Source organism: Dyella sp. C11 (assembly GCF_003121485.1).
In the GTDB taxonomy this organism is placed as follows: Bacteria; Pseudomonadota; Gammaproteobacteria; order Xanthomonadales; family Rhodanobacteraceae; genus Dyella.
Map to the genome: position 1 here is coordinate 57672 of NZ_QAVX01000012.1, position 55254 is coordinate 112925.

Annotated in this window: 62 protein-coding genes and 2 tRNA genes (2 of these 64 running past the window's edge); 26 read left to right on the top strand and 38 right to left on the bottom strand. The window is 62.6% G+C overall.

What is annotated here, in order from left to right; all coding sequences use genetic code 11:
- The 3 genes from DK366_RS12560 to DK366_RS12570 form a co-directional block, all read right to left on the bottom strand.
- On the bottom strand, nt 1-126 hold the start of the coding sequence (locus DK366_RS12560; protein ID WP_109125900.1) for a quinone-dependent dihydroorotate dehydrogenase. The gene continues 912 nt to the left of window position 1, outside the view; only the first 126 of its 1038 coding nucleotides appear in the window; the start codon lies at nt 124-126; its stop codon lies beyond the left edge, outside the window.
- A 2-nt stretch (nt 127-128) separates the two neighbouring features.
- Nucleotides 129-896 (bottom strand): class I SAM-dependent methyltransferase, encoded by a 768-nt coding sequence (locus DK366_RS12565; RefSeq protein ID WP_109125901.1) that lies wholly within the window; start codon nt 894-896, stop codon nt 129-131.
- Nucleotides 897-995: 99 nt separating this feature from the next.
- Nucleotides 996-2531 carry an aldehyde dehydrogenase family protein gene (locus DK366_RS12570; RefSeq protein WP_109125902.1) on the bottom strand — a complete coding sequence of 512 codons (1536 nt, stop codon included), beginning with the start codon at nt 2529-2531 and terminating at the stop codon, nt 996-998.
- A 112-nt stretch (nt 2532-2643) separates the two neighbouring features.
- Between DK366_RS12570 and DK366_RS12575 the strand changes: the two genes are divergently transcribed.
- Nucleotides 2644-2720 (top strand) — tRNA-Arg (locus DK366_RS12575).
- A gap of 239 nt (nt 2721-2959) precedes the next feature.
- On the opposite strand, the gene DK366_RS12580 is transcribed toward DK366_RS12575, so the two are convergent.
- Complete coding sequence (locus DK366_RS12580) at nt 2960-3292, bottom strand: hypothetical protein (protein WP_157956517.1); 333 nt, start codon at nt 3290-3292, stop codon at nt 2960-2962.
- Between the two features lie 59 nt (nt 3293-3351).
- Nucleotides 3352-3567 carry a hypothetical protein gene (locus tag DK366_RS12585; RefSeq protein WP_109125904.1) on the bottom strand — a complete coding sequence of 72 codons (216 nt, stop codon included), beginning with the start codon at nt 3565-3567 and terminating at the stop codon, nt 3352-3354.
- A gap of 231 nt (nt 3568-3798) precedes the next feature.
- On the opposite strand from DK366_RS12585, the gene DK366_RS12590 reads away from it, so the two are divergent.
- Nucleotides 3799-4551 (top strand): hypothetical protein, encoded by a 753-nt coding sequence (locus DK366_RS12590; RefSeq protein ID WP_157956518.1) that lies wholly within the window; start codon nt 3799-3801, stop codon nt 4549-4551.
- 46 nt (nt 4552-4597) lie between these two features.
- Here the strand turns inward: DK366_RS12590 and DK366_RS12595 are convergent, their stop codons facing one another.
- Complete coding sequence (locus DK366_RS12595; RefSeq protein ID WP_109125906.1) at nt 4598-5239, bottom strand: response regulator transcription factor; 642 nt, start codon at nt 5237-5239, stop codon at nt 4598-4600.
- 528 nt (nt 5240-5767) lie between these two features.
- Between DK366_RS12595 and DK366_RS12600 the strand changes: the two genes are divergently transcribed.
- The 3 genes from DK366_RS12600 to DK366_RS12610 all read left to right on the top strand — a co-directional run bounded on the left by DK366_RS12600 (nt 5768) and on the right by DK366_RS12610 (nt 9365).
- Nucleotides 5768-7270, top strand: a complete 1503-nt coding sequence (locus DK366_RS12600) for a DcaP family trimeric outer membrane transporter (RefSeq protein WP_157956519.1) — start codon at nt 5768-5770, stop codon at nt 7268-7270.
- Nucleotides 7271-7334: 64 nt separating this feature from the next.
- The gene (locus tag DK366_RS12605) at nt 7335-8675 is read left to right on the top strand and encodes an amino acid permease (RefSeq protein ID WP_109125908.1); all 1341 of its coding nucleotides are present in this window, start codon (nt 7335-7337) and stop codon (nt 8673-8675) included.
- Between the two features lie 174 nt (nt 8676-8849).
- Nucleotides 8850-9365 (top strand): 2'-5' RNA ligase family protein, encoded by a 516-nt coding sequence (locus tag DK366_RS12610; protein WP_109125909.1) that lies wholly within the window; start codon nt 8850-8852, stop codon nt 9363-9365.
- An 852-nt stretch (nt 9366-10217) separates the two neighbouring features.
- Here the strand turns inward: DK366_RS12610 and DK366_RS12615 are convergent.
- The 3 genes from DK366_RS12615 to DK366_RS12625 form a co-directional block, all read right to left on the bottom strand.
- Entirely contained in the window at nt 10218-10472 is a 255-nt protein-coding gene (locus tag DK366_RS12615; RefSeq protein WP_109125910.1) for a hypothetical protein, read from the bottom strand.
- Between the two features lie 273 nt (nt 10473-10745).
- Complete coding sequence (locus DK366_RS12620; protein ID WP_109125911.1) at nt 10746-10982, bottom strand: hypothetical protein; 237 nt, start codon at nt 10980-10982, stop codon at nt 10746-10748.
- On the bottom strand, nt 10979-11239 hold the full coding sequence (locus tag DK366_RS12625) for a hypothetical protein (RefSeq protein ID WP_109125912.1): 261 nt from the start codon (nt 11237-11239) through the stop codon (nt 10979-10981). Before DK366_RS12625 ends, DK366_RS12620 begins: the two co-directional genes overlap by 4 nt.
- A gap of 353 nt (nt 11240-11592) precedes the next feature.
- Here DK366_RS12625 and DK366_RS12630 point away from each other — a divergent pair, with 353 nt between their 5' ends.
- The 4 genes from DK366_RS12630 to DK366_RS12640 all read left to right on the top strand — a co-directional run bounded on the left by DK366_RS12630 (nt 11593) and on the right by DK366_RS12640 (nt 14115).
- A complete protein-coding gene (locus DK366_RS12630; protein WP_109125913.1) occupies nt 11593-12546 on the top strand; it encodes a TIR domain-containing protein in 954 nt (317 codons plus the stop codon).
- A gap of 9 nt (nt 12547-12555) precedes the next feature.
- Nucleotides 12556-12726 carry a hypothetical protein gene (locus tag DK366_RS21225; RefSeq protein ID WP_157956520.1) on the top strand — a complete coding sequence of 57 codons (171 nt, stop codon included), beginning with the start codon at nt 12556-12558 and terminating at the stop codon, nt 12724-12726.
- Between the two features lie 120 nt (nt 12727-12846).
- Nucleotides 12847-13356 (top strand): hypothetical protein, encoded by a 510-nt coding sequence (locus DK366_RS12635; RefSeq protein WP_109125914.1) that lies wholly within the window; start codon nt 12847-12849, stop codon nt 13354-13356.
- Entirely contained in the window at nt 13357-14115 is a 759-nt protein-coding gene (locus DK366_RS12640; protein WP_109125915.1) for a DUF3800 domain-containing protein, read from the top strand.
- 366 nt (nt 14116-14481) lie between these two features.
- Here the strand turns inward: DK366_RS12640 and DK366_RS12650 are convergent, their stop codons facing one another.
- From DK366_RS12650 to DK366_RS12770, 25 genes are all read right to left on the bottom strand, one after another.
- Nucleotides 14482-15075: a hypothetical protein gene (locus DK366_RS12650; RefSeq protein ID WP_109125917.1), complete on the bottom strand. Its 594-nt coding sequence runs from the start codon at nt 15073-15075 to the stop codon at nt 14482-14484.
- Between the two features lie 46 nt (nt 15076-15121).
- Nucleotides 15122-15271 carry a hypothetical protein gene (locus DK366_RS21230; protein WP_232821029.1) on the bottom strand — a complete coding sequence of 50 codons (150 nt, stop codon included), beginning with the start codon at nt 15269-15271 and terminating at the stop codon, nt 15122-15124.
- A 240-nt stretch (nt 15272-15511) separates the two neighbouring features.
- Nucleotides 15512-16972, bottom strand: a complete 1461-nt coding sequence (locus DK366_RS12655; protein WP_109125918.1) for a toxin-antitoxin system YwqK family antitoxin — start codon at nt 16970-16972, stop codon at nt 15512-15514.
- 253 nt (nt 16973-17225) lie between these two features.
- Entirely contained in the window at nt 17226-18464 is a 1239-nt protein-coding gene (locus DK366_RS12660; protein WP_109125919.1) for a tyrosine-type recombinase/integrase, read from the bottom strand.
- A 186-nt stretch (nt 18465-18650) separates the two neighbouring features.
- A tRNA-Leu gene (locus tag DK366_RS12665) sits at nt 18651-18736 on the bottom strand.
- A 25-nt stretch (nt 18737-18761) separates the two neighbouring features.
- Nucleotides 18762-19340: a cysteine dioxygenase family protein gene (locus DK366_RS12670; RefSeq protein WP_109125990.1), complete on the bottom strand. Its 579-nt coding sequence runs from the start codon at nt 19338-19340 to the stop codon at nt 18762-18764.
- 69 nt (nt 19341-19409) lie between these two features.
- Nucleotides 19410-20510, bottom strand: a complete 1101-nt coding sequence (locus DK366_RS12675) for a homoserine O-acetyltransferase (RefSeq protein ID WP_109125920.1) — start codon at nt 20508-20510, stop codon at nt 19410-19412.
- Nucleotides 20511-21557, bottom strand: coding sequence for a tetratricopeptide repeat protein (locus tag DK366_RS12680; protein WP_109125921.1), 1047 nt, complete (start codon nt 21555-21557; stop codon nt 20511-20513).
- Entirely contained in the window at nt 21554-21976 is a 423-nt protein-coding gene (locus DK366_RS12685) for a cytochrome c-type biogenesis protein (RefSeq protein WP_109125922.1), read from the bottom strand. Before DK366_RS12685 ends, DK366_RS12680 begins: the two co-directional genes overlap by 4 nt.
- Nucleotides 21977-22068: 92 nt before the next feature.
- Nucleotides 22069-22611, bottom strand: coding sequence for a DsbE family thiol:disulfide interchange protein (locus tag DK366_RS12690; protein ID WP_109125923.1), 543 nt, complete (start codon nt 22609-22611; stop codon nt 22069-22071).
- Nucleotides 22608-24581, bottom strand: coding sequence for a heme lyase CcmF/NrfE family subunit (locus DK366_RS12695; RefSeq protein WP_109125924.1), 1974 nt, complete (start codon nt 24579-24581; stop codon nt 22608-22610). Before DK366_RS12695 ends, DK366_RS12690 begins: the two co-directional genes overlap by 4 nt.
- On the bottom strand, nt 24578-25045 hold the full coding sequence (ccmE, locus tag DK366_RS12700) for a cytochrome c maturation protein CcmE (RefSeq protein ID WP_198651540.1): 468 nt from the start codon (nt 25043-25045) through the stop codon (nt 24578-24580). Before ccmE ends, DK366_RS12695 begins: the two co-directional genes overlap by 4 nt.
- Nucleotides 25046-25233: 188 nt before the next feature.
- Complete coding sequence (gene ccmD, locus DK366_RS12710; RefSeq protein WP_109125926.1) at nt 25234-25419, bottom strand: heme exporter protein CcmD; 186 nt, start codon at nt 25417-25419, stop codon at nt 25234-25236.
- Complete coding sequence (locus tag DK366_RS12715; RefSeq protein ID WP_109125927.1) at nt 25416-26174, bottom strand: heme ABC transporter permease; 759 nt, start codon at nt 26172-26174, stop codon at nt 25416-25418. The genes ccmD and DK366_RS12715 overlap by 4 nt, the downstream gene beginning before the upstream one ends.
- A gap of 10 nt (nt 26175-26184) precedes the next feature.
- On the bottom strand, nt 26185-26871 hold the full coding sequence (gene ccmB, locus DK366_RS12720; protein ID WP_109125928.1) for a heme exporter protein CcmB: 687 nt from the start codon (nt 26869-26871) through the stop codon (nt 26185-26187).
- Nucleotides 26868-27506 (bottom strand): cytochrome c biogenesis heme-transporting ATPase CcmA, encoded by a 639-nt coding sequence (gene ccmA / locus DK366_RS12725; protein WP_109125929.1) that lies wholly within the window; start codon nt 27504-27506, stop codon nt 26868-26870. Before ccmA ends, ccmB begins: the two co-directional genes overlap by 4 nt.
- 300 nt (nt 27507-27806) lie before the next feature.
- Nucleotides 27807-28226 (bottom strand): DUF3293 domain-containing protein, encoded by a 420-nt coding sequence (locus DK366_RS12730; RefSeq protein WP_109125930.1) that lies wholly within the window; start codon nt 28224-28226, stop codon nt 27807-27809.
- A complete protein-coding gene (locus DK366_RS12735) occupies nt 28219-29619 on the bottom strand; it encodes an NAD(P)/FAD-dependent oxidoreductase (RefSeq protein WP_109125931.1) in 1401 nt (466 codons plus the stop codon). The genes DK366_RS12730 and DK366_RS12735 overlap by 8 nt, the downstream gene beginning before the upstream one ends.
- A 156-nt stretch (nt 29620-29775) precedes the next feature.
- On the bottom strand, nt 29776-30537 hold the full coding sequence (gene phbB, locus DK366_RS12740) for an acetoacetyl-CoA reductase (protein WP_109125932.1): 762 nt from the start codon (nt 30535-30537) through the stop codon (nt 29776-29778).
- A 96-nt stretch (nt 30538-30633) separates the two neighbouring features.
- The gene (gene phaR, locus DK366_RS12745) at nt 30634-31122 is read right to left on the bottom strand and encodes a polyhydroxyalkanoate synthesis repressor PhaR (protein ID WP_109125933.1); all 489 of its coding nucleotides are present in this window, start codon (nt 31120-31122) and stop codon (nt 30634-30636) included.
- Between the two features lie 158 nt (nt 31123-31280).
- Entirely contained in the window at nt 31281-32846 is a 1566-nt protein-coding gene (locus tag DK366_RS12750; RefSeq protein WP_109125934.1) for a DHA2 family efflux MFS transporter permease subunit, read from the bottom strand.
- Between the two features lie 21 nt (nt 32847-32867).
- Nucleotides 32868-34091, bottom strand: coding sequence for an efflux RND transporter periplasmic adaptor subunit (locus DK366_RS12755; protein ID WP_109125935.1), 1224 nt, complete (start codon nt 34089-34091; stop codon nt 32868-32870).
- Nucleotides 34078-35583, bottom strand: a complete 1506-nt coding sequence (locus DK366_RS12760) for an efflux transporter outer membrane subunit (protein ID WP_109125936.1) — start codon at nt 35581-35583, stop codon at nt 34078-34080. Before DK366_RS12760 ends, DK366_RS12755 begins: the two co-directional genes overlap by 14 nt.
- Nucleotides 35580-36056 carry a MarR family transcriptional regulator gene (locus tag DK366_RS12765; protein WP_232821030.1) on the bottom strand — a complete coding sequence of 159 codons (477 nt, stop codon included), beginning with the start codon at nt 36054-36056 and terminating at the stop codon, nt 35580-35582. Before DK366_RS12765 ends, DK366_RS12760 begins: the two co-directional genes overlap by 4 nt.
- A gap of 131 nt (nt 36057-36187) precedes the next feature.
- Complete coding sequence (locus DK366_RS12770; protein ID WP_109125938.1) at nt 36188-36955, bottom strand: TatD family hydrolase; 768 nt, start codon at nt 36953-36955, stop codon at nt 36188-36190.
- A 138-nt stretch (nt 36956-37093) separates the two neighbouring features.
- On the opposite strand from DK366_RS12770, the gene DK366_RS12775 reads away from it, so the two are divergent.
- Together DK366_RS12775 and DK366_RS12780 are read left to right on the top strand one after the other, a co-directional pair.
- Nucleotides 37094-37675 (top strand): glycine zipper 2TM domain-containing protein, encoded by a 582-nt coding sequence (locus DK366_RS12775; protein ID WP_109125939.1) that lies wholly within the window; start codon nt 37094-37096, stop codon nt 37673-37675.
- A gap of 155 nt (nt 37676-37830) precedes the next feature.
- Nucleotides 37831-38139 (top strand): glycine zipper 2TM domain-containing protein, encoded by a 309-nt coding sequence (locus DK366_RS12780; protein ID WP_232821031.1) that lies wholly within the window; start codon nt 37831-37833, stop codon nt 38137-38139.
- Nucleotides 38140-38210: 71 nt separating this feature from the next.
- Here DK366_RS12780 and DK366_RS12785 read toward each other — a convergent pair whose 3' ends face one another.
- Nucleotides 38211-38645: a cell wall hydrolase gene (locus tag DK366_RS12785; RefSeq protein ID WP_198651541.1), complete on the bottom strand. Its 435-nt coding sequence runs from the start codon at nt 38643-38645 to the stop codon at nt 38211-38213.
- A gap of 461 nt (nt 38646-39106) precedes the next feature.
- Complete coding sequence (locus DK366_RS12790; RefSeq protein ID WP_109125942.1) at nt 39107-39907, bottom strand: folate-binding protein YgfZ; 801 nt, start codon at nt 39905-39907, stop codon at nt 39107-39109.
- A 129-nt stretch (nt 39908-40036) separates the two neighbouring features.
- On the opposite strand from DK366_RS12790, the gene DK366_RS12795 reads away from it, so the two are divergent.
- From DK366_RS12795 to lpxK, 14 genes are all read left to right on the top strand, one after another.
- Complete coding sequence (locus tag DK366_RS12795; RefSeq protein ID WP_109125943.1) at nt 40037-40207, top strand: DUF1674 domain-containing protein; 171 nt, start codon at nt 40037-40039, stop codon at nt 40205-40207.
- An 85-nt stretch (nt 40208-40292) separates the two neighbouring features.
- Nucleotides 40293-40688, top strand: coding sequence for a succinate dehydrogenase, cytochrome b556 subunit (sdhC, locus tag DK366_RS12800; RefSeq protein ID WP_109125944.1), 396 nt, complete (start codon nt 40293-40295; stop codon nt 40686-40688).
- Entirely contained in the window at nt 40685-41098 is a 414-nt protein-coding gene (gene sdhD, locus DK366_RS12805) for a succinate dehydrogenase, hydrophobic membrane anchor protein (protein WP_109125945.1), read from the top strand. Before sdhC ends, sdhD begins: the two co-directional genes overlap by 4 nt.
- Before the next feature lie 4 nt (nt 41099-41102).
- A complete protein-coding gene (sdhA, locus tag DK366_RS12810) occupies nt 41103-42890 on the top strand; it encodes a succinate dehydrogenase flavoprotein subunit (RefSeq protein ID WP_109125946.1) in 1788 nt (595 codons plus the stop codon).
- Between the two features lie 21 nt (nt 42891-42911).
- Nucleotides 42912-43694 (top strand): succinate dehydrogenase iron-sulfur subunit, encoded by a 783-nt coding sequence (locus DK366_RS12815; RefSeq protein WP_109125947.1) that lies wholly within the window; start codon nt 42912-42914, stop codon nt 43692-43694.
- Between the two features lie 161 nt (nt 43695-43855).
- Entirely contained in the window at nt 43856-44104 is a 249-nt protein-coding gene (locus tag DK366_RS12820) for a succinate dehydrogenase assembly factor 2 (RefSeq protein WP_109125948.1), read from the top strand.
- Entirely contained in the window at nt 44076-44513 is a 438-nt protein-coding gene (locus tag DK366_RS12825) for a protein YgfX (protein WP_109125949.1), read from the top strand. Before DK366_RS12820 ends, DK366_RS12825 begins: the two co-directional genes overlap by 29 nt.
- An 88-nt stretch (nt 44514-44601) precedes the next feature.
- The gene (locus DK366_RS12830) at nt 44602-45849 is read left to right on the top strand and encodes a lipoprotein-releasing ABC transporter permease subunit (RefSeq protein ID WP_109125950.1); all 1248 of its coding nucleotides are present in this window, start codon (nt 44602-44604) and stop codon (nt 45847-45849) included.
- A 4-nt stretch (nt 45850-45853) separates the two neighbouring features.
- On the top strand, nt 45854-46552 hold the full coding sequence (gene lolD / locus DK366_RS12835) for a lipoprotein-releasing ABC transporter ATP-binding protein LolD (RefSeq protein ID WP_109125951.1): 699 nt from the start codon (nt 45854-45856) through the stop codon (nt 46550-46552).
- Nucleotides 46553-46660: 108 nt separating this feature from the next.
- Nucleotides 46661-48958 (top strand): DNA internalization-related competence protein ComEC/Rec2, encoded by a 2298-nt coding sequence (locus DK366_RS12840; RefSeq protein WP_109125952.1) that lies wholly within the window; start codon nt 46661-46663, stop codon nt 48956-48958.
- 161 nt (nt 48959-49119) lie between these two features.
- Nucleotides 49120-49770, top strand: a complete 651-nt coding sequence (locus DK366_RS12845) for a MotA/TolQ/ExbB proton channel family protein (RefSeq protein ID WP_109125991.1) — start codon at nt 49120-49122, stop codon at nt 49768-49770.
- Between the two features lie 3 nt (nt 49771-49773).
- The gene (locus DK366_RS12850; RefSeq protein WP_109125953.1) at nt 49774-50205 is read left to right on the top strand and encodes a biopolymer transporter ExbD; all 432 of its coding nucleotides are present in this window, start codon (nt 49774-49776) and stop codon (nt 50203-50205) included.
- Nucleotides 50202-51974, top strand: coding sequence for a lipid A export permease/ATP-binding protein MsbA (gene msbA / locus DK366_RS12855; RefSeq protein ID WP_109125954.1), 1773 nt, complete (start codon nt 50202-50204; stop codon nt 51972-51974). Before DK366_RS12850 ends, msbA begins: the two co-directional genes overlap by 4 nt.
- 9 nt (nt 51975-51983) lie before the next feature.
- The gene (gene lpxK, locus DK366_RS12860; protein ID WP_109125955.1) at nt 51984-52964 is read left to right on the top strand and encodes a tetraacyldisaccharide 4'-kinase; all 981 of its coding nucleotides are present in this window, start codon (nt 51984-51986) and stop codon (nt 52962-52964) included.
- 65 nt (nt 52965-53029) lie between these two features.
- Here the strand turns inward: lpxK and DK366_RS12865 are convergent, their stop codons facing one another.
- Nucleotides 53030-53497 (bottom strand): glycine zipper 2TM domain-containing protein, encoded by a 468-nt coding sequence (locus DK366_RS12865; protein ID WP_157956522.1) that lies wholly within the window; start codon nt 53495-53497, stop codon nt 53030-53032.
- Between the two features lie 162 nt (nt 53498-53659).
- On the opposite strand from DK366_RS12865, the gene DK366_RS12870 reads away from it, so the two are divergent.
- Nucleotides 53660-54058: a DUF6165 family protein gene (locus DK366_RS12870; protein ID WP_109125957.1), complete on the top strand. Its 399-nt coding sequence runs from the start codon at nt 53660-53662 to the stop codon at nt 54056-54058.
- Nucleotides 54059-54131: 73 nt separating this feature from the next.
- Here the strand turns inward: DK366_RS12870 and tssM are convergent, their stop codons facing one another.
- On the bottom strand, nt 54132-55254 hold the end of the coding sequence (gene tssM / locus DK366_RS12875) for a type VI secretion system membrane subunit TssM (RefSeq protein ID WP_109125958.1). Its footprint extends 2549 nt past the window's final position; the window shows 1123 of its 3672 coding nt (coding positions 2550-3672); the start codon falls outside the window, past its right edge; it ends in the stop codon at nt 54132-54134.

The following is a 55254-nucleotide window of genomic DNA, read 5'->3' on the forward strand; positions in this document are numbered from 1 at the left end:
TTCCGGCGGCTTGGCCACCAGGTGCAGGAAGTTGCTGCGGTGGGCGACGTCGAGGCCGTAAAGCGTCGCGCGATGCGCGGTCTCGGCATCGAGGGCAAACAGGAGCGGGCGAATAAGGTCGTACATAATCAGGACAATTGGCCCACGTAGATGACGGTGTCGTAGTCGAAGCTGATGCGCCCGTCGATGGCGCTGCGATCGAACAGTTCGCGCAGCGTGTGCATCATGGGCTCGTGGTTGGGGTGGCCTTCGCGTGGCGCATACGAGGAGGAAAGCAGGCGCCCACTCAGGCTTTCGTAGTCGAGTTTCTGGCCGTGATCGAAACGGCCCATGCCCAGGTAACCCTCGCCGAACCACGCACGCATGCTCGGCTCGTCGCCGTAGCGTTCGGCCACGCTGGTGTAATCGGTGCCGTATTGCTTGAGCAGTGCCTCGTAGCCTTCAAGGAACGGCGTACCCACCAGCCGGCGCGAGTTCCAGATGATGGCGGCCAACCCGCCCGGACGAAGAACGCGCTGGAATTCCGCGCGCGCCGCCGCCTGATCGAACCAGTGGAACGCTTGCGCCACCACGATCAGATCGATGCTTGCATCGTCCAGCCCGGTGGCGGTTGCACGGCCATCGACGGCCTTGAAGCGCGCGTCGTCACCCAGCCAGCTTTCAGCCGCTGCGCGCATCGGCGCGTTCGGTTCCACGGCGATCACGTGGTAACCGCCGTCGAGGAACAGCTTGCTGGAAATACCGGTGCCTGCGCCCACGTCCGCCACCAGCCAATGCGGCGTGACGCCAAATTCGCTTTGCAGCCAATCCAGCATGGCCACCGGATAATCCGGGCGGAAGCGAACATAGTCCGCGACGCGGTCGCTGAAGCGTTCGGTGGGCTTGAGATCGGTCATGGTGTCACCCCGTGGGCGAGGAGGGCGATGGCGCCGGTCGGTGCTGCCGTGACTCACGTGCATCCCGGCATCAGCCGGGATGCACCGCGTGAACGTTGCTTACAGGTCGAACTTGATGCCCTGCGCCAGCGGCAACGAGTTGGAGTAGTTGATGGTGTTGGTCTGGCGACGCATGTAGACCTTCCATGCATCCGAGCCCGACTCGCGACCACCGCCGGTTTCCTTCTCGCCACCGAACGCGCCGCCGATTTCCGCACCGGACGTGCCGATGTTGACGTTGGCGATGCCGCAGTCTGAACCGGCTGCCGACAGATACTGCTCGGCCGACTTCAGGTTCTGCGTGAAGATGGCCGAGGACAGGCCCTGCGGCACGGCGTTCTGCAGATCGATGGCTTCGTCCAGCGTCTTGAACGGCATGACGTAGAGGATCGGCGCGAAGGTTTCCGTCTGCACCACCTCGTCGCTGTTCTTCACGCCGCTGACGATGGTCGGCAGCACGAAGTGGCCCTTGCGGTCGGTGAGCGCGGCGCCGCCGGTCAGCACCTTGCCGCCGGTGGCCTTGGCCTTTTCCACGGCAGCGAGGTAGGCCTTCACGGCTTCGGCGCTGTTGAGCGGGCCCATCAGGGTGGTGGCGAGCGTCGGATCGCCGATCTTGCCTTCCACCTGCTTGTACGCGGCCACCAGCTTGTCGGTGACATCGCCGATGATCGACTCGTGCACGAACAGGCGGCGCGTGGTGGTGCAGCGCTGGCCGGCCGTGCCGACGGCGCCGAACACGATGGCGGGAATGGCGAGCTTGAGGTCGGCGGTTTCGTCAACCACGATAGCGTTGTTGCCGCCCAGTTCCAGCAGCGAACGGCCCATGCGCTTGGCAACGCGCTCGCCCACGTGGCGGCCCACCTTGGTGGAACCGGTGAAGCTGATCAGCGGGATGCGGTGATCGTCCACGAAGGCCTGCGAAAGATCGGTGCCAGCGTCGTTGAACAGGAAGAAGATGTCCGGGAAGCCGGCTTCCTTCAGCGCCTCGTTGCAGATCTTCATGGTCGCGATGGCCGAGAGCGGCGTCTTCGGCGACGGCTTCCAGATGCAGATGTCACCGCAGATGGCGGCAAGGAACGCATTCCACGCCCACACGGCCACGGGGAAGTTGAACGCGCTGATGATGCCGACCAGGCCCAGCGGCTGGTACTGCTCGTACATGCGGTGACCCGGGCGCTCCGAGTGCATGGTGTAGCCGTAGAGCATGCGGCTCTGGCCGACCGCGAAGTCGGCGATGTCGATCATCTCCTGCACTTCGCCGTCGCCTTCGGGCTTGATCTTGCCCATTTCCAGCGCGACCAGCGAACCCAGCGCGTCCTTGTGCTTGCGCAGCGCTTCGCCGCACAGGCGAACCGCTTCACCGCGACGCGGCGCAGGCGTCGTGCGCCACACCTTGAAGGCTTCCTGCGCGCGCTTGACGATCACGTCGTAGTCGGCCGCGCTCGATGCGTGCACCGAAGCAATCACCTCGCCCGTGGCGGGATTGACCGGGTTCAACGTGCCGGCGTCGGTGGTCTTCGACCACTCGCCCTGACCCAGGTAAGAACCCGACTGCGTGTTGCCAAGACCAAGGGCGGTGAGGATTTCGTGGGACATGCTTCACTCCGGACCGTGGCGCGGGGAGGCGCCGGGAAGAAAACGCCCATTCTAGCAGGGGGCCCGGACCGGGTTCGCGCCGGGGGCGATCCGTGCCAAAATTCGGCCTGTTGCCCCCGTAGCTCAGCTGGATAGAGCGTCCCCCTCCTAAGGGGAAGGTCGTACGTTCGAATCGTATCGGGGGCACCAATGCGCATACGTACGGAGGGCTGGCAGCGATGCCGGCCCTTTTTTATGCCAGGGCGGCCAGCCGGAGCATCCACGGAGCGCGGCGCAGGGCCGCGCCGCGAGAGCGCGACGTGCATACAGGCGACAAGACACGAAGGATGCCGAGCCGGGGCAGGGGCACCGTTGGGATCGTCTCAGGGCGGGGTGGGAGCGGTAACAACGCGATGCGTCGTGAACAGCCCGGCGCGCAGTGCGCTTTGTCAGTCGGACGACTCGCCGTCGTCGATATCGGCGCGGAAGACGCGGCGTATGCGGGAACACAATTGCCGGATGTCGTCAGCGGAATGCATGGTGTCGCGGTCGAGCAGTGGAACGTCGGAGCCGGAGAGCTTGCGGAGTTCTGCCTGGGACAGGGCCAAAAGGCCATGTGCCGATTGCAGCAGGTCCTTCAACAATTCGTCCTGATGATGTTTTCGGGGACTTCGCGAGAGTTCGTCGAGTCCCTGCTCCAGATCTTCCACCCAAGCCAACAACACACGTTCGGTCGAAAAAGCCATCACTACACTCATGCAGCAGCCCATGTTGGTGCGCACGTCCCTATGCGGGTGAAATCACCCCATGTCACTCCTCGTCATCGCCATGACGCTTTAGGTCAGCTTCTGGCGAAAATCCCCCGGTCCAGCACCTCAGCCTGCACGTGTCCGGCAACCGCGTCATGGTCCACCGCCTCGCCGCTGAGTTCTTCCTGGGGCAATACAGTGCCATAGATATGGGCGCGCCATGCAACCCGGTTGGCCAATTGATCAACTTCGCAAATCACTTGAAGTTCGTGGTCTGTCTCGTCCACGACACTGAAATTCATGTTCATCGGTGAGCGCCCCTGACGCTCGCACAACGGTCATGCGGTGGGTGATTGGGGAAAGCCTGCGTGCGAACCCCATCGAGTCATTCTTCTGCGGGGCTGCCACGCAGCTTCAGGGAAAGGCAATCAAGGAACGTGCCATGAGCAGGGCCGTCCGCTTTTCCGGCATCCACATGTGCCGCCGTACCACACCGGCTAGGCTGTGGGCGACATCAACAGCTACGGGCTGGGGACATCATGACGCGAGCGCTCACATGGCCGGCAGCGGCACGCTGGATGGTTGGTCTGCTGCTGGTGCTGGCACTGCGGCCGGTGCATGCCGAGGAACTCAAGCAGGCCGACTACGACGGCACCCTGGGCACGCAACGCATTGGCCTGGTGCTGACCATGTCCGGTCAACAGGTGGCGCCCAGTCGCTACTACTACCTGCGACACCTGGTGGACATCCCCCTCGAAGGCGAACTTCGCAACGGCAGCTTCAGCCTGCATGAGAAGGGCGCCACGATGACCCTGCATTTCGTCGGCAACGGCAGCGAGCACGGCCAGCCGCTGGACTTCAACAACAGCATTGGCCTGGAAGGCGAGTGGAGCGACGGCAAACAAAGCCTGCCGGTGAAGCTGCGCGGCGGCGGGCTCTTTACGGCAACGCCGACGGGGCACTGGTATCAATCCATCACCGACGAGACGGACGACGTGTTCGAAGCACGCACCCAGGGCTTTCGTGCCGCGGTGATGAAGGGAGACAGCAACGCGGCAGCGCGTTTTGTGAATTTCCCCCTGCGGGTCAATCATGGGCCGGGAAAGCACGAAGAAGTACGCGATGCCCGCCAGCTGGCAACGCAATGGAAGCGGCTTTTCACGCCGGCCTACGTGACACGCATAGCCGACGCCTCGCCCCACAGCATGGCCATGGTGCAGGGCTACGCCATGTTGGGCGATGGGTTGGTGTTCTTCAGCGACAAAGGTGCCGAGGTGCTCAACGTACCCTGAGGGAAGGAATCATCAGGCGTGCCAGGGGAGCAGGCGCCGCCGTCGCTCAAGCCAGTATGCCGTGCTCGCGCGCGTAGGCGTACACGTCCAGGTCGTTCTTCAGTCCCAGCTTGTTCATGGCATCCATTTTCTGGCGGCGGACGGTTTTCACGCTGCGGTTGAGCTGCCCGGCGATCTCGGTGACGGTGAACCCCGAGGCATACAGGCGAAGCACCTCCGCCTCTCGCTTGGACAGCGCGGGATGGTTGTCCCCGTCGCTGCCTGCACCGCCGTCGTCGAGAACACGGGAGATGCCGGAGCTGAGAAACGTGCGTCCGTGCGACACGGCCTGCACGGCAAGCGTCAGTTCGGAAAGCGCATCGGTCTTGCTGACCAGTCCTCGCGCGCCGGCTTTCTGAATGGCCTTCAGCACGCCACCGTTGTTCACCATGGTGAGTACGATGAAAGACAGCTTGGGCTGGCGCCGACGGATCAGGCCAAGCATCTGCAAGCCATCGGCAACCTGGCCGCCTGGCATGCTGAAGTCGGTAATCAACAAATCAGCAGGATGCTTGTCGATGGCATTCAACAGATCCACGGGTGAGCCGACATCCGCGATGACCTTGGACGCTGTACTGCTTTCCAGCAGCGCACGCACGCCGCTGCGGAAGATGGGGTGATCATCAGCAAGAATGATGCGAAGCGTCACAAAGTTTCCGTCCTGAATGTTCGTGTGGCTAACTAGGTTAGCGACTCACTCGGTAGACGCTTGCAGGACAATTCTTACGGAGCGTTCGCAGTCTTCAGGCAACGCTAAGCATCGCTGTCGCGCTGCAGGGAAAGCGGTAGGACTTTGCTTCTTTGCTGTCAGGATGAAAGGCGTTTTCTGCGCCAAAAACATCGACATTTCAGACGGCTCTTGTTGCTATTTTACGTCTAGTGATGGCGTGCCTGTCTTGCGCAAATTTACTTAACCCATCACGGATGCCATGGCCCGGCACTCGCTGGTTCACGGGCTTTCGACAATTTCTCGGCTCTAATCAAAACAGGAAGGCATTTGCGCTGTAGGCGGCGGGGGTTTTGGTGCGACCCAGGCCTGAAGGAAGGATTCCCGGTCAGCGCATCCGAAACGTTTTGGGGCTAGCCATCGTGACCCCCGCGTATTGCGCGGCGGCTTTTGGCGCGTGTGTTTTCCGCAACCTATGGCACCCATCGGCGTTCGAACAGGAGTGTTCACATGCGGCTATGGCTTTGCCCCCGGATACCGCGTGCGCACCAGGTGCGCATACTTCGTTCCGTACTGATAAGCAGCTGTGCGCTGGCACTTGCACCGCAAGCCTTCGCGCAGTCGAACGACGATCTGAAAGCGCAGATTTCGCAGATGCGCCAGCAGATGGATGCGCAACAGCAAGTGATGCAACAGATGCAGCAACGCCTTCAGCAACTGGAGGCGAAGGAAGCAGCGCAGGAGAAATCGGCGCCGGCTGCCACCGCCGCCACAACGGCCCCCGTGACACAGCCCGTTTCCTCGACGCCCATCGTGTCGTCGGCGACGGCACCGGAGCCTTCCAGGCCTGCGCCTTACCGTCCCCCTTCGGCGCCAGCGGGCGTTGCCGAGCCGTTGCCCGAGGGCTTCGTGCGACTGGGTGATACCGGCAACCTGTTGAAGCTGGATCTGGTGGCGCAGCTGGATACCATGATCGACAACAAATACATGGGTTCGGCCGACCTGTTCGTTCCCTCGTCGATTCCCGTCAAGGGCCAGCCGTTCTATGACAGCGGATGGCGCACCAACCTGAGTGCGCGGCAAAGCATCTTCCGCATGGATTTCCGTCGCGATACCGACTACGGCACGCTGAAGGTGGTCTACAAGAACAACTTCTTCGGCAGCGGCTCCGGCGACATGCCGTACAACCTCCAGTTCTTCTACGGCGAACTGGACAACGAGCACTACACACTGCTCGCCGGCTACAACATTTCTGCGTTCACCGATATCGACGTGTTCCCCAACACGCTCGACTACGAAGGCCCGAACTCCTTCAACTTCAAGTACGGCCCGCAGATCCGCTTCTCTCCCGTGCTGTGGAAGACGGGCGACGGCACGCTCACCTTGCCTTTGTCGATGGAAAAGCCGAACGCCGACATCACTGCCATCGGCAACTACACGCCGTATTCGCGCCTGGCGGATTTCACCGCCGGGCTTCGGTATGAAACGCCCGACTGGCATATCCAGTGGTCCAACCTGTTCCGCGACCTGGGCATGCAGGATTCCGAAACCGGCAACGCGCAGCGCACCACGGCGTTCGCCACCCAGCTCACCGGCAGCACCAAGGTATTCGAGCGCGACAGCGCGCAAGGCTGGTTCAGCAGCGGCCACGGCTACGCGAATTTCCTGCAGGACATCTCGGGCCTTGGCCTCGATGCGGCCTTCACCAGCGCCGGCGTGCTGCGCGCCATTCGCGCGCGCGGTTGGGGCGTGGGCTATACGCACGGCTGGACCGATGACCTGAGTTCCAGCGCCTCCTACGGCTATCTGCGCATCAGTCCGTCGGCCGACATGCAAATCGATCGCGACCTGCCCAAGAGCACCAAGTTTGCCTCGCTCAACCTTGCGTGGCAGTTCAGTCAACGCGCCATGCTCGGCATTGAATACCTGTGGGGCCAGAACATTTCGCTGGTGGATCTGCGAGGGCAGGGGCAGCGCGTGCAAACCACCTTGCGCTATGACCTCAATCCCTGACGTGCGCCGCGCATGAACTCTCCGACCGCCCCGCGTGGTCCACGACATCCACGCGGGAGGTGACATGTCAGCGCAACCGGTGAAGAAGATGGGCCTGCTCGCCGCCTCGTCCCTGGTGGTGGCGAACATGGTGGGCACCGGCTTGTTCCTGCTGCCTTCGAGCATGGCTGGCGTGGGCAGCATTTCCATCCTCGGCTGGATTGCCGCCGCCATCGGCGCCAGTGCGCTGGGCCTGGTGTTTGCCCACCTTGGCATGGTCGAGCCGCAGGCGGGTGGACCATACGCGTACGCGCGCGATCACCTTGGGCCGTTTGCCGCCTTCCAGACCAACTTTCTTTACTGGGGCGCCAACGTCATCGGCCACGTGGCCAGTGCGGTATCGGGTACGGGTTATCTCGCCGTGTTCCTGCCCGTGCTGAAAAGCCCGTGGTTCGCCAATGTGTGCACGGCCGCGATCATCTGGCTTTTCATCTGGCTCAATACGCGCGGCGCGAACGTGGTTGGCCCCTTCACCACGGTGAGCACCATTGCCGGCATCCTGCCCATTGCTTTCGTCGGCATTCTTGGCTGGTTCTGGTTTCGCAGCGATGTGTTCCAGGCCGGCTGGAATCCGGAGGCATTGTCGGTGCCCACGGCCATCAATCGAAGCGCATCCATCGCGCTGTGGGCCTTCCTGGGCGTGGAAAGTGCGGCGGTGTCGGCAGGCGTCATCGACAATCCCAAGCGTAACGTGCCGCTCGCCACGGTGATTGGACTGATCGTCTCCACGGTGATCTACATCGCCTGCTGTACGGTGATGATGGGCTTGTTGCCCAACGCGGAGTTGCGTGTTTCCGGCGCGCCCTTTGCCGATGCGGCACGCGTGATGCTGGGTAACTGGGCCGCTGTGGCGATTTCGCTGGCGGCTATCTTGAAAGCAGCAGGTGCGCTGGTGGGCTGGATACTCATCGTCGCGCAGTCGTCCCAGGCCGCGGCGCAGGACGGCATGTTCGCCACCAGCTTCGCCGTCACCAATGAACACGGCATGCCGGTACGCAACCTGGTGATCACCGGCGTGCTGATGACGCTGATGCTTGTGTTCACCACGTCGCCGGACATCGCCACGCAATTCGCCACCATCACCAACGCCACCGTGGTGCTGATGGCGTTGCCGTATATCTATTCCGTGGTGGCCATGTGGCGGCTCAACCGCACACTGGAACTTACGCCGGCGATGCGTCGGTTCCTTATCGTGGTTGGCCTGCTGGCGTGTGTGTATTGCGTCGGCGTGGTGCTGGGGCAATCCGCCGAGCTCAACCGGAAGGCGCTCGTGGTGCTGCTGATTTCCACGCCCCTGTTCGCGCTGGTGAGGTTGCCGGGTTTTGCGGGAAAGGCGGGGCGTCCGCGTGGTCCGTCGGATACCTGAATTCACCCCGTTAACGCCCGCGAGTGCCGCGGGATGCTTCCGGTTTGGGTGCTGCGCTGGCAAGCGCAGGTCACCGCTGCCTGAATCAGCGGGCTGCCGGCGCCTTCACATGGCCCGGGCTCATAATTCCGGCGCGGTGCAGTGGCCGCACGAGAGGAAAACGAAGGGCTGACCATGGCGCGGACCCTGCTGGCCTTGCTGGTACCCGAAGCCGAGCCCATTGTCGGCAGCTTCCGCGATCAGTACGACCCTTCCGCGCGTCGCGGCCTGGGCGCCCACATCACCCTCATCTATCCCTTCATCGACAGCGAGCTGCTTACGCAAGGCGTGCTACAGCGAGTGCGCGACACCGTGGCCGATCTTCCGGCCCCCATGTTCCGCCTCGCCAGCGTGGACACGTTCCCCTCCGTTGTCTGGCTCGCGCCCGAACCGGCCAAACCCATCGTGCAGATCGCGAATGCCCTGGAGCGCGCCTTTCCCGATCATCCCAAAGGCGGCGGTGCCTTTCCCGACTACGTACCGCATCTATCCGTGGCGCGTCAGTTGAAAGACAAGGCGGCGGTGATCAACGAACTGCAAGCGCGCCTGGCCGCTCACGGCCCCATCTACGGCTGGTGCGAATCGATGGCGTTGCTGGTCAGTGACAACCGGCGGTGGCGGCAGATGGCGGAATATCCGTTTCTGCATTGATGCAGGCGAAAGGGGCGGGCACATCGTGTGGTCGCCGCCGAATGCGTGACTTGGGAAACCATTGTTGAGTGCGCGTTGTTGAAGCGTGGGCATGTGCGCGTTTCATTCGCGTACGTTAAATGCCGCGCTGCCAGGTGTGGCGTGCCGGATCACGTCCGTCACGCCACAGGGGCGATCAACAGGCGCGCGATGCGCTCACGTCGGCGAGTGGCCGACCATTCCCGGTTTGCACGGCATGGCTCGCGCGGCGTGCGCGGGGCCGTAATGACGGCGTGTGCCCGCGAGTCGCCGCCCGTCCCTGTGCGCGATTCGCGTCATCGCGCGCAGAGTCACACCTCGGTCCCGGTGGGCGAGGTGGTTGTCACCTAGGCGGTTCGTAAGCACGGTGCACGCAACGCTGCGCGTGGGCTGCGCCGTGTAGGGAATTGTCGTGAGATGGCCGTCTAGTGCAAAAGACGGGCGTGCATGTGCCTTATGATCCGGCGTAGCCATGATCAACTCCTGTGAAGTTGGTTTGGTCAGCGGGTTGCAGGTGGTCGTACACCTGCAGCCCGCGCTACTCACGACACTACTGCCGTGGCCACCCGCAAAACCCCGTCCGAAGACACCCGCGAGCAGCCTGCACAAACTAGCAAGGTTGGCCAAGCATTGCGGGTGCCGTTTGTAGGCGCTGCGCTGCGATGGTGCGTCAGGGTTTGTCGTTCAACTCAGTCGGCACGTGAGTTTCATTGCGCAGCGAATCTCGGCTGGCTCCATGCCCACGTGATTGCAAACAGTGGTCGTATCCATCGCTCTGGACGCACGGCGGGTGAATGCAGGCGGGCGAATCTCCGTGCACCCGGGTGCGGCGATTCAGACGCCACCACCGCCATAGAAAAACCATCCAAGCAGTACAAGGATCTGCACACCGGAGGCGAGCACGATCAAGGCGGTGGGAAGCCGCTTGGACAGCAGAACAAGAAGTCCGCTGCCCAGCGTCATAGCCACAGGCACCACGACATAAAACTTCATCTGCCCAGAATCGGGATAACCCGGTACGTGCTGCGAGACCACCGAGCCATACAAAACGAGCCCCAAAAGAGAGCAGAGCAGCCAAATGATCGCCATGCACGCGCTGAGAATTTGTGAGCTCGTCACAGGGGCACTGCGCACCGTTCGCATTGTCAAAACCCTGCAGGTGATAGGTCGCGAAAAGGCTTATTTGGTGCGGATCGCAAGGACATCCTGTCGAAATACCCCCAAATCTACCCCCGGTACCTCGTTCCTTGACGAGCCCAGCAAGTGTCAGGCGGGGATGAGTCAGTGTCCTCAGAAGCCATTTCCGCCATACGTGACATCGGTAGCAGATGAATCGCCTATCGGATGGCCCATCAACCCCAATCAAGTAGTCCCGAGAACACTTGGGTTGCAGACGATGATCTCCACCTGCTCCTGCTCAGCACCCACATAGTCCAAGTAATGCACATGATCGAAGTGGTCTTCTTTGCGCATCGCGTCAGCTTGGGCGATAAGAAAGTCTGCGATTGAGCGTAGCTCATCCGGTGACGCGACGATGCTGACTTCTCTCATTTCGTTCAGAACTTCTGCGTGCTCAATCGTTCGTCCATAGATCTTCATAAGTCCCCAAAAAAGGTGGCTCGGGCTTGCTCCGCAACGAGGTCGCAGTCATTCCCCCAAGTATCAGCCATGTATTGCCCGAGCTCGGCGAGCTCACCGTTCCGTGGGCCTTTCTCCCTCAGGGTGCCGAACAAAGCGCCGAGTTGCGTGAATATTCGCGAGGTGGTGTCGATCCATCCCTCAAGGTTCCGCAGCTCCAGCAGGGCGCGCTCATTGATGGACGAACCGGCGGTGCTAATTGCGTTTTGTGTCGTCATGGTCAATCTCCCCATTCCTGTTGGACGGGCCACCCATCGTTGCGATAAGGGTGGCGGACGTGCAGGGTTGGCGAACCGGTGACATAGGAAACCGGCCAGCCCGAAGGCTGCCCCGCACGCCCGCCATAGAAAGCGGGCATGCCGTGCAACGGGCACAAAAAAAGCGCCATGGGCGCCGTTGCGCCTATATCAATTCAGGTCGCCAAACCTGGTCGCCGAATTGGCGGCGACGGCAGCACCATGCGCCTAGGATGCCCACAAGTCAATAGTCTTGCTGGGCGATATCGTAGGTTCCGACGCATCGACATCATTGCTGATGGATATGGTCGGCTGACAACTCATGGAGAGCATTTATGTCGATATCGACACCCCCCAAGGTATTCGTAAGCCACGCCAGCGAGGACAAGGATCGATTCGTTCTACCGTTCGCTGCGGCCCTTCGGGGAAAGGGAATTGATGCCTGGGTGGATAGATGGGAAATGCTTCCGGGCGATAGCCTGGTCGACAAAATCTTTGAGGAGGGTTTGAAAGAAGCGGCCGCAGTGATCATTGTTCTGTCGAAGATTAGCGTCGTTAAACCGTGGGTTCGAGAAGAACTCAACGCCGCAGTGGTCGATAGAATCGGTCGAGGAACGAAGTTGATTCCGGTCGTTTTGGACGATTGCGAGGTGCCTCAGGCGCTCAAGTCCCTCGTCTGGGAGCCGGTCAAGGATCCCGCGAACTTTAATGAAAGTCTGGCTCGAGTGGTGGATTCCGTTTTCGGTCACACCCGGAAGCCCGCACTTGGGCCTGTGCCCGCATATGTGAATGAGCACCCTGCGTACCCGTCAATTCGAGGACTAACCAGCGCTGATGCCGCTGTGCTTTATATGTTATTCGAGCATTTTGTTCGCGATCACTTTGGCAATTACCAGGAGCCCGGCGCCTTAAACACCCTTGCTTCGGGTCAGGGGATTGAATCTTCTGTAGCGCAGGAGAGCTTGGAGGTACTGGCGAATCAGCACTTGGTCGAGATTCTTCGTCATCTAGGGCCAGGGCCTTATCCGTCACGGATTACGGAGCTCGGTGTCTCGAAAGTCCTGGGCCCAAAGGAGGGGGCACTAGTTCGTGAGGTTGCTTTGGCAATACAGAACAACGGGCTTCATACCGGTGCTGACATTGCAGCGTCTATTGGTCTCGATCGGGCGCTGGTAGAGCACGCGATTAAAAAGCTCCAGGGTGCTGGGCACATCAATGTTTCGCGCGGCTTGGGGGGAGAAACAGTGATCTTCCAGGTAAACGCAACTTTAAAGCGCTCATTGGGCTGAGATGTAGCTATGACCATTGACGATAACGCCGTTGCCGTACTGGCAGCATTGGTGGCTGGAGATCGTTGGCTCAACGCTGATGCGTGCGCGGTGTATCTCGGCATGGTCATGCCCAAGGGGGATCCCAATCGCCGCGGCTTCCTGGAGCGTGTTGCTTGCCGCCCGAACCAAACCCGGTGACGCGCTCGTGGAAGAGGTCCGAGGTGAACGAGTGGGCGATGAATCAGCGAAAGCATCGCAGGTGAACGGAGCTGGCTCTTGGTAGTGTTCGAAACTGTAGGGGTATTGGAGAGAAGCGGAATGGAGTTGTTGTCGTCCAAGCTGGAACGAGCGGATCGGCTAGTAGAGATCGCGAGTCGTGCGGGCTATGCCCTGTGGCAGCTCCAGACCCTTGAGGGCGCCTTGGCGCAATACTTCGTGTTAGTAGCGCAAGCTACCAAGGGCATGGGCGAAGAAGCTGGGAACGCGCTCTTCGAGAAGGCGAACTCGGGAACGTTCGGCGCTACCATCACAAAGTTGCGTAAGTCCGGCAAATTATCGCCTGGGCTTGAGGGCCGTTTTCAAACGCTTCTGACCGAAAGAAATTGGCTCGTCCACAGGTCCAGAACGACCAGCGGGCATGCGATCAAGAGCGATGGAGCGTTTCACGAACTTCTTGACCGCCTTGATCGTATCGCTGATGAGACTTCGCTGCTTCTGCGAGAGATTGGCAAGCTAGCAGAGATCTTTGTCCTGTCCAGCGGAGTACCAAAAGCAACGATAGATCAACTCGCGGAAGAGCTCGTGGAGAAATGGGTTGGAGGAAATTGAATGGCGATAGCTATTCCCGGTTCGGGCTACAGCGACTACCTGGTGTTCATCGATGAGAGCGGGGACCACGGACTTAAGAGCATCGATGCTAACTACCCAGTATTCGTTCTCTGCGCGGCGCTTTTTAATAGGCGAGAGTATGTCGAAGCGATTTGCCCCGCCTTAAACGCTCTGAAGATGGACTTCTGGGGGCATGATGAGGTCATCTTGCACGAGCACGACATTCGCAAACCGAAGAATCAATTTGCTTTCCTTCAGGATGCCGCGAACCGCAATGCGTTCCAGGAAAGGCTTTCAGCATTTTTGGCACAAGCAAAGTTCAAGCTTGTTTTCAGCGTTATCCATAAGGACCGCTATGTGGAGCGTTACCAGCTACCACGTAACCCCTACGACGTTGCCATGAGCTTCGTACTGGAACGTGTTTTCCTGGATCTGCACTCGAAAGGGCAGACCCACAAGCGCACCAAAGTCATTGTTGAGTGCCGCGGTGCGAATGAAGACGCCCAGCTAGGGGAGGCGTTTGCAAGAATCGTCGGGGGTGAGAATGCTTGCGGGCGTCCTCTGCCGTTCGACCTACTTATGATTCCAAAGCTGTCAAATTCGATTGGTCTGCAGATCGCGGATCTCTGTGCCCGCCCTATGGGCATCAGATCGATTCGCCCGAATCAGGCCAATCGAGCATACGAGATCATTGCTGGAAAGATTCGGCGGGATCAACAGGGTAGGGCAGAGGGATGGGGTGTAAAATTGTCCCCATAAAAGCGAAAGGCCCCAAACCGAAGTTTGAGGCCTAGCGCCGACCGGAAATTTCCAGTCCGACTTGACACTACTGTAAACCAGCATCAGCGCTTTTTCCACTGCCATGGAAGGGTCCGTTTAGCCCTCGCGCCTAGATGCTCATTCCGGCTCGTCCACCTGCTCAAGGCGGAGGAACCCTTCCTCATCCTCGCCAAGGCTCCGCAAGCGATTCCGGCGGCCACAAACGCGGCACATGAAGTGCAGGCCGAAGCTATCTATGGTCGCCTCGGCGCCTCCCGTGAAATCAGGGAACTCGGTATGGCAGCGGATGCAGATCCACATGCCATCGATTCTAGCGCCGCACAGCGTCAGGGATGCGGCGTGATGTCAGTCTCGCTTTTTGTCGGCGAGCAGTTCGCCGATCTTTGCAAGCCCATTGTCGGTGTGGAAGAGGCAATCCACCATAGCTTTGCGCAGGATGGGCTCGATAGTCACCCCGTCTTCGCCAGCAAGCACATTCCACGCGAAATCGAGCGATTCGATATTTGCGTGGACGTCGATGGCTCGCGCCACCGCAAGGAGAGTTTCGTGCGCCGCACCGTCGAGAAGGTGCAAGCGGTCGTAGACCGGCGCCCACTCCTCAACGAATGGAAACGAGTCCCAAAGCTCGCGTTTGGCAGAGGTTCCGTCTGGTGTCTTCATCTCAAGGAACAAGGGGGCGCCATGACCTTCAGGCCACTGCTTCAGAATCCACCGCAGTCTGTTTGCCATGCGGGTGAGGATTGGTCTGACAACCAGCGCCATTCCCATTGCAGTGTCTCGCGCCTGGTGCTGACGAGTGCGCTCGCCTCGTTTGTAAAGAGCGACGGGCACGCCAATGGCTACCACCAGGCCGATTTTCGAACCGATGAACTGGCACCATGCTGCCGTTGCCTGGCTCTCCGCGGCCAACAGCGCGGCCTGCTGAGGATCGATCCCCATGCGTGAACTCCCCCTTCTCCTGAATGGCCCCATGGTAGCGGGATCGTTAGCCGCGGCGGACCCTCGCTCGCACACGGTCGAGCGCCGCGTGCTTCTCGGCCTTCCGCGCTTTCACAGCGCGAACAATCGCAGCGATGCCGGCGATGGCCAGCACCGCAGCAGCCGCCAGCACGAACACCAGGTTGGCGTCATCCATCCATTCCGGTCGCGGCCTGTAGGGCCGCGCCAGAGCCGTGAGAGCCATCGTCATGCGTCTGCGCCCCATCCTTTTCAGTGCGCCTATGATTCGCGCCATCCTCGAAGGGCGCAAGACAGGGGTGCCTCATGGCAGGCATTGGAGACTACCTCTCGTGGGTTCTCTTGCTCGTGCTTGCATCGTAGGCTAAATAAAAAAGCCTCGCCGGAGCGAGGCTTTTCTATGGCCGATGTGATTTAGTTATCCGCGCGGATGCACCGCCGCAAAGACCTTGGGAACAACGCACCCAGGGCTGCCTGCAATACAGGTTGCCGAGCCCTTGATCATGAAGTCCCTATAGGTTCCAGCCCCAATTTCAGCCACCGAGTCGCTTCGGCACATGACCCCATCTTGGCCTTCGTCAGCGCAGAACGCCGGCTCGGGTCCGTTGGAGCCTTGAAATTGGAAGATAACAATCTGAGTTGGCGATGGGTTGCCTGCCCGCGTCGCTCCGTCAGTATTTGCGGGCGGTGCCTGCAGTGAGCCTGGCGGAGATGATCCTTCAGGGGCCGCAAGGTTTCCGCCAATAGGCCACAAACTTCCCGTTGCACCCGCGAGCTTGCCGTTGTCGCGGGTCGCTTCGATGATCAGTTGCCCTTGATCGTCCCAAGCTTTTTGCGTCCCAGTCGGAATGCCGCTAACAAAGGTCGTTTCAAACTTGGCGATGCCTCGATGGTCGAATGACCAACCGAACTTTCCAGTCATCGTACCGAGTAGCACACCTGCATCCCAGTCGAATTTACGGAAACCGGTTTCGAGTGGATCAAGGGGTGATCTCCTCGTTGACAGTGGATTGAACTCGATCATCAGCACTTTGGCTTTGGTCCAGTCAAACTGAAACGCATTGACATAACCATCGACCTGCCAACCACATCGATCAGTACATTCGATCTGGTCGCTTTCGACTAGTTGTCCCTTTTCGTCGCGTACTTCGACCGTGGCGGATTTGAGAAGACCGCGCGACCAGACGCGCTTCCAATCAGCGTTGTTGTCAACATAGTGCTGGTTGCCGTCTGCGATACCGTCCACGAAATTTTGTTCATCATGCAGCTGGCCATCCGGTGAAAACTCCTTGCGGACTCCGTTCAGCAGTCCGTTCTTCAGAGTCATCGTCACGCGCCCATTGTTGCTCGCCGCCTCCTGATGGCCCGTGGGTTTGCCATTGGACCAGTTGAAGTCTTTGAGAACTACTTTCCCTGTCGTGTCCCATTCCTTTTCAGCGCCATCTTGCACGCCGTTCGACCAAGTCAGCTCATGAATCAATGCACCAGAGTCGTCATAGATCCGCTCGTGACCATCTTTCTTTCCATCTTTCCAAGAAGCCTCATAAGTTGTCTTCCCTGAAAGATTCCAACGAGTTTCAGACCCGTCCTTTTTCTCATTGGAAAAATGGGTCTCTGTTACTTTCCTTCCATCATTGGAAAAGCATTCTGCTTTACCGTCGATCACGCCCTTTTTGTACGAGATGTTGCATTCGCCAACTTGAAACGTGTCGTAGAGGCTGATCTTGGAATGTGTAACAGTGCCGGTGAATGGTTCGGAATCGTGGAGTTTGTACACAAGTCCCTGCACAGTTTCCGTTTGTCGCTGATCCACCTCTTCTCCGCCGCAAGCAGTCAGCGCCAAGCACGCCGCAAGCGCAGCGATACGATAGTCTTTCATTGTTTCCCCTATCCCTGTTGTGTGAAACGCGTCACAGTCTAACCTCCGCCTAGGAGGCTCCTGCAAGCCCTGCTGGAGTTATCGGCCCGCTTGCCGAAATTATTAGATGGCACTCGGTGAACCCGTTTGTCCAGCACCCGGCCTAAGTCCGTTTGATATGCGGAGTTTTCAGACGTCGGATTGTGGGGGCAATTTGAGTGGCAGAAGATCCGACAGGAGAAATGGATGGCCACTGCTATCGGGGCAATGTCTTTCAGGACACTTTTTGTTTGATTGCTACAACCTTGCCACCAGCTCTTAGGCCATCAAGGTAGTCCGCCCAAGCCTGCATCATGCGCTTCCTCTCATCGAGGTACTGCGCGGCATGCGTGTATGCCCCGCGGACTTTGTTGGACTCTGCGTGAGCTAGCTGACGCTCGATGGCATCAGCATTCCAACCCATCTCGTTCAAGCGTGTGGCGGCCATGCTTCGGAAGCCGTGACCAGACATCTCGTCGCTGGCGTAGCCCAAGCGGCGAAGGGCCGCATTGATGGTGTTCTCCGACATCGGGCGGCTGGCGGTGCGGACACCAGGGAAGACGAAGTGGCCGTGTCCTGTCAGCTTGTGTAGCTCACGCAGGACATCGACGGCTTGGCTTGATAGCGGCACTAGGTGTGCTGCCTTCATCTTCATGCGTGGGCCAGGGATGCGCCAGATCGCATTGTCGAGGTCGAGCTCAACCCACTCTGCCTTCCTCAGCTCACCAGGTCGCACGAAGACGAGTGGAGCGAGTTTGAGCGCGGCCAAGGTGACGTACTGTCTGGTAAAGCCCTCAATGGCGCGCAGGAGCTCGCCGATCTTCTTGGGGTCGGTAATGGTGGCCCGGTGAGTCGGCTTGGGCGTGGTGAACAGCCCACGCAGGCTGGCGGTGATGTCGCTGTGTGCGCGTCCTTCGAGCACGGCCCAGCGGAAGACCTGGCCGGCGTTGATCTTCACACGGCTTGCCGTTTCACGCTTGCCGGCGTCCTCAGCCTTCTTGAGGACATCGCGTAGCTCGAGTGCCGTGATCTCCGTGATGGGGCGCCGGCCGATGTGAGGGAAGAGGTACGATTCCAAGCGCCAACGATCCTTCGCTGCAGTCGTCTCTGCCGTGTCCCCCTTGGTTTCACGTGCTGCCATCCAGTCGCGCGCAACGCGCTCGAACGTCTCTGCAGCGACAGCTTCAGCCTGGACCTTGGCGGCCTTCTCAGTCTTCCGGAGCGCTCCTGGATCCTGACCCAGAGCTAGTAGTCTGCGCGCGTCTTCGCAACGCTGGCGGGCATCGAGCAGAGACACCGCGGGGTAGGGGCCTAGCGCGAGTAGCTTTTCCTTGCCGGCAACTCGGTACTTCCATCGCCATAGCTTCGAGCCAATTGGATTGACGAGCAGATAGAGGCCATTGCCCGTGGCGATCTTGTAGGGCTTGTCTTGGGCCTTTGCTTTGCGCAGGGCGACGTCTGTGATCGTCGGCATCTGGGGGTATCCGGGATTCAGTCATGGGGCATATACCCCCGCTACCCCCAGATATACCCCCCAGAAGGGGTGAGATTCCAAGACACGGTATGGGACAAGATGGAACAATCAGGCATAAAAAACCCGCATATCTGCGGGCTTTTCCTTAGTTCCTTGGACTGTATGGGACGTCCTGAAACTTCTACTTGGTACCGGTGATAGGACTCGAACCTACACTCTATCGCTAGAAGCGGATTTTGAGTCCGCCGCGTCTACCATTCCGCCACACCGGCATTGCAGCGGGACATTATGCCGGGTTCAGTGGACCGGGTCGAGCCCCAATTGACGGTCGGAGCGCTGGTACTGGTTGTGGCCCACGGGCTGGAACACGGCGCAGTGGGTCATGGCGCCGGAGTAGATGTGCAGGCTCACGGCTACGGCGTCATCGCTGGGGTTGCGGATGGTGTGGTATTCGTGGGGCGGGATCAGGCTGCCGGCGGAGCCGGGGCCGGCCTGGATGGAGCCCACGGGCTGGAAGCAATAGTTGCCGTCTTCGTCGGCCAGGCGCTCGTACTGGACCACTTCCAGCGCGCCGCTCCACACGCCTTCCACGCACCACATGCCGCAATGGTCGTGAATGGGGGTGCCCTGGCCGGGGCCCCAGGTCATGGCGACCACGGCGTAACCGTGTTCCTCGCTGCGGTACAGCTCGCGGCGGGCGTAGCGGCCTTCGGCGGTTTCGAACACGCAATCGGGCAGCTTCACTTCCTGGCCGCGGATGAGGCTGCACAGGCTGTTGCGAAGGCTGTCTGTCACGGCGCGCGTGGTGTCCTGCGACACGGCGGCGTCAATGGCGTCGATGAGTTTGCGTGAGCCGGGGAAATCCAGGGTAAGCATGGCGTTCTCGGAGGTTGCGTGCTGCCCGCCCATCTTAGCAGCGCCGGCCCCAGGGCGCAGGCGGCTGCGTCAAAGCCCCCGGAGGAAACCGCCTATGGCCCGGCTGTAGTTGGGAATGTCGACCAGGAAGGCGTCATGTCCCTGCGGCGAATTGAGCGCCACGAATTCCACCTCGGCATCGGCGGCGCGCAGGCCTTCGGCAATCTGTTCCTGTTGCTCCAGCGGGAACAGGATGTCGGTGCTTACGCCGATCACCATGGCCTTCTGGATGCGGATGCGCTTCAAGCCTTCCAGGATGCTGCCGTTGCCGTATTCGGCGATGTCGAACCAGTCGCTGGCGCGCGACAGGTAGAGATAGCTGTTGGGATCGAACGTATGCACGAAGCGCTGCGCGTGACCTTGCAGATACGACTCCACTTCGAACTCGAGGCCGAACGGGTTGTCGTCGCGCTGCTCGGGATCGAGGCGGATGCGCGCGAAGCGGCCGTTCCATTCCATGGCCGAGCGATAAGTGATCACGCCGAGCTTGCGCGCGATGCTCATGCCATCCAGGGGGTAGTTTTCGTCCGTGTAGCGCCCGTTGTTCCAGTGCGGATCAAGACGGATGGCCTCGCGCTGCAACGAGCGGATGGCGATGGCGAAGGGCTGTGCCTGCGGTGCGGTATCCACGCTGATGTGCGCGCGCACCGTGCCGGGGTGCAGCACCATGTAGGCGAGCGCGCTCATGCCGCCCATGGAGCAGCCGATGAGGCAGGAAAGTTGTTCGATGCCCAGGCTTGTCACGGCGACATGCGCTGCGTTCGCCACGTCTTCCAGCGACAGCTCGGGAAAGTCGAGGCGGTAAGGTTCGCCCGTCGCCGGGTTGATCGATGCGGCGCAGGTGGAGCCCTTGTCGCTGCCCAGCGAGTTCACGCAGATGACAAACCAGCGCGAGGTATCGATGGCCTTGCCGGGGCCGATCATCGCTTCCCACCAGCCTTCGCTGGGATCTTCAGCGTTGGAAGCAGCGTGAGCGCTGGGCGAGAGGCCGGTGAGCAGCAGCACGGCGTTGTCGCTCGACTCGTTCAACGTGCCCCAGGTTTCATACGCCACGCGCGCATCGCGCAGTTCGCCGCCACGTTTCATCGCGAAGGGCGAGGGCAGTGGGCAGTAGCGGCGAGCGTCGGCCATTTAATGAACCTTATCGATGCTGATCTTGACGGGCGAATGCGTGTTCACGTCGACCACACCGGCATCGCCTTCCAGGTCGCCTGGCTGGGCGATGGCCTGGCCGCTCTTGCTGATGCGGGCGCCGACGAACACGCGCGATGCCGAGGATAGTTTGAGTTGCGGCGTCATGCCCATGCCGTCGTTGAGTGTGACGGTGGCGGGCAGGGCGGAGGCGTCCATTTTCGCCACGGCCAGCGGCATCGGCGGGCCCTGGTCGGCGCGGGCATAAACGAACAACGTATCGCCCGGCGCGAGCTTGTCCTTCAGCGTGGGAGATAGGGCCACCTGCACCTGCAGCGAGGGTTGCGTGGCTTCCGCTGCCGGGGTTTCCGGCGCGGTCTTGCCGGCGCCGTTGATGCGCGCATCGGCCACGGCGATCTGCTCGGCCACGGCCTTGGCCACGTTGGAGTCGGGGTCAAGCTGCGGTTGCAGCTGGCGCCAGGTGGCCGCGGCCTTGGCGTATTCGTCGTGCTGGAACTGGCTGATGCCGAGCAGCCACAGGCCGCGCTGGCTTTGCGGGTCGATCTGCACGGCGCGCTCAAGCAGTTCGCGTGCACGGCCTTCGATGCGGTGATCGTCGCGCAGCAGCGAATCGGCTTCGGCCCAGCCCACCATGGCCACGCCGTTGTTCGGGTCTACGCGCAGTGCTTCACCGTAAGCGTCGCGTGCTTCGGTGGAGCGGTGCATCACGCTGTAGGTCTGTCCCAGCAGCATCCAGCCCTGCACATCGTCCGGCTTCTGCACCAGGTGCGCCTTCAGCTCGTCGACGGCCTGGTCGATACTCATGCCGGTTTGGGCCTTGGGCACGCCATTGAGCGCCACCGGCGTACCGATGGCCATGTAAAGGCCGACGGCTGCCAGCGGCAAACAGAACGCCACGACCATGGCGAGCACGAACAGGCCGCGGGGTTGTCCCTGCTGGCGCCCATGACGAATCAGCGGCCACAACAGCAGTAGCAGCGCCGCGACGATCATCGCCGCAGCGATCAAGTAAAAAGCCAGCCTCACCAGTCGTCCCCTTCATTGGCCGGCTTGTCGTCGGTGATCACGGCTCCTGCGCGTCCGCGACGGCGCACGGTGACCACAACCACGGCGGCGCCTGCCAGCAGTATCACCAACGGCCCGAACCACAGCAGCAGCGTGTTGCGGTTCACGGGCGGGTCGTACAACACAAAATCGGAATAGCGATCGACAAGGTACTGCTTGATCTCCTCGTCGCTCTTGCCCTGCTGCATCAGGTTGAACACTTCGTGGCGCAGGTCGCGTGCAAGGTCGGCGTTGGAGTCGGCCAGGTTTTCGTTCTGGCACACCAGGCAGCGCAGTTCGCGCGTGAGGTTCTGGAAGCGGACTTCCTGCGCGTGATCCTTGAAGGGCAGGGGATCGATGGCTTGGGCGAATGCCAGGCTTGCAAAGAACAGCAGCGCCAACTGTAGGAGCGCACTTTGTGCGCGACCCCATGCTCGCCGCTTCGTCGGGTTGTCGCGCACAAAGTGCGCTCCTACAGGGGAGCGGTGAGGGGTCACGGCTGCTCCTTCGCCAGTGCGGCAATGGCCGGCTTCAATTCCTTCTCGATCGCTTCCGGCGTCAGCGGGCCGATACGCTTGTAGCGAATGATGCCCTTGCCATCGACCAGGAAACTTTCCGGCGCGCCATACACACCGAAATCGATGGCGGTGCGGCCTTCGCGATCCACGATCACCGTGTCGTACGGATTGCCGTGCTTGTCGAGCCAGTTCTTGGCGTCCGCGGCTTCATCCTTGTAGTTGTAGCCGATGACAGGTACGCCGATGGACTTGCCTTCGGCCATCAGCACCGGGTGTTCCTCGCCGCAGGCAATGCACCAGCTGGCGAACACGTTGATGAGGTAGGGTTTGCCGAGCAGCGCGTCGCGGCTCACCGTCTGTGCGGGATCGTCCAGTTTGGGCAGCACGAACGCAGGCGCAGGCTTGTTGATCAGCGGCGACGGCACTTCGCGCTGGTCATGCTGCGTGTTCCACCAGATGCCGAAGCCGAACAGCGCCACCAGCAGCAGGAAACCGAAGAACGGAATCAGGCGGCTCATGCGCGCGACTCCTGCAGCGCGGGCGAGGAAATGGTTTCGGTTTCGGCGACGCGCTTGGTGCGGAAGCGACGATCAGCGGCGGCGAAGAAACCACCCAGCATCATGAAAAGACCGCCGGCCCAGATCCAGCGCACGAACGGTTTGTCGTAGAGGCGCAGGGCCCACGCACCCTCCGGCTGCTTCGGGTCCATGGGTTCGCCGAGCGCCACGTACAGGTCGCGGAAAAGGCCGGGGTTAATGGCCGATTCCGTCTGCACCTGGCCGCGCAGGTAGGTGCGCTTCTGCGGATGCATCACGGCGACTTCGCTGCCGTTGCGCATCACGGTGACCACGCCCTGGTCACCCTGCCAGTTCGGTCCGGTCGTGTGCTGCACGCCATCGAAGCGGAATTCGTAGCCGCCGATGCTTTCGGTCTGGCCCGGTGCCACGCGCACGTCGCGCTCCACGCTCAGCGCATTGGTGAGCAGTACGCCTGCCAGAAACACGCCCACGCCAAAGTGTGCGAGCAGCATGCCGGCCATTTCCGCGGGATAACGGCGCCCAGCGGGCATCTCGCGCCAGCGCTTGAACACGTAGAGCAGCGTGCCGAAGCCGCACCACACCGCCGCGGCCGTGCCGGCAATGGCTTTCGATTCACCACCGGTGGCGAACGCCGCGAGGATGGCGCAGGCAACAGCCGCAAGGCCTGCACGCCACAGCACGTTCTTCAGCACCGGCACGTCGCTCTTGCCCCAGCGCAGATACGGGCCGAACGGCAGCAGCACGACCACGGGAATCATCAGCAGGGTGAACAGGAAACCGAAGTAGGGCGGTCCCACCGAAATCTTGCCCAGGTTCAACGCATCGCCCAGCAACGGGAACAGCGTGCCAAGCAGCACCATGGCAGCGGCCACGGTGAGCATCAGGTTGCCGATGAGGATGGCCGTTTCGCGCGACACCACGCTGAAGGGCTTGCCGCCCGCCACCTTCGGTGCGCGCAGCGCATACAGCAGCAACGAGCCGCCGACCACCACCGCGAGGAAGCACAGGATGAAAAGGCCGCGGCGCGGATCGGATGCGAATGCATGCACCGACGTCAGCACGCCCGAGCGCACCAGGAACGTACCGAGCAGCGACAGCGAAAAGGCGAAGATGGAAAGCAGGATGGTCCACGCGCGCAGGCCGCCGCGTTTTTCCGTCACGGCCTGTGCGTGGATCAACGCCGCACCCACCAGCCAGGGCATGAAGCTCGCGTTCTCCACCGGGTCCCAGAACCACCAGCCGCCCCAGCCGAGTTCAGCGTAGGCCCACCAGCTGCCCGCGACGATGCCGGCAGAGAGGCAGCCCCATGCCACGTTGGTCCACGGACGCGCCCACCGCACCCACGCCTGTTCCAGTTCACCGCCAAGCAAGGCAGCGATGGAGAACGCGAACGCCACCGAGAACCCCACATAGCCCATGTAGAGCACCGGCGGGTGGAACGTCATGCCCGGGTCCTGCAACACCGGGTTGAGGTCGCCGCCATCGGGCGGCATGGGCAGCAGGCGTGCGAACGGATTCGACGTGAAGATGATGAAGGCGAGAAAGCCCACCGCCACCAGTCCGAGCACGCCGAGCACGCGCGCCACGAACACGTCCGGCAGGTTGCGGCTCAAGGTGGCCAGCGCGAGCGTCCACAGGTTGAGGATGAAGATCCACAGCAGCAGCGAACCTTCGTGTGCACCCCACACGGCCGCGATGCGGTAGTACCACGGCAACGCGAGATTGGAATTGTCGGCGACGTACTGCACCGAGAAATCGAACGACAAGAAAGCCCACGTGAGCAGGCCGAAGGCGAGCGCCACGAATACGGCTTGCCCTGCGGCGGCCGGTCGCGCAATGGCCATCAGGGCGCGTTTGCCGTTCCATGCGCCGACAAGTGGAAGAACGCCCTGCGCAAACGCGAGCAGCAGGGCGAGGATCAGCGCGAGTTGGCCCAGTTCCGGCGTCATTGCGGCTTGTCCTGCGCGGCTTCTTCGTTGACGTTCTTGCCCTCGTGCGCCTTCGCCATGGCGTCCTTCAATTCCTTGGGCATGTAGGTTTCGTCATGCTTGGCCAGCACTTCGGTGGCGATGAAACGTGCGTTGTCCATGTGGCCCGTGGCGATCACCGACTGATTGTCGCGAAACAGGTCGGGCAGGATGCCGGTGTATTCCACCGGCATCGATCCGCTGGCATCGACCACGGTGAAGGTGACCTTCAGCGTATCGTTGGCGCGCTGGATGGAACCGGCCTTCACCATGCCGCCGAGGCGGAACGTCTTGTAGCTGGTCGCCTGTCCTGTCTGCACCTGACTGGGAGTGAACAGGTAGTTCATGTTCTGCTGCAGTGCGAACACGATCAGGCCGACGGCGACCACGGCGGCGGCAATCACGAGCAGGACAATGGTGAGGCGGCGTTTGCGGGTGGGGTTCATGCTCATTCGTCTGGAAACGTGTTCGAAGTTTTTCCAACGTGTCGATCGCCCTCACCGTCATTCCCGCGAAGGCGGGAATCCAGCGCCTTTGATCGTGCGTGGAAAGACACTGGATTCCCGCCTTCGCGGGAATGACGGTGAGGAGATTGGACCTTGGCGCAAGACATCAATGAGGTTCTCAGTGTGCCTTACGGCGCGGACGGGTTGCGTTGCTGGCGCGCGGCCTGGCGCGCCATGCGCCCACGCAACTCGCGCAGGTTGCGACGACGGCGCAGCCACGGGTTCACATAGTCGGCGATAAGGACGATGAAGAACACGGCATAGGCTGGCCACACGTACATGGCGTAGCCACCCATCGCGAAGAACGCGCTCATGCGCGGCCCTCCGCTTCAGCGATCTGCTTGACCCAATCCTTGCCACTCTCCATCGACAGCAGATCCGTGCGCACGCGACCGAACAGGCTGGCGATGTAATAGAACTTGGTGGCGGCCATCATGGTGAGCAACGGCCACAGCATGGCGCCGCTGATCTTCGACGGACCGAGGATGCGAATGGTGGAACCCTGGTGCAGCGTGTTCCACCAGTTCACCGAGAAATGCACGATCGGCACGTTGATGATGCCGATGAGGGCGAGGAACGCCGCGGCGCGCGCGCCCTGGCGGCGGTCTTCGAACGAGTGGTACAGGCCGATCACGCCGAGGTAGAGAAACAGCAGCACGAGCTCGGAGGTAAGGCGCGCATCCCACGTCCACCACGTGCCCCACATCGGCTTGCCCCACAGGGAACCGGTGACCAGCGTGATGAAGGTGAATGCCGCGCCGATGGGCGCCGATTCCATCGCCACCACTTCGGCCAGCTTGATGCGCCACACCAGCGAGATGAACGAGGCCACGGCCATCATGCCGTAGCAGAACAGGCTCATCCATGCGCATGGCACGTGGATGAAGATGATGCGATAGGCATCGCCCTGCTGGTAATCGGCGGGCGCCAGCACCAGGCCGCCGTACAGCGCGATGGCGCCAGTGATCAGCGCAAGTCCCAACGCCCAAGGCCGTACGATGCCGGCAAAGCGGTAGAAGTTCGGCGGCGAGCTGAGCTTGTGAACCCAGAGTGGGATCCAGTTGGCCATGAGAACCTGTCTATGCGTCCAGAGCGATGCGGAGGGCGGCAGCACAGGCGAGCGGAGCCAATACCAGGGCCATAACCAACGCGGCCCCCAGCCAGGCAATGGGCGCAAGCCACGGCAGCCCTTGTTGAGCCGCGGCGACAGCGCCTGCGGCAAAGATCACCACGGGTACGCACAGCGGCAGCAGCATCAGCGCCAGGAGCATACCAGAGCGTCGCGTGCCAGCCGTCAGCGCCACCAGCACGGCGCCAAGCAGGCTCAGCAGGGGCGTAGACAGCAGTAGCGCGTAGACCAGCACCGGCATCACCGCCGTCGGCAAATGCAGCATGCCGGCCAGCAGGGGCGCGATGACGATGAGCGGCAAAGCCGTGGTGATCCAGTGCGCGAGAATTTTCATGCCGAGCATGAGTGCCAGCGGCTGGGGTGAAAGGATGAGTTGTTCCAGCGATCCGTCTTCGATATCGCTGCGGAACATGGCATCCAGCGCCAGCAGCATGGCCAGCAACATGGTCACCAGCACCGCGCCACCGGCGATGCGCTGGAGCAGGGCATCTTCCGGCCCCAGCGCGAACGGGAACAGCGTGATGACGATGAGTGCGTAGAGCACCGGCATGACGATGTCGCCACGACGACGCCAGGCCAGGGTGAGGTCGCGGCGCAGCACGGCGGCGCAGGCGGATACGAGCGGCGCGTGACTCATACGTGCATGCGTACCCGTTTGGGTTCGCCGTGGAGAAAGCTCACCGCGCCGTGGCTGGTCACCAAGGCTGCACCGCCTTCGGCGGCATGCTGTTCGAGCAGGCGGTTCACCATGTCGATGCCGATGCGGTCGAGATTGGCGTAGGGCTCGTCCAGCAGCCAGAGCGTAGCGGGAAGCAGCAGCAGGCCGGCCAGCGCGGCGCGCTTTTTCTGGCCGGCGGAGAGACGCCGGGTGGGTTCGTCTTCATAACCGGCCAGGCCGATGTCGGCCAGCACGTTGTCCACCGAGCGACCGTCACGCGTGCCGTAGAGGCCTGCCGCAACGACGAGGTTCTCCCGCGCGGTGAGATCGGCTTTCAAGCCGAGGTGATGGCCGAGGAACAAGGTGTCGCCGAGATGCTCCTCGCGCCGCCACGGTTTTCCGCGCCACGTGAGCGTGCCCTCGTCGATGTGCAGCAATCCGGCGAGGATGCGCAGCAAGGTGGTTTTGCCGCTGCCGTTGTCGCCTTCCACCAACGCCACTTCGCCCTCGTGGAGGGAGAAATCCAGCGGGCCGAACACGGGTTCGTCCTGGCGGTAGAAGGAGAGCGCCCGAGCCTCCAGGAGAGGCGGGGCGACGGCGTCGGGTGCAGTCATCGGTCGATTGTCCGCAAAGCCCGGCGGGCTTGTCCATGCGGCGGGGTGACGCCAAAGGGTGGTGTGGGTTTCGGGGGGAAGGGCGCCCGGCGTTCTGGAGGCTTGGTCAAAGTCTTGCCAGAGAGTTGCTAACCACTCACCGTCATTCCCGCTTTCGCGGGAATCCAGCGCCTTTGGGGCTGCTTTGACGAGCAAAAGTCACTGGACGACCAGCCCTTGGGGCTGTTGAAAAGGACCTCCCGCTTTCGCCGGAATGACGGTGAGGGACATGGGTGTCAATGCAAGTCTTTGAATAAGCGCTTAAGCGAGCCCGGTAAGTCGCAGCGTGGCGAGGCCATCGGATCCGCCGTGGATGTAGCCGAGCTGCCCGAAGCGGACCGCCAGTGCATCGCATTCACCGGTACCGGGCCCGACCACCCATAGGCTCGGCTCTCGCCATGGCGGCGTGGTGGCGACGCCCACGGCGGGCTGGATCAGCGCGACGTCTGGCAGGGCGCGGAGTGCCGTGAGCATGTTGCGCAGGGCGGAGCGGTTTTCCATCAGCGAAGCAGGCTGTGAGCGAGGATTCCAGGCCGTGATGAACCCCCAAGGCAGCTGCCTGGTCAGCGCATCGAGCACCGGGGGCAACGGCTGCCCGATGCGGATGGTGGCCCAGCCGCCCCGCGCCAGGCGCACCCGATACGCGGTGGCCCGGTACGCGGCGAGCAGGGTTTCATCCATGCCGCAGGTCGGGCAGGGCAGGCAACGTGGCCCGCAATGCGGCGATGGCGGCGTTCAGATCGACCGAGGTGGCATCGGCGGAGCCGCGCAGCAATTGATCCAGCAAGACGTCCTGTGCGCGCCCGCGTTCGTAGGCGTACGAGTAAGGCAGGTGCGTGAAGGTCACCATGCGATAGCGCGCCATGAAATGTTCGGGTGCACGCTCGGCAAGCAAAGCGCCCAGTGCGCGTTTGGCCAGGTAGTGCGGGTCGGCAACCGAGTCGCGCATCTCGATGTAGTTTTCCAGCGCCATGGCGGCGATGGCATCGCTGTTGGGTTGGCGAATGCGCTGGAACTCGGCAAACACGTCGGCGGTGTCATCGGGCGATTCGGCCAGCAGCGACGCCAGCACCACGGTGTCCTCGAAGCCGCAGTTCATGCCCTGGCCGTGGAACGGCACGATGGCGTGCGCCGCATCGCCCACCAGCAGGGCGCGGCCGTCCAGCTGCCAGCGGTCGAGATAATGCGTGGAAAGCGTGCCGACCGGATGGTTGTCGTAATCGTTGGCAAAGTCCGGAATCAGCGGCAGCAGGTCGGGGAAATCGTCTTCGAAGAACGCACGTGCCCGCGTTGAATCGGCGATGGTATCGAAGCTTGGATGCGCGCCGTGGGCCGGCAGGAACAGCGTGACGGTGAAGCTGCCTTCGGTGTTGGGCAGCGCGATGCACATGTAGCCGCCGCGCGGCCAGATATGCAGCGCATGCGGCTCCAGGGCGAATTGGTCGTGGCCGCCGCTGAGCCCCACAAGGTCGGCGGCAAGGCCGCCCGCCGGTGGAATTTCCAGCTCCTTGTAGCCATGCCCCAGCGATTCCACGCGCTCGCCCAGCGGGGAGTACGCGTTCATCGCGGCGCGCAAGGCGGAGCCGGCGCCGTCGGCACCGATGATGACCGGTGCGTCGAGTTCGCGCGAGACGCCCTGTTCGTCGACCAGGCGAATGCGGTGGCCATCGAAATCCGCACTGGCCAGCGACTGGCCGAAATGAAAATTCACACCTGCCGCTTCGGCCGCATCCAGCAGCAGCATGTTGAGCGCGCCACGCGATACGGACCAGATGACTTCGCTGTCGTCCACGCCATAGCGCTGCAGGCCGGAACGCCCGTCGCGCGTGTGCACCATGCGGCCGCGCATCATCACGGCGCGCTGCAGCACGTCATCGGCCAGGCCCGCTTCGCGCAGCGCCTGCAGGCCGCGTTCGGCAAGGGCGAGATTGATGGATCGTCCGCCGGTGAAACCGGCAATGCGCGGGTCAGGGCGCTTTTCGAACACGTCGACGGCGAAACCGCGCCCGGCCAATTGCTGCGCCAGCAAGGCGCCAACCAGACCGCCGCCAATGAGGGTGATGTGCTTCGCCATGGAGTCTCGATGGGTGAGTCGCCGCCCTTTGGCGGCTGCCAATGGTCAATAGTAAATAGTAAGAGCGGGAGCGCTGCCTATCCCAACTGACTCTTTACAGCCGCTGCAGGCGGCGACTTGCAGCTCGCCGCAGGTGAGCGACTTATCCGGCCACATTCAGAAACTCATGAAATACCCGCCGTTGACCGGCAGGTTGGCGCCCGTGATGTAGCCGGCATCGTCCGCGGTGAGAAACGCCACGGCGCGGGCAATATCGCCCGGCGACCCCAGACGGCCAACCGGAATGTCCGCGATGATCTGCTCGCGAATGTCCTGCGGCACGGCGGCCACCAGCGCGGTGTCGCAATAGCCGGGCGAGACGGTGTTCACTGTGATGCCCTTGCGCGCGGTTTCGCGAGCGAGTGCCATGCCGAAGCCATGCACGCCGGCCTTGGCGGCGGAGTAGTTGGTCTGGCCGAACTGGCCGGTCTGGCCGTTGACCGAGCTGAGGTTGACGATGCGACCGAAGCCGCGCGCGCTCATGCCCTCGACCACGTTGCGGCACATGTTGAAGACGCCGTCCAGATTCACGCGCATCAGCTCGTGCCATTGCTGCGGCGTCATCTTGCGCAGGCTGGTGTCGCGGGTGATGCCGGCCGCGTTCACAAGGATATCCACCGCGCCGTGCTGCGCCTCGACGCGCTGGACCAGCTCAGCGCAGCTTTCAAACTGGCTGACGTCGGCGTGCTCGAACTTCACCGCACCGTTGAGATCGGCCAGTTCGTGGCGGAACGCGTCGAGCCTTTCCTCGCGTCCGGACAAGTCGACGGCGATCACCTGGCGACCCGCTTCGGCCAGTTGGCGACAGATTTCCGTGCCGAGTCCGCCGATGCCGCCGGTGACCAGGGCGACACGCGGTGCGTGGGTGTTGGCGCTCATGTGAAAGACTCGTGCACATGCCGCAGGGCAGCACGTGTTGTGCTGCAGCGGTGAGTGAGACGGAAGGGCGACCGGCGTGGCGCCGGCCGCAAGGAATCAGCCCGGCTTCTTGGTGGTCGGGCCGCGCGACGTATGAGATTGCGTGGCCGTATCCATCAGGCCGCGCTGCATGTTGCGCCACGCTTCCATGTTGCGCTCGGTCAGGTCGTTGAGCATCGACCACGGCGTCTGGCCCAGCATGGTGTTGAGCTGCGTACGGAACTGCTGCTGCTGGTCCAGGAAGACCTGCAGGCTGCGTTCCAGGTACGGGCCCATGAAGCCCTGCAACGAGTCGCCGTAGAAGCGGATGATCTGACTGAGCAGCTGGGGAGACAGCATCGGCTGCCCCTTTTCCTCGTGCTCGGAGATGATCTGCAACAGGACGGAGCGGGTGAGGTCCTCACCGCTCTTGGCGTCACGGACTTCGAAGGTTTCTCCGTCCAGCACCAACTGACGGACCTCTTCCAGCGTGATGTAGCTGGAGATTTCCGTGTCGTAGAGCCGACGGTTCGGATACTTCTTGATGGTGCGGATCGTTTGTGCCATGCACACAAACTAGCAGAAGGTATTGCGGCGCACCAGTCGCCCAACTGGTATTAATTGCTGCACTGGTCAGTTGCAGCAATTCCTGTTAGATCAACTACATGCATGTTTATGCCGATTTGTGCCGGATTGCGGACAATCCGGCACAAAGGCGGTAGCGCTTAGTGGCCCACGGCGCCGCCCGCAGAGCCAAACGGCGGTTTGGCCAGCCAGATCACCGGGATCAGCACGATGAACAGGATGGCGCACAGCAGGAAGATGTCGTTCACGGCCAGCGTCAGCGCTTCGCGGTTCACCAGCTGATCCACGATGCCCAACGCCTGTTGTTGCCCGTTACCCGCATGGGTGAGCTGGCCAATGATCTGCGTGGCCGGCTGGCTGGCGCTGTTCACGCTTTCGGTCAGGGTGGCGTGGTGCTCAATGCCACGGTGCTGCCAAAGCGTCACCGTCACCGCCGTGGACACGCTGGAACCCAGCGTTCGGAAGAAGTTGGCCAGGCCGCTGGCGCTGGCAATCTCCTCAGGCGGCAATCCCGACAGGTAGATCTGGTTGAGCGGGATGAAGAAGCAGGGGATGGCGATGCCCATGACGAAGCGCGGCAATATCAGCGTGGAGAAGGACGCCGAGCTGTCGAACGTGGAGAACCAGTACGAGGTCGCCGCGAATACCACGAAGGCGAACGTGACCACCCCGCGCAGCTCCAGCTTCTGCATGTTGCGGCCGATGATGGGCGACAACAGGAAGGCCAGGATGCCCACCGGCGCCGTCGCCAGGCCCGCCCAGGTAGCCGTGTAGCCCAGCGTGGTCTGCAGCCACAACGGGAACACCACGTTGATGCCGAAGAAGGCGAACATGCCCAGCGACAGCGCGATGACGCCCGCGGTGAAGTTGCGTTGCTTGAACAGCGCCAGATCCACCACGGGATGCTTGGCGTGCAACTCCCACACCACCAGGAAGACGAGGCATACCAGCGCCGTGATGCCCAGCGTGGTGATCATGGGCGAGGCAAACCAGTCGTGGTCGTTGCCGTTGTCCAGCATGAACTGCAGGCAGCCCACGCCCGCCACCAGCAGCACCAGGCCGACCACGTCGATGGGCGACTGGAAGGTCTTGGTTTCGCGTTTGCGCAGCAACGTCCAGGTGATCACGCCTGCGGCGATACCCACCGGCAGGTTGATGTAGAAGATCCACGGCCAGGAGAAGTTGTCCGTGAGCCAGCCACCGAGGATGGGGCCGAAGATCGGCGCCACGACCACGGTCATGGCCCACAGCGCCAGCGCAATGCCTTGCTTGGCCTTCGGGTAACTCGCCAGCAGCAGCGTCAGCGACAACGCCACCATCGGGCCCGAACCCGCGCCCTGCATCAGGCGGGCAAACACCAGCATCGGCATCGACGTGGCCAGGCCGCACATCATGGAGAACACGACGAACAGGCCCACGGAAACGACGAACGTCTTCACTTCGCCAAATCGCCGCGCAATCCAGCCGGTCAGCGGCTGCATGATGGCGCTGGCCAGCGAGTACGAACTGATGGTCCAGGTGCCTTCGTTGGCGCTCACGCCGAGGCTGCCCGCAATGTGGGGCACCGCGACGTTCACGATGGTCATGTCCAGCACCTCCATGAAGGTGCTGAACGCGACGGCGATGGTCAGCAGGACCAGCGCCGTGCCGTGCAAAGGCGACAAGCCTTCGGCGGTCTTTTCTTCTTCGTTGGATTGATCGGCCATGGCGACGTGTCCGTCTAGTCGTCAGTTCGCGTCGCGCTGGCTGAGGTTGGCCTGGATGATCTTCTCGGCCTCTTCGTCGGCCTTGGCGGCCATCTGGTCGTACACGGTCGTCTGCGCAATGGGCTGGCCATTGCCGACCGCTGCATTCATCGGACCCTTGTCATCGGTGATATCGACGGTGACATCGGTGGACAGGCCCACGCGCAGCGGGTGCTTGTCCAGTTCGCTGTCGTCCAGCGCAATGCGCACCGGCACGCGTTGCACCACCTTGATCCAGTTGCCCGTGGCGTTCTGTGCGGGCAGCAGGGAGAACACGCTGCCGGTGCCTGCGCCAAGGCCCACCACCTTGCCGTGGAATTCGGCGCTGCCGCCGTACACGTCGGCCTCGATCTTCGCGGGCTGGCCCACACGGATGTGGCGCAGCTGGTTTTCCTTGAAGTTCGCATCCACCCAGAGGTTATGCAGCGGCACCACGGCCATCATCTGCTGGCCGGGCTGCACGCTGTTGCCCACCTGCACGCTGCGCTGGGCCACGTAGCCGGTCACCGGCGAGTAGATGTTGTTGCGCTGGGAGGCGATCCATGCCGAACGGAAGTTCGCGCGAGCCTGTTCCACGGCCGGGTTGTTGGCGATCTGCGTGCCTTCGATGGCGGCACGCGAAGCCGTCGCCTGGGCGACCGCGGCATCGAGCGAGGCGCGTGCCTGGTCCACGGCATCACGCAGGTGCTGCACGTTCTGCGGTGCTTCGGCCTGCGCGGCGACCAGCGGTGCGCTGCGCGCAAGATCGGCCTCGGCCTTCTTCAGGTCAACGCGTGCCTTGGCCACCTGGGCATCGGCACTGGTCGCCGAGGCCGTCTGCTGGCGCACCTGGCGTACGGCCTGGGCGAGCGAGCTGCTGGCCTGTTGCAGGCGAACGTCCGCATCGGTGTTGTCCAGCTTCACCAGCACCTGGCCCGCTTCCACGCGCTGCGTGTCATCCGCCAGGATGGCCACCACGATGCCGGGCACCTGGGCGGAAATAGCCACCTGGTTGCCGTTGACGTAGGCGTTGTCGGTCTTCTCGCGGGTGGAGAACACGAACAGCCACAGCAGCAGCCACGCCGCACCCGCGAGGATGAATACGGTGGCGACGATCAGCAGGGCGCGACGGCGCTTGGCAGGGTCCTTCGCCGCCATGCCGCTGTCGTCACCGTTGCCGTTCTTTTTATCGTTGTTCTTCTTGACGTCGGAATCAGTGGCGCTCATTCGGGGCGTCTCCGGAAAGGTTCAAAGGGGAAGAGGGATGATCGCTGGAGGCTTGCTCGGGCAGGCTGGTGCGATAGCCGCCGCCGAGGGCCTTGATCAGCGAAATATCGGTGGACAGCGCCTGCGCCTGCAGGCTCACGTCGCCGTCCTGTTGCTGCAACAGCTGCGCCTGCGCACTGAGCGTCTCGCGGCGATCGGTGACGCCACGCTGTACGCGCGACTGCGCCGTGGCGAACAGCTGCTGGTTGGCGGCAATTTGGCGAGCCTGCTCCTTGCGGCGAGCTTCGATCTGGTCCGCGGTAAGGCTTTGCGTCGCGACGTCGCGGGCCGCCGTAAGTACGGTGCTGTTGTACTGCGCGACGGCGGCATCGAGCTGTGCCTTGCTTACGCCGTAATTCGCTTCCAGCAAACCGCCGGTGAAAATCGGCAGGTGGATGGCGGGCGTCAGGCCGAACACGCGGCTGCCGCTGTTGAACATCTTGTCCAGGTCGATACTGGACAGGCCGGCCATCGCACTGATGCTGATGTCGGGGAAGAACTCGGCGCGCGCGACATCGGTCTGCCGCAGCGCGGCTTCCACCTGCCACAGGCTGGCGGCGATGTCGGGGCGGCGTGCGATCAGGTCGACGCCAACATTGTCGGGCAAGCCCGTCGTGACGCCGGGCAGGGCACGCGGCTGCATCGCCGGAAGCTGTGCTGGTGACACGCCGCACAGGCTGGCCAGGGCGGCTTCGCGGATATGCGCGGAGCTTTCGATGGTCACCAGCATCTGGCGGGCGGACGCAGTCTGCGCTTTCGCCGACTGCACGGTATCCGGGCGATCCACGCCTTGCTTCACGCGCAAGGCGGCAATCTGCTCAAGCTGTTCGGCCGTCTGTACGGCCTGCCTGGCAATGACAATGCGCGCCTGATCGGCCAGCCAGCCGAAATAGGTGTCCGCCACGTTGATCTGGATGGCGATGGCCGCCGCGCTGTGCTGCGCTTCGGCCGCATGCGCCTGGTCCACGGCCGCTTCGATGGTGTCGTGCTTCTTGCCCCAGAAGTCGAAGTCGTACTGCGCCTGCACGCCGATGTCGCCCTGGTTGTACCAGGTGAAACCCAGGAACTGCGGCGGAATCAGGCCGGTTTCACTCAGGCGCTGGCGTTCGACCTGCGCACTGCCGTTCACGCTGAGGCCCGCCTGTGCGGTGGTGGCGCGAATGTTCTGCTGCGCCGATTCCACGCGCGAACGTGCCTGCGCGATATCCGGCGAATCCTTCATGGCCAGGTCGATCAGCTGGTTGAGCTGCGGATCGTTGTACTGCTTCCACCAATCGGTGTCCGGCCAGCCGGCGCGATGACCGGTGGTGAGGCCGGCCAGCGGAACATCGTCGCGAACGGCAGGTCGATGCAGCTTGGCGGGAATGGAGCAGCCCGCCACGGCAAGCGCGACGGCGCAGGCGAGCAGCGCGCGACGGCCGATTCCGTGAGGGAAGGGGCGGTGTGGAGTCATGGACCAGTGTCCGGTTGAGTGATCGAATCGATGTTGACGGCGATGCGGCGAAGCAGGCGATCAAGCGTGCGCTTGTCGCTCGCACTGAGTGACGCGAAGGCGCCGTGCACGTTGGGAAACAGGGGCGGAAGAATCTTTCGCACCATGCGTTTGCCAGCCGCGGTGATGCTGAGCACGATGCGGCGCCGATCCTCGGCGCTGGGCGCACGTGTGATCAGGCCCGCTTTCACGAGCGCATTGGCAATGCGCGTCATGTTGGTGGGCCCTTGTTGCGCGTACTCGCACAACTCCGTCGGCGTGGCGCTGCCCGTGGGGCTGGCGTAGATCATCATCAGCGTACGGAAGTCGCTGTCGTTGAGACCATGGGGCTTGAGGTTGCGCTCGAGTTCCGCGAGCAGATTGCCGCCCACCAGCAGCAACAGGCGCGTCAGCACGACTTCCTGCACAGGAAGGTCGGGGAAGTTCTTGCTCACTCGGCCAATCCCCTCGTCCATGTGGGCGAGGCACTCGGGCATGCACTTCATTTCATCAAAGGATATTTCGCCAGTGAAGTAATTAGGCTAGCACCCTGCATTAATGGACTGCAAGGGTCAGAAAGTCTGGCTCAGAGAATGCCGAAGAGTTCGCGGGCGTTGCGCGTCGTTGCGGCTGCCAGGCTTTCGGGGCTCTCGCCACGCAGCTCGGCGATCACATTGAGCACTTCGACGATATTCGCCGGCTCGTTGCGCTCGCCGCGATGGCAGGCGCCAGGTTGGTCCGGTGCATCGGTTTCGAGCAGCAATCGTTCGACAGGCATGGTCGCGACGATGTGACGAAGTCGTTGTGCGCGTTCGTGCGTCACAGGGCCGCCCAGCCCCAGATGGAAGCCCAGCTCCCACAGTCGTTCCGCTTGCTGCAGGCTGCCGGAAAAGCTGTGCACCACGCCACGCAGCCCGCCGATGCGGCGCATGGTGGAGGTGACCTCGTCCACCGCGCGTCGCGCGTGCACGATCACGGGAAGGTCAAAATCGCGTGCAACGCGCAGTTGCTGCTTGAAATAGTCGCGCTGCCGTTCGACATCCAGTTCGGGAAGAAAATAGTCAAGACCGATCTCGCCAACGGCAACCGCCGAGTGCGTCTGAAGCCAGGCGCGAAGTTCGTCAAGGTGTTCGGGGCGATGCTGGTCAAGATAGATGGGGTGCAGGCCGTACGCCGGGTGCGCATGCGTGTATTCGCGGCAAATGGCTTCGATCCGGGGCCACGACGCAACGTCGATGGCCGGCACCACGATATGGCGCACACCCGCGTCGCTGGCGCGCTGAAACACGGCGCCCAGATCGGGCGCGAAGCTCGCATCATCGATGTGCGCATGGCTGTCGGTGAGTTCGAGCACAGTATTGAGTGTCCTGAATTTGAAAAAATGGGCGGCTTCGATCTAAGCGAACATTCAGTGACCCAGCGGTTCAATGAATGTACTGGGATCGGATTCAAGCGGATGCGGGGTGCGCCGCTGCCCAGACAGGAGAGCATTATGAACAGGTTGGTCGTTTCGGCGCTGCATGTCGGTTTCGCCGGATTCTTGGTATTTGGTCTTTCGGCCTGCAATCGTGATGCGAATGCCGATGGCGGCGTAGGCGCCATGGCACAACAGGGTGGTCCCGATGGTGCCAAGTACGCCCGCGTTGTCAGCGTGACGCCGGTGCGTGGCGCCGCGAGTGCGCCGCAGCAGGTGTGCCATGACGAAGTGGTAACCACGCACAAGCCGGTGCAGGACACGCACCAGATTGCAGGAACGGCCATTGGTGCCGTGGCTGGCGGTCTGTTGGGCAACCAGGTGGGTGGCGGCAAGGGTCGCACCTTGGCCACGGTTGCCGGCGCGGTCGGCGGCGGCTATGCGGGTCACGAGATCCAGAAGAACCATCAGGAAAATGCCACGCAGCAGTCGACCCAGCGTCATTGCACGACGACGCCCGGAAGCAGCGGTGATCAGGTGGTGGCGTACGATGTGAGTTACGAGTACAACGGAGTGACCCGCACTGTACGAATGGATCACGATCCGGGTGACAGGCTGCAAGTACAGGAAGGTGTGGTAGCCGTTTCCGACGCTCACTGAGGATTCACGCCATGCAGACATTGCTTAGACATTTGGCTGTTGCAGGACTGGTTTCGGTTTTAGCGCTTCTTTCAGGATGTGAGACGCCACCGCAACGCCAAGTGGTTTACAGCGGCGCGTCCAATCGCTGCGAGCAGTGTGGTGTGGTGAGTGATGTGCGTCAGGTACAGACGCAGAAGGAAGCATCGCCGCTCGGCATGGTCATTGGCGGTATTGCCGGTGGCGTGATCGGCAACCAGTTCGGCGGTGGCAGCGGCAAGGCGCTGACCACCGTGGCTGGCGCGGTGGCGGGTGGTGCCATTGGCAACCAGGTCGGCAAGAACAACGGCGGTCCCGATATCGTATGGCAGGTCACCGTCAAGCTTGATGATGGTCGCTATGCCACGGTGACGCAGGCTGCCGATCCGCAGGTTCGCCCGGGCGACTACGTGCAGATCCGCAACAACCTCGTCTACCGTCTCTGACAAATAGACGTTTGGATGTCCAAATGAAAAGGCCCTCTTGCGAGGGCCTTTTTTTATGGTTTTGGGTGGGGTTAGTTGCTGACAGCGTAGAAGGCGTGATCGCCGATGGTTTTTACGCGTTTGGTTGACCATGTGGTGGTCACTGCCAGTGTGGCGAAGTGATCCGCTTGTGGCACGTACACCGTGCGCTCTCCCTTTGGCAGGCTCCAGTTGCTGATCGAATCACCAGCAATCTTCCATGCCTTGGTAAAGGAGTTGAGGTCGGTCACTTCGAACGTGCTTGCGGTAGTGGTCAACGCAAATTGACGCGGTGATTTCACCACTTCGCAAACGCTATCGCCCCATGTGCCGCGGTCGCGACGACGAAGGGCAACTTCGGCCACGGCGTATTGGCCAATGGTCGACTCACTGCGTGCCTCGAGATAAACCGTCGTGGCCAGGCAGGTCTGGTCCGCGAGGGGCTGGGGTAGCACGGACGCTAACCACAACAGCATCGAAAGTTTCATTGTCTGCCTCCAACGTGCTGTACGTGCGAGGTCGTTACTGCTGACTTCGCGCGCCGTTGCGGTGGACGGGCGGGCAGGCCGTTCCACCTGGATTGAATCGCCAGTGACCGAAACTTGTGGTCAGGCGGTTAGCCACGGGATTGTGGCCGGTAGAGCGGCTGATCCGGCGCCACTCATAACTTGTTGTGCTGCAAAGGCGATGCTCGGGTACTAACGACCACGTTGCCTGCAACTTCATCCGCGCTCAGGGCGGTGGATACACCGGCATCTCTGCCGGGTCGCGCCGATCCGGACCCCTCCGGTTCGTCGCGTATGTCGACACCTGTGGGCAATGGGTGTCGTCGAATTAGCTGCCGGAGACTAGTGGCGAGTTTTCGATCTGGCAAGTGCCCAACGGTTCAGGTTCACGTCACGCTCACATTGTCATCGCTGATCGTGAATGTTTGCGTTTCGATGTTTTGTCACGCGGGCCAACTCTCCGACACACGCAGCGAGATGCCTTCATCGGTGTCGATGTGCGATGCATCTTCAAGCGAATTCATTAGACCATCGTCTATGACGGCGAGGGCCCATGCGCTTGCATCGTCACTCGCAACATCGAGCAATTGAATGCTGTTCTCGCTGCTACGGTGCAGCACGGTGCCCCCCGCGACATGCTGCGACAATACGACGCAATGCATATGCCGCTTCAGTCCGCCGCGGTAGTGCAAGCGCGCAACGATCTCTTGTCCCGGGTAGCAACCCTTGTCGAATGCGACGGCTTGCAGATGTTCAAGAGCCATTGCTTGCGGAAGCAATTTGCCTTGCGTGTCACCGGCAAGCCACGGCCATCCCGCGCGAATTTGCGGGAGTCGCCATGCGTCATCGGCATGCGTGGCGCCGACGATCAGGCTGTGGTCGCCACAACCGAGCACGTAGGCGTCGCCTTCACGATGGGCGGCGTAACTCTCGCGTGCATCGCCGGTGCCGAGCAGGTAGGGCTCGCATGCCGTCAGCTTCACCTTGGAACGAAACACGAAACGTTGCAGTGATGACGCGATGGGTGCGGCCTCGCCGCCGCGCAGAAGCATCAGCAGGGAGTCGTCGGCAAGTCGCGCAAGGTGGAAGAACGCGAGCACGCGACCCTGGGCATCGAGCCATGCACTGAAGTGCCATGCGCCCACGGCAAGCGAAGTGACGTTGCTGGTGAATTGGGATTGGGCGAACGCGATCGCGTCGGGACCTTCGAGCAGCAGGACCTGGCCGGAATGGTGTGTCGTCATAAGCTGGTAGAGGTAGGGGCAGCGAGGCGGGGATGCAAGTGCCACGGGTGGCGCTGTCAGACAGACACGCAGTCGTCAAGGTTGTGCTGCATTAACGCAGGTATTACGCTTTTACGGCTTTCAAACACCATGTCCGATACGTCCTCCCAAACCGAGCCCAAGCCTGCGTCCGTTCCATCGGAGCAGATTCCCGTGCCTGCCTCTCCGGCAACAAGGGAAAAGGCTCCGTCGGAGCAACCGGCTCCCGATCCCACGCGCTACGGCGATTGGGAAAAGAACGGGCGCTGTATCGACTTCTGATCTCGCCGCGCCGGCTCCGCGCCGGCGTGTTCGGGTAAGGGAAGGGCGGTAAAGGGCATCAGCGATTCCACCCAGGATAGCCGCCATGGCAGACACGCAACGACCGCTCTCTCCCCACATGGGCATATATAAGTGGCAAGTGCAGATGGTGACATCCATCGTGCACCGCGCTACCGGCATTGCCCTTTCCGTCGGAACCCTGCTTGTGCTGTGGGGCGTCTTTGCCCTTGCCAGTGGCGAAGACAGCTACAACCAGTTCAAGACCTGCACCGGCAGCCCGATCGGGCTGGTCCTGCTGATCGGCTGGACGTGGGCACTCTTCTATCACCTGTGCAACGGCATCCGTCACCTGTTCCAGGACGGCGGCATGGGCTACGCCATTCCCCAGTTCATCCGTTCCAGCTGGCTGTCGATCATCGGCAGCGTGGTGCTGACCATCATCGTCTGGGCCTACGTGTTCACCTCGGGAGGTGCCGCATGAGCGCCAACGGTCAGCAGCACGATGTGCGCACGCAACTGCGCAATCCGCTGAAGCGCGCCAAGGGCCTCGGCTCGGCGCAGTCGGGTGTCGGTCATTGGTGGACGCAGCGCGTTACCGCGACGGCGCTGGTTTTCCTCGCCATCTGGTTCGTCGTGACGGTGCTGGGCGCACTGCACGCCGACTACGCCACGGCCAAGGCCATTGTTGCCAAGCCGTGGAACGCCCTGCTGCTGGTCGCCTTCGTGCTGGCCATGTGCTGGCACGCGGTGCTCGGCCTGCAGGTCGTGATCGAAGACTACGTGCATACGCGCTGGAAGGAAGTTGCCCTCCTGGTGCTGGTGAAGTTCATTGCAGTGCTCGGCACGCTGGCTACCTTGATGGCCGTGCTGCGCGTGGCGCTGGGAGCCTGATTCCATGGAAAGCTACAAGATCCAACAGCATAAGTACGACGTGATCGTGGTCGGCGCCGGCGGCGCGGGCCTGCGTGCCACGTTTGGCCTGGCCGAGAAGGGCCTGAAGGCCGCGTGCATCACCAAGGTGTTCCCGACGCGTTCGCACACGGTGGCGGCGCAGGGCGGTATCTCCGCCGCGCTCGGCAACATGGGTGAAGACGACTGGCGCTTCCACTTCTACGACACGATCAAGGGTTCCGACTGGCTCGGCGACCAGGACGCCATCGAGTACATGTGCCGCGAAGCGATTCCGGCCATCATCGAGCTGGAACACTACGGCGTGCCGTTCTCCCGTACGGAAGAAGGCAAGATCTACCAGCGTCCGTTCGGCGGCATGACCACGCATTACGGCAAGGGCACCGCGCAGCGCACCTGCGCCGCGGCCGACCGTACCGGTCACGCCATCCTGCACACGCTGTACCAGCAGGCGCTGGCGCATGACGCCACGTTCTTCATCGAGTACTTCGCCATCGACCTCATCTTCGACGAAGAAGGTGTGTGCCGCGGGGTGCTTGCGCTGGACATGAACGAAGGCACCTTGCACTTCTTCCGCGGCCACGCGGTGGTGCTGGCCACCGGCGGCTATGGCCGTGCGTACTTCAGCGCCACCTCGGCGCATACCTGCACCGGTGACGGTGGCGGCATGGTGCTGCGTGCGGGCCTTGCGCTGCAGGACATGGAGTTCGTGCAGTTCCACCCGACCGGCATCTACGGTTCGGGCTGCCTGATTACCGAAGGCGTGCGCGGCGAAGGTGGCTACCTCACCAACTCCAACGGCGAGCGCTTCATGGAGCGCTACGCGCCGAACGCCAAGGATCTCGCCTCGCGTGACGTGGTTTCCCGCGCCATGACGATGGAAATCCGCGAAGGCCGCGGCGTGGGCGAAAAGAAGGACCACATCCACATCAACCTGATGCACCTGGGCGCGGACGTGATCCACGAACGCCTGCCGGGCATCGCCGAATCGGCGCGCATCTTCGCTGGCGTGGACGTGACCAAGGAACCGATCCCGGTGATCCCGACCGTCCACTACAACATGGGCGGCATCCCCACCAACTATCACGGTGAAGTGGTGCAGAAGCGCGGCGACAACGTCGACGCCGTCGTGCCGGGCCTGTTCGCCATTGGCGAAGCGGCTTGCGTGTCGGTGCACGGTGCCAACCGTCTCGGCTCCAACTCGCTGCTCGACCTGGTCGTGTTCGGTCGCTCGGTGTCGCACCGCTGCGCCGAGATCATCACGCCGGATACCCCGCACAAGGATCTGCCGGCCAACGTGCTGGACAAGGCGCTGGCCCGTTTCGACGGCCTGCGCAACGCCAAGGGCAGCCAGCCGACCGCCAAGATTCGCGCGAACATGCAAGGTGTCATGCAGTCCGACGCCGCCGTGTTCCGTACCGGCGAGTCGCTCAAGGAAGGTTGCGAGAAGATCTCCGCGGTGCGCGAATCGTTCAAGGATGTCGGCGTCACCGATCGTTCGCTGGTGTGGAACTCCGACCTGATCGAAACGCTGGAACTGGCGAACCTGCTGGACCAGGCCGTGGCCACCATGTACTCGGCCGAGCAGCGTCACGAGAGCCGTGGCGCGCATGCCCGCGAGGACTTCCCGGACCGCGACGACCACGAGTGGCAGAAGCACACCATGGTTTCCGTGGACGAGAACGGCAAGACCAGCTTCGACTTCCGTCCGGTGCACATGTACACCATGACGAAAGACGTCGACGTCGTGCCGCCGAAGAAGCGCACCTACTAATTCCCGGACTGGAGAGCCACTGTGGCTGAGTTTTCGCTACCCAAGAATTCCAAGGTCCAGCCGGGCAAGCACTTTCCGGCCAAGGACGCAAAGAAGCCGCGCACGTTCCGCATCTATCGCTGGAGCCCGGACGACGGCCAGAACCCGCGCATCGATACGTATGAAGTCGACATGGCTTCGTGTGGCCCGATGGTTCTGGACGCGCTGCTGAAGATCAAGAACGAGATCGACTCCACGCTCACGCTGCGTCGCTCGTGCCGCGAAGGCATCTGTGGTTCGTGCGCGATGAACATCGACGGCACCAACACGCTGGCCTGCACCAAGGCGATTGAAGATTGCGCCTCGGGCGACGTGAAGATCTATCCGCTGCCGCACATGCCGGTGGTGAAGGATCTGGTGCCCGACCTCACGCACTTCTACGCGCAGTTCGCCTCGATCAAGCCGTGGTTGCGCACGCAGAGCCCGGCGCCGGCCGACAAGGAGCGCCTGCAGTCGCCGGAAGACCGCAAGAAGCTCGACGGTCTCTACGAATGCATTCTCTGCGCATGCTGCTCGACCAGCTGCCCCAGCTACTGGTGGAACGGCGACCGTTACCTCGGTCCGGCCATCCTGCTGCAGGCTTACCGCTGGATCATCGACAGCCGTGACGAAGACACCGGTGCGCGCCTGGACGATCTGGAAGATCCGTTCAAGCTGTATCGCTGCCACACGATCATGAACTGCGCCCGCACCTGCCCGAAGGGTCTGAACCCGGCGAAGGCGATTGCGGAGATCAAGAAGCTGATCGTCGAGCGTCGGACGTAAGCTCTTTGTTCCCTCTCCCCTCCGGGGAGAGGGCTAGGGTGAGGGGCGGGTGCTCGCGATAAGGTTTCTTTTTGCGAGACTGAGGCAAGACTGGCCCCTCACCTCAATCCTCTCCCCGAAGGGGAGAGGAAGTATTCGGTAGGAGGCGCCTCGCGTTATTTATGGACGAAGCCCGCATCAAACGCCTCCGCTGGCGCACCCGCCGCGGCACCCGCGAGCTGGACGCCCTGTTCGGCGGCTGGCTCGACGAACGCTTCGCCGGCGCAGACGAAGCCCAGCGCCAGGCCTTCGATGAATTGCTGGACGTGCAGGACCCGGACCTGTGGGACTGGGTGATGGGGCACGCCAAGGCGACCCGCCCGGACTGGCAGGCCATCATCGATGACATCCGCTCCCGCCATCGGCTTTGAATATCGGCCCTCGCGCTGGCTGGGGCGATTGCTCACCTCAACTTGCTGCCTGGCCGCCACCGCGCTGTGGCTGGCCGATATCCCGTGGGCACTGAAACTTGCCGGCACGCTCGTGCTGGGATGTTCCTTGTGGAAGGCATGGCGCGGTCAGTCGCTCGTGACCGTCAGGGCGGCCGGCTGGGCGCGTGACGGTGGCTGGAGTCTGCGCATGCATGCGGGCGAGGACGTCGCCGGCGTGCTCGCATCGTTTCGGGTCGTCGGTGAAGCCGTCGTCTGGCTTCGTCTCTCGCTGCCGGAGAAACGGCACGTGGTCCTGCTGCTGGCGCCGGACAACAGCGATGCGGACATCCGCCGCCGGTTGCGCATGCGGCTGGCCCAGGTCGAGGCCGCAGGGCACTCTGGCGGCTGAACGCGGTCCTACGGTTTGGCCGCGTTACAGGCGATAATCCCCGCTATTCGGGCGGCCAGCCCTTTCGACACCACAAGCGACCGCCCTAATGTTTCGACCGCTAGAGCTTTTCATCGGCCTGCGTTACACCCGCGCCAAGCGTCGCAACCAGTTCATCTCCTTCATCTCCACGGTGTCCATCGTGTGCATCGCCATCAGCGTGACTGCGCTGATCACGGTGATGTCGGTGATGAATGGCTTCGATGACGAATTGCGCTCGCGCATTCTCGGTGCCATTTCGCATGCGACGGTATCGGGCATGCCGGGTGAGGCGGTGCAGGACTGGCCGCGCGCCGTGAAGATCGCCGGTTCGAACAAGCACGTGCTGGGTGCGGCACCTTACGTGGAAAGCGAAGCCTTCTTGCAGGCGCGCCGTTCGACGGGAGGACTGCTGCGTGGCATCGAGCCGTCGGAAGAGCCCAAGGTGTCCGACATCGACCAGCACATGGTCGAAGGCAAGCTCAACCAGCTCGTGCCGGGCAGCTGGAATATCGTGCTGGGTCGCGAGCTGGCGATGCAGCTCGGTGTGGCGGTGGGCGACAAGGTGATTGTAGCGGTGCCGTCGTTCCAGTCCTCGCCGATCACCGGCAGCGTGCCCAGCCTGCGCACGTTTACCGTGTCGGGCGTGTTCGAAATGGGCATGCAGGAATTCGACTCGGGTCTGGCGCTGGTCAACATGACGGACGCCGAGCGCCTCAATCGACTCGGTGGCCCCACCGGCATTCGCCTGAAGCTGGACGACATGTTCAACGCCCGCGAAGTCGCGCGTGAGCTGGCCGACCAGCTGGGACAGGTCTACCGCGTGGATACCTGGATGGATAGCCACGCCAACTTCTTCTCTGCCATTTCGATGGAGAAGAAAGTGATGTTCATCATCCTCTCGCTGATCATCCTGGTCGCCGTGATCAACCTGATTTCCATGTTGATGATGCTGGTGACCGACAAGCAGGCCGATATCGCCATTCTGCGCACGCTGGGCTCCACGCCGCGCAGCATCATGGGCATGTTCATGGTGCAGGGTGTGCTGGTGGGTTTTGTCGGCATCGGCTTCGGCGTGGCGCTGGGTTCGCTGCTGTCGTGGAAGCTGCCCGGCATCGTGAAGTGGATCGAGCACGTCACGGGCGTCACCTTCCTGTCGCCGGACGTCTATTACATCAGCGAACTGCCGAGCAAACTCGACGCAAGCGACGTGGGTTGGGTGGCGTTGGTGACCTTCCTGTTCTCCCTGCTGGCCACCCTTTATCCCGCCTGGCGTGCATCGCGCACCCAGCCTGCGCAGGCACTGCGTTATGAATAAGCCGATGAATACTGCCAACGACGTCGTGATGCGTGCCAGCGGCATTGCCAAGACGTACGAAGAAGGCGACCTGAAGACGGCTGTGCTGTCCGATGTCAGCTTTACGCTGAAGCGGGGCGAGACGCTCGCCATCGTGGGCGCGTCCGGTTCGGGCAAAAGCACCTTGCTGCATATCCTGGGCGGCCTGGACACGTTGACCCAGGGCGACGTGGAAGTGGAAGGGCGCAACCTTTCCAGCCTTTCCGATGCCGAGCGCGGCCGCGTGCGCAACCGTTCGATGGGCTTCATCTACCAGTTCCATCATCTGCTGCCCGAATTCACGGCGCTTGAGAACGTGTGCATGCCGCTGCTGATCCGTGGCGTTGCCATCGCCGAAGCGGAGCGCCAGGCGGCAGCGTTGCTGGGTCGTGTGGGGTTGGAGCAACGCCTGCACCACAAGCCCGCTGAACTGTCGGGTGGCGAACGCCAGCGCAGCGCAGTGGCGCGCGCGCTGGTGACGCGTCCCGCCGTGGTGCTGGGTGACGAGCCCACGGGCAATCTCGACGAGACCAATGCGGCACAGGTGTACGACCTGATGCTGGAACTCAACCGCGAGATCGGCACCAGTTTCATCCTGGTTACGCACGACAACCGCCTGGCGTCGCGCATGGATCGCACGCTTGAGTTGCACAACGGCAAGTTGGTCAACAAGGTTTTCGACTGATCGCCGACGCCGCCGTAAGGCGGCGTCGTTGCCTGCGCCTACACGTTTTTCGGCAGCACGGTTGTCTTGTAGCCGATAGCCTGTCTTCTCCTTCAGGGAGGAGGCAACGTGCGCAAGGATGGTGCCCTGTTACCCGCCGTGATGCTGCTGTCCGGCGTGCTCGCGGTGCAATGGTGGGTGGTGTTGCCGCCCGCCTGGTTCTGCATCGTGTGCGGAGCCCTGGCGCTGCTTCTTCTTCGTCTTGGCCGATACGGTCGCGCGCTGGCGTGGTGCCTGTTCGGCATCGCGTGGGCATGCTGGCGCGGTAGTACGGCGATGGATGCGCGCTTGCCGCGCGATCGGGAAGGGCAGGACTTTCACCTGGTGGGACGCGTCGTGGATCTGCCGCAGGCGCGCGCCGATGCCACGGGCTTTGTGTTTCGGGTCGAACAGGCCTCGTTCGGCGATACGCCGGTGTCTCTGCGTGGGCGCGTGCGGGTGAGTTGGTACAACGGTGCGCCCGACATTCCTCCGTGCAGTCGCTGGCAATTGACCGTGCGGCTCAAGCGCCCGCGCGGGCTGATCAATCCGGGAGGGACGGACAGCGAGCGCAGCGCGCTTGAGCGCAACATCGTGGCCGTGGGTTACGTGCGCGATGGCGCAGGAAACGCGCCGCTCGGGTTGCCGGGATTTTGCATCGATGGTGTGCGGCAGGCGATCAGCCGTGGCATCGCGTCACGCGTCCGCGATCCACACGATGCCGCACTCCTGCAGGCTTTCTCGGTAGGCGACACGCGCGGCCTGAGCCAGCACGACTGGGAAGTGGCGCGCGCCAACGGCATTCCCCATCTCATCGCCATTTCAGGTTTCCACGTGGGCGTGGCTGCAATTTTCGGCGTCTGGCTGGCACGCCTTCTGTACTGGCTTCGCCCCACGCTTGGCTTGCGCCTGCCACGCGTGCAGGCGCAGGCGGCATTGGCGTTCGCAGTGGCGGGTATCTACAGCGCGCTCGCAGGGTTCGGCCTGCCGACAGTACGCACCCTGCTGATGATTGGCATCGTGGCGTTGGCAAAATGCTCGCGTCGCTACTCGGGCGGCCCACAAACATTGGCGCTCGCATTGATGGCCGTGCTGGTGGTCGATCCCCTTTCGGTGCTGGCCGCAGGGTTCTGGCTTTCCTTCATCGGCGTGGCTTTCCTGATGGTCTGCATGACGACGCGAGGGAAGGGATGGCGCGGTTTTCTGCACGAACTGTCCGCAGGGCAACTGGTGATGACCTTGTCCCTGTTGCCGTTGACGATGTGGTTTTTCGGCGAGTCGTCGCTGGTTGGCGCGCTGTCCAACCTGATCGCCGTGCCCTTCGTCAGTTTTGTCATCGTGCCGGTCACCTTGGTGGGCATGATTCTTCTGGGCGTGTGTCCTCCGCTCGCGCAGCCTGTGCTGTGGTGCGCTGCGTGGCTGGCGCACGCGCAATGGTGGCTGCTTGAGCAGATGGCGCGGTGGCCGGGCGCCCATTGGTATCTGCCCGAGGTGCGTTGGTGGTCGTTGGTGTTGGCAACGCTTGGCGCGCTCTGGTTGTTCTCGCCGCGCGGCATGCCGATGCGCTGGCTCGGCGGCGTGCTGTTTCTGCCTCTGCTGTTGCCGACACGCGATGTGCCGAAAGCCGGCGAATTTCAGCTCTGGACGCTGGACGTGGGGCAGGGGCTTTCGATGGTGGTCCGCACGACGCATCACGCACTGGTGTACGACGCCGGTGCGCGGTATCCGTCGGATTTCGATCTGGGTGAAGCGGCGGTGCTTCCGTCGCTGCATGCACTGGGCATCAAGAAGCTGGATCTGCTCGTGGCCAGCCACGCCGACAACGACCACGCAGGCGGCATTCCTGCCGTGGCGGCGGCATTTCCCGACGCGGAGCGAATCTCGGGCGAGCCCGAGCGCATTCCCATCGCCATGGGTCCTTGTATCCCCGGCACGGCGTGGGAGTGGGATGGCGTGACTCTGCGCGTGCTTCCGTCGGGCAAGGACGGCGCCAAGGCCAACGACCGGTCGTGCACGCTGCTGGTCGAAGGGCGGGGTGGCAGGGCGTTGCTCACGGGCGACATCACCTCGGCCGTTGAACCCGTGGTGGCGGCTGCGATACCCGAGGGGCCGCCGCTGGTGCTGGCCGTTCCGCATCACGGCAGCCGGACCTCGTCGAGCCGGGCGTTCATCCAGGCCACGTCGCCGGCTTTGGCGCTGGTGTCCGCCGGCTGGCGCAACCGTTTCCATCATCCCAATGCTGCCGTCATGCAGCGTTACGACGAGGCGGGCGTGCCTTGGCTGAACACTGCGGTGGTGGGAGCCATCCAGGTCGATGTTCCCGCCGACGGGCCTCCTCGCGTTGCCCTGACCTGGCGCCCGCGCCAGTCTCGCTACTGGCGCGAATGAATCCGAGGCCGGCTCGCAAGGCCTGCCTGGCACCATTCGTGACCCCATTCACAGCCCTTCGGCAACGGTCGGCACAGCCCGGAGAACGGCAGGGCGAGACTGTTATGATGCGTCCTTCCTGACTGGCGAAGTGGCCCGGAGTCGTTGTGCTGGAAATCCTGATGGCTGGTGGCTGGGCAATGCTGCCCATCCTGATCTGTTCGGCGGTCGCCCTGGCGATCGTGCTGGAGCGTTGCTGGACCCTTCGTCGCAAGTCCGTGCTTCCGCCGGGTCTGGGCGAGGAAGTGCGCAACTGGGCGCGCGCGGGCCAGCTCGACCCGAACCACCTCACCACCCTGGCCAATGGCTCGCCGCTGGGCGAACTGCTGGCTTCCGCGCTGGCCGTGCGCAACCGTCCGCGCGAGCTGATCAAGGAGCGCATCGAGGATACCGGCCGCCATGTGGTCCACCGCATGGAGCGCTATCTCAACACGCTCGGCACCATCGCGCTGATCGGCCCGCTGCTCGGCCTGCTCGGCACCGTGATCGGCCTGATCCGCATGTTCATGGAAGTGATGCGCGGTGGCGTGGGCGATCCCATGAAGATGGCCGGCGGCATCGGCGAGGCGCTGATCTGCACCGCCACGGGCCTGATCGTGGCCATCCCCGCTTACGTGCTGCACCGCTATTTCCGTTCGAAAGTGGCGGGTTACTGCGTGGAAATGGAAAAGCAGGCCACCGAGTTGCTCGATGAGCTGACGGCCCATCAAGTGGCCGCACCGCGCACCCGTGCGCCGCGCGCCAGCACCACCACCGAGTCGAGCGCGAGCTGACGCATGCGTATCGGCAACGACCGTCGGCAAGACGATTTCGAGATCAACGTGATCTCGCTGATCGACGTGCTGCTTACCCTGCTGATGTTCTTCGTGCTCACCACCACCTTCATCCAGCACTCGCGGATGCAGGTGACCCTGCCCAAGGCCAGCGCGGAAGATCGCGACATGCAGGCACCCGCGCTCACCATCGTGGTGGACCGCGATGGCCACTTCTTCGTCGGCAGCGACGAAGTGCATGGTGAAGGCGTGGAACCGCTCAAGCAGGCCATTGCCAATGTGGCGGGCGACGATCGCGAACGTCAGGTGACCATTCGTGCGGACGCCATGACGCCACACCAGAATGTGGTGACCGCGATGGACGCGCTGGGCCAGCTCGGCTTCACGAAGCTGTCCATCGCCACGACACCCAGTCAGGCGGATAGCGGCCAGTGAGCAACGGCAAGGTCAAGATCTGGGACGCGCACACGATCCAGATCTACAAGCGGCTGCTGGGCTATACCAAGCGTTTCTGGCCGGTGGGGCTGATCGCCATCGCGGGCATGATCGTCGACGGTGGCGGCCTGGCCGTGTTCACCAAGCTGCTCAAGCCGATGATCGACAAGCTCTTCACCGAGAAAGATCCGGTGATGATCTTCTGGATGCCGATCTGGATCGTGATGGTGTTTCTGGTGCGCGGCGTCGGCACGTTCGCCAGCAGCTATGGCGTGGCCTACATCGGGCGCAACGTCGTCAATGCGATCCAGCGCGACGTGTTTGCCGCTTACCTGCGGTTGCCAGCCTCCTTTTTTGGCAGGGAACACTCGGGGCATCAGGTCTCGCGCATCACCTACACCAGTGAGCAGGTGGCGGTTGCTTCCACCGACGCGGTGAAAGTGGTGATCACCGAAGGCGTCACCGTCATTGGCATGTTGTACGCCATGCTCAGCACCAGCGCCTACCTGACGATGGCGCTCTTCGTGATGGTGCCGCTGATCGCGCTGATCGCCAGCGTTGTCAGTCGCCGGTACCGCACGATCAGTCGCCGCATCCAGAGCACCATGGGCGGGGTGACCGGCACGGTCGAAGAATCGGTGCAGGCGCATCGTGAGATTCGCGTCTATGGCGGCCAGGAACAGGCAGCGTCGCGCTTCAAGGACGTCACCGATAACACGCGCCGCCTCAATCTGAAGATCGCATCCACGAATGCCCAGTCAAGTTCGGCCATCCAGACGGTGGCCGCGTTGGCATTGGCTGTGATGGTTTTTCTGGCGACGCGCCCGTTCGAAATCGAGAAGATGTCGGCCGGTGACTTCATCGTGGTCTTGACCGCCATGGGCGGCATGATGCCGTCGCTGCGGCGGCTTGCGAACGTCCAGTCCAACATCCAGAGCGGCATGTCGGCGGCGGAGAATCTCTTCGAGATCATCGACACGGCGCCCGAAGTGGATGCCGGCACCCGCGTGCTCGATCGAACGCAGGGTGATATCCGGTTTGAAGATGTCAGCCTCAAGTACGCGCGCGGTGATCTGGAAGCACTGCGTGGCATCAACCTGCATTGCGCGCCGGGTACGGTCACGGCATTGGTCGGCCGCTCCGGCAGCGGCAAGAGCAGCCTGGTCAGTCTTCTTCCGCGATTCAACGAGCCCACGACCGGCCACATCCTGATCGATGGCGCCAACTACGAGAGCTTCACGCTTGCATCGCTGCGTCGCCAGATCGCATGGGTCGGCCAGAGCGTGGTGCTGTTCGATGGCACCGTGGCGGAAAACATTGCGTACGGCGAACTCGCCGGCGCGAGCGAGGCCGACATCATCGCGGCGGCGCAGGCGGCCAACGCGTGGGAATTCATCCAGAAGATGCCCGGCGGCATCCACTGCGCGATTGGGCAGGGCGGCAACCTGCTGTCGGGCGGCCAGCGTCAGCGTCTCGCGATTGCACGCGCGATTCTGAAGAACGCACCGATCCTTGTGCTGGACGAAGCCACCAGCGCGCTCGATACCGAATCCGAGCGTCTGATCCAGCAGGCGCTGCAGGGCCTGATGAAGGACCGCACGACATTGGTGATCGCGCATCGCCTGTCCACCATCGAGCATGCCGACCAGATCGCCGTGATGGATCAGGGCCGCATTGTCGAACGTGGCACGCACGCCGAATTGCTCGCTCAGAACGGCCATTACGCGGCGCTGCACCGCATGCAGTTCCACAGCCAGCCTGGTGATTGAGGCCGTGGCATGACGCTGACCGAACGGCTCGAAGCGGCCTGGTACGGTTCGGCGCGCGCCCCGTGGTGGACCGGTCCGCTCTCCTGGCTTTATGGCGGCCTTACAGCGTTGAGGCGTGCGCTGTATCGCACGGGCGTGTTGCGTGCCACGCGGTTGTCCGTTCCCGTCATCGTCATCGGCAACATCAGCGTAGGTGGTACAGGCAAGACGCCATTGACCATCGCGCTGGCTGACGCACTTCGCGAACGCGGTTACACGCCGGGCGTCGTGAGTCGTGGATACGGTGGCACGCAGAAGGAACCGCTGCGGCTCGGTGATACGCCCGATCCCGCACAAGTGGGCGACGAACCGTGCCTGATTCGTGCCAGCGGAACGCCGGTAGCCGTGGGGCGCGATCGGCCGGCCGCCGCCGCGCTCCTGATCGATGCAGGCTGCAACGTGGTGATTGCCGACGATGGCCTCCAGCACTACGCCTTGGCGCGTGATGTGGAAATCTGCGTGATCGATGGTGCGCGCCGCTTCGGCAACAGCCGTTTGCTGCCGGCCGGACCGCTACGCGAGCCTTTATCGCGCCTGCATCACGTGGATTTCCGCGTCTGCAACGGTGGAGCGGTGGCGCAGGGCGATATCCCCATGTCTCTGAAAGGTGGCATCGCCCGCGCGCTGGCCGATGACCACGCCAAGCCGCTGGCAGACTTCGCCGGACAAACGGTGCACGCCGTGGCTGCCATCGGTCATCCGCTGCGCTTCTTTGCCAGCCTGCGCGCGCAGGGCATCGAGGTGGTCGAGCACCCGTTTCCCGATCATCACCTGTTTACGGCGGGCGACCTGTCGTTCGGCGACTGCAAGCCCGTACTGATGACCGAAAAGGACGCCGTAAAGTGCCGTCCCTTCGCACAGGCGCACTGGTGGACGGTGCCCGTGCGGGCCGATTTGCCGCCAAGTTTTTTTGATGATGTCGTGGCGCGTCTGAAACGGACCATGCGCTGAGTGCGACAACAAAAAAAAGCCGACCCGCGAAGGTCGGCTTTTTCTTTGATCGTTGGCGCAGCTGATTACTGGATGCGAACGATATTGCCCTGCGGGTCGATCTGCACAAGGTCGCCGGTGCGGATGGCGCTGGCATCGGGCACGGTCACGTTGCTGTAGGCACCGTTGCCCATGCGAATGCGCAGGGTGTAGCTGGCGTTCGGGCGGCCGCTGTTGGCGCCGATGCGGTTGCCCGCATAACCGCCGCCCACGGCGCCGGCGACGGTGGCCAGGGTGTTGCCCTTGCCCTTGCCGACCTGGTTGCCCAGCACGCCGCCGGCGATGCCGCCGATGATGGTGCCGGCCATGCTGTGGTCATTGCCTTGGGTGATGTTCTGGTCGATCGCTTCCACCGTGCCGCACTGGTCACAGCGGAGGTAGATGCCGTCGTTGCGGACCAGCACGCCGCTACGCGCCTGCTGGGCGCTGGCGGCAAACGGGCTGGCTACAAGCAGGGCGGCCAGCGACAACACGGCGAGACGGGGGTTGAACATGGACTCTCTCTCCATTGAGGGGGCGTTACGTCCCCAGTCTAGCGAGACTCACTGAATGGCGGACTGAATGATCGGGCAAAAGACCCGTATCATGTGCACTTTTCCGGCCGCTCGCAGTGACCCTTGCGGCACCCCGCGAAAGCCACGCACATCGGAGTCGCCATGAGCCTTATCCAAGTCCCGGTTTCCTACGGCGAGCTGATCGACAAGATCACCATCCTGGAGATCAAGTCCAAGCAGATCACCGACGCGGCCAAGCTGGCCAACGTCCGCACCGAGCTGGACCTGCTCAACGCCACCTGGGCAAGCCACCCGGCCTCGCAGACCGATATTTCTTCCGAGCGCGCCCGCCTGCTGGCGGTGAACGAAGCGCTGTGGGATATCGAAGACCGCATCCGCCTGAAGGAAAAGGCGCAGGCGTTCGACGCCGAATTCATCGAACTGGCACGTTCGGTCTATTTCCAGAACGACGACCGCGCCGCCGTAAAGCGCGAGATCAACCTCAAGCTCGGCTCGCAGCTGGTGGAAGAGAAGTTCTATCAGGACTACCGACAGCCCTGAGCGCTCCTGGGGCGCCTCAGATCGTAATCTCCGCGCCGCCGGTATGCCCCCGCCCGTAGGCGGAGGGACATGACTATCCGCGCACGGGTGGCTTGCTCTCTGCCTTGAGAGACGACGCTTCGGTAGGCGCAACTGGCCGGGCCCCATCCTGCAGCAGGGTGCGTGGCAGGGTGAAGTTGTTGAAGATGCGTTGCGTGAAAGGGTTATTGGCCTTCTCGACAACTACGCGATAGCGCATCGCTGCGCCGTCGTCGGCTGTGAAGCTCAGATCAATGCTGGTGGGGGTCGTGCCGGTGAGTTGGCCACGGCTGAGCAAGCGGAACATAGACCAGGGCCCACGGAAGACCAGGCTGCTGCTGTTGCCGCTGCTGTTGACCAGGGTCACCCGGCTGTCGGTGCTATTGCCCAGGCTATTGGGCCAGATCAAACCTACGCTGTTACTGGGCCCATGGTCGTAGGAGATCAGCTGGCCTTCGATGCCCAGCACGCTGCTGCGGCGGTTTGGCGTGAGGCCAAGCGGCGTGACATTGAACTGCACATTGAGCGCACCGCGATTGTTGAAGAACGCATCACGGATACGGTTGGCTGCCTCCAACTGAGTCAGCACGTCGGTGCGTACCAGATAGCCGCTGCGACGTTCGGAATACAGCGCATCCAGATTGTCTTCCAGCAAGGTCTTCAGGTATTTGTCGCGAAACTGCTGCAATCGTCCCTGAGGGCCGAAGAAGGCCTCGAAGTCCTCCAGCGAGGCATCCGACGTGCTGGCTGGATTGAACGGGTAGCGTCCTGCCAGGTGTTCGCTGTAAAAACTGTAGACATCGGTATCCCAGCGACGCTCCAGTTCGTGCAGCGCTTCGACCAGCAGCACTTGTGACGATTCGTCAGCTATCTTTTTTACTTGCCCATTCAGTGGCTCCGGCAGGCCAGCGGCCATGCGCTGCACGATCCCGATCGGGTCCTGTCCCTTGAGCGCAAAGCGGTCCAGCACCATGGCCAGCGCAGCTTTGCCGCGGTCCGGACTGTCTTTGACACTTTTCACGGCGTCGCGAACATTGCCGATGGCCACCATGGTTTCGTCCATGTACGCCGGCTTGTCACCTTTGCCCACCAGCAGGTCGGCCAGCGGCGCAAAAGATCGCGCGATATCCGCCGTCAGCTGCAGGCTTGCCGCGTCGTTGGCGGAAGCAGGGGCTTTG

Excerpts from the sequence above, each read along its gene's own strand:
- DK366_RS12565 (WP_109125901.1), bottom strand. The coding sequence starts at position 896 with ATGACCGATCTCAAGCCCACCGAACGCTTCAGCGACCGCGTCGCGGAC.
- DK366_RS12570 (WP_109125902.1), bottom strand. The coding sequence starts at position 2,531 with ATGTCCCACGAAATCCTCACCGCCCTTGGTCTTGGCAACACGCAGTCG.
- DK366_RS12585 (WP_109125904.1), bottom strand. The coding sequence starts at position 3,567 with ATGAACATGAATTTCAGTGTCGTGGACGAGACAGACCACGAACTTCAA.
- DK366_RS12590 (WP_157956518.1), top strand. The coding sequence starts at position 3,799 with ATGACGCGAGCGCTCACATGGCCGGCAGCGGCACGCTGGATGGTTGGT.
- DK366_RS12600 (WP_157956519.1), top strand. The coding sequence starts at position 5,768 with ATGCGGCTATGGCTTTGCCCCCGGATACCGCGTGCGCACCAGGTGCGC.
- DK366_RS12605 (WP_109125908.1), top strand. The coding sequence starts at position 7,335 with ATGTCAGCGCAACCGGTGAAGAAGATGGGCCTGCTCGCCGCCTCGTCC.
- DK366_RS12610 (WP_109125909.1), top strand. The coding sequence starts at position 8,850 with ATGGCGCGGACCCTGCTGGCCTTGCTGGTACCCGAAGCCGAGCCCATT.
- DK366_RS12615 (WP_109125910.1), bottom strand. The coding sequence starts at position 10,472 with ATGGCGATCATTTGGCTGCTCTGCTCTCTTTTGGGGCTCGTTTTGTAT.
- DK366_RS12620 (WP_109125911.1), bottom strand. The coding sequence starts at position 10,982 with ATGAAGATCTATGGACGAACGATTGAGCACGCAGAAGTTCTGAACGAA.
- DK366_RS12625 (WP_109125912.1), bottom strand. The coding sequence starts at position 11,239 with ATGACGACACAAAACGCAATTAGCACCGCCGGTTCGTCCATCAATGAG.
- DK366_RS12630 (WP_109125913.1), top strand. The coding sequence starts at position 11,593 with ATGTCGATATCGACACCCCCCAAGGTATTCGTAAGCCACGCCAGCGAG.
- DK366_RS21225 (WP_157956520.1), top strand. The coding sequence starts at position 12,556 with ATGACCATTGACGATAACGCCGTTGCCGTACTGGCAGCATTGGTGGCT.
- DK366_RS12635 (WP_109125914.1), top strand. The coding sequence starts at position 12,847 with ATGGAGTTGTTGTCGTCCAAGCTGGAACGAGCGGATCGGCTAGTAGAG.
- DK366_RS12640 (WP_109125915.1), top strand. The coding sequence starts at position 13,357 with ATGGCGATAGCTATTCCCGGTTCGGGCTACAGCGACTACCTGGTGTTC.
- DK366_RS12650 (WP_109125917.1), bottom strand. The coding sequence starts at position 15,075 with ATGGGGATCGATCCTCAGCAGGCCGCGCTGTTGGCCGCGGAGAGCCAG.
- DK366_RS21230 (WP_232821029.1), bottom strand. The coding sequence starts at position 15,271 with ATGGATGACGCCAACCTGGTGTTCGTGCTGGCGGCTGCTGCGGTGCTG.
- DK366_RS12655 (WP_109125918.1), bottom strand. The coding sequence starts at position 16,972 with ATGAAAGACTATCGTATCGCTGCGCTTGCGGCGTGCTTGGCGCTGACT.
- DK366_RS12660 (WP_109125919.1), bottom strand. The coding sequence starts at position 18,464 with ATGCCGACGATCACAGACGTCGCCCTGCGCAAAGCAAAGGCCCAAGAC.
- DK366_RS12670 (WP_109125990.1), bottom strand. The coding sequence starts at position 19,340 with ATGCTTACCCTGGATTTCCCCGGCTCACGCAAACTCATCGACGCCATT.
- DK366_RS12675 (WP_109125920.1), bottom strand. The coding sequence starts at position 20,510 with ATGGCCGACGCTCGCCGCTACTGCCCACTGCCCTCGCCCTTCGCGATG.
- DK366_RS12690 (WP_109125923.1), bottom strand. The coding sequence starts at position 22,611 with ATGAGCCGCCTGATTCCGTTCTTCGGTTTCCTGCTGCTGGTGGCGCTG.
- DK366_RS12695 (WP_109125924.1), bottom strand. The coding sequence starts at position 24,581 with ATGACGCCGGAACTGGGCCAACTCGCGCTGATCCTCGCCCTGCTGCTC.
- ccmE (WP_198651540.1), bottom strand. The coding sequence starts at position 25,045 with ATGAACCCCACCCGCAAACGCCGCCTCACCATTGTCCTGCTCGTGATT.
- ccmD (WP_109125926.1), bottom strand. The coding sequence starts at position 25,419 with ATGAGCGCGTTCTTCGCGATGGGTGGCTACGCCATGTACGTGTGGCCA.
- DK366_RS12715 (WP_109125927.1), bottom strand. The coding sequence starts at position 26,174 with ATGGCCAACTGGATCCCACTCTGGGTTCACAAGCTCAGCTCGCCGCCG.
- ccmB (WP_109125928.1), bottom strand. The coding sequence starts at position 26,871 with ATGAGTCACGCGCCGCTCGTATCCGCCTGCGCCGCCGTGCTGCGCCGC.
- ccmA (WP_109125929.1), bottom strand. The coding sequence starts at position 27,506 with ATGACTGCACCCGACGCCGTCGCCCCGCCTCTCCTGGAGGCTCGGGCG.
- DK366_RS12730 (WP_109125930.1), bottom strand. The coding sequence starts at position 28,226 with ATGGATGAAACCCTGCTCGCCGCGTACCGGGCCACCGCGTATCGGGTG.
- DK366_RS12735 (WP_109125931.1), bottom strand. The coding sequence starts at position 29,619 with ATGGCGAAGCACATCACCCTCATTGGCGGCGGTCTGGTTGGCGCCTTG.
- phbB (WP_109125932.1), bottom strand. The coding sequence starts at position 30,537 with ATGAGCGCCAACACCCACGCACCGCGTGTCGCCCTGGTCACCGGCGGC.
- phaR (WP_109125933.1), bottom strand. The coding sequence starts at position 31,122 with ATGGCACAAACGATCCGCACCATCAAGAAGTATCCGAACCGTCGGCTC.
- DK366_RS12750 (WP_109125934.1), bottom strand. The coding sequence starts at position 32,846 with ATGGCCGATCAATCCAACGAAGAAGAAAAGACCGCCGAAGGCTTGTCG.
- DK366_RS12755 (WP_109125935.1), bottom strand. The coding sequence starts at position 34,091 with ATGAGCGCCACTGATTCCGACGTCAAGAAGAACAACGATAAAAAGAAC.
- DK366_RS12760 (WP_109125936.1), bottom strand. The coding sequence starts at position 35,583 with ATGACTCCACACCGCCCCTTCCCTCACGGAATCGGCCGTCGCGCGCTG.
- DK366_RS12775 (WP_109125939.1), top strand. The coding sequence starts at position 37,094 with ATGAACAGGTTGGTCGTTTCGGCGCTGCATGTCGGTTTCGCCGGATTC.
- DK366_RS12785 (WP_198651541.1), bottom strand. The coding sequence starts at position 38,645 with ATGAAACTTTCGATGCTGTTGTGGTTAGCGTCCGTGCTACCCCAGCCC.
- DK366_RS12790 (WP_109125942.1), bottom strand. The coding sequence starts at position 39,907 with ATGACGACACACCATTCCGGCCAGGTCCTGCTGCTCGAAGGTCCCGAC.
- DK366_RS12795 (WP_109125943.1), top strand. The coding sequence starts at position 40,037 with ATGTCCGATACGTCCTCCCAAACCGAGCCCAAGCCTGCGTCCGTTCCA.
- sdhC (WP_109125944.1), top strand. The coding sequence starts at position 40,293 with ATGGCAGACACGCAACGACCGCTCTCTCCCCACATGGGCATATATAAG.
- sdhD (WP_109125945.1), top strand. The coding sequence starts at position 40,685 with ATGAGCGCCAACGGTCAGCAGCACGATGTGCGCACGCAACTGCGCAAT.
- sdhA (WP_109125946.1), top strand. The coding sequence starts at position 41,103 with ATGGAAAGCTACAAGATCCAACAGCATAAGTACGACGTGATCGTGGTC.
- DK366_RS12820 (WP_109125948.1), top strand. The coding sequence starts at position 43,856 with ATGGACGAAGCCCGCATCAAACGCCTCCGCTGGCGCACCCGCCGCGGC.
- DK366_RS12825 (WP_109125949.1), top strand. The coding sequence starts at position 44,076 with ATGACATCCGCTCCCGCCATCGGCTTTGAATATCGGCCCTCGCGCTGG.
- DK366_RS12830 (WP_109125950.1), top strand. The coding sequence starts at position 44,602 with ATGTTTCGACCGCTAGAGCTTTTCATCGGCCTGCGTTACACCCGCGCC.
- lolD (WP_109125951.1), top strand. The coding sequence starts at position 45,854 with ATGAATACTGCCAACGACGTCGTGATGCGTGCCAGCGGCATTGCCAAG.
- DK366_RS12845 (WP_109125991.1), top strand. The coding sequence starts at position 49,120 with ATGGCTGGTGGCTGGGCAATGCTGCCCATCCTGATCTGTTCGGCGGTC.
- DK366_RS12850 (WP_109125953.1), top strand. The coding sequence starts at position 49,774 with ATGCGTATCGGCAACGACCGTCGGCAAGACGATTTCGAGATCAACGTG.
- lpxK (WP_109125955.1), top strand. The coding sequence starts at position 51,984 with ATGACGCTGACCGAACGGCTCGAAGCGGCCTGGTACGGTTCGGCGCGC.
- DK366_RS12865 (WP_157956522.1), bottom strand. The coding sequence starts at position 53,497 with ATGTTCAACCCCCGTCTCGCCGTGTTGTCGCTGGCCGCCCTGCTTGTA.
- DK366_RS12870 (WP_109125957.1), top strand. The coding sequence starts at position 53,660 with ATGAGCCTTATCCAAGTCCCGGTTTCCTACGGCGAGCTGATCGACAAG.